The organism is Chryseobacterium sp. CBSDS_008 (genome assembly GCF_049959325.1).
Classification (GTDB): domain Bacteria; phylum Bacteroidota; class Bacteroidia; order Flavobacteriales; family Weeksellaceae; genus Chryseobacterium.
Genome location: NZ_CP188202.1, coordinates 4,553,280 through 4,610,950, shown reverse-complemented (window position 1 = coordinate 4,610,950; position 57,671 = coordinate 4,553,280). Strand labels below are relative to the sequence as shown.

Annotated in this window: 53 protein-coding genes and 4 tRNA genes (2 of these 57 cut by a window edge); 12 read left to right on the top strand and 45 right to left on the bottom strand. The window is 36.0% G+C overall.

The window, feature by feature from the left end:
- Together ACP3T3_RS20880 and ACP3T3_RS20875 are read right to left on the bottom strand one after the other, a co-directional pair.
- Nucleotides 1-2,239: the 5' portion of a polysaccharide deacetylase family protein gene (locus tag ACP3T3_RS20880; protein ID WP_426477631.1), read on the bottom strand. The gene continues 1,160 nt to the left of window position 1, outside the view; the window shows 2,239 of its 3,399 coding nt (coding positions 1-2,239); its start codon is at nucleotides 2,237-2,239; the stop codon falls past the left edge of the window.
- An 87-nt stretch (nucleotides 2,240-2,326) separates the two neighbouring features.
- Nucleotides 2,327-3,577, bottom strand: a complete 1,251-nt coding sequence (locus ACP3T3_RS20875; RefSeq protein ID WP_426477630.1) for a CinA family nicotinamide mononucleotide deamidase-related protein — start codon at nucleotides 3,575-3,577, stop codon at nucleotides 2,327-2,329.
- A 113-nt stretch (nucleotides 3,578-3,690) separates the two neighbouring features.
- On the opposite strand from ACP3T3_RS20875, the gene ACP3T3_RS20870 reads away from it, so the two are divergent.
- The gene (locus ACP3T3_RS20870) at nucleotides 3,691-4,164 is read left to right on the top strand and encodes a hypothetical protein (protein ID WP_426477629.1); all 474 of its coding nucleotides are present in this window, start codon (nucleotides 3,691-3,693) and stop codon (nucleotides 4,162-4,164) included.
- A gap of 81 nt (nucleotides 4,165-4,245) precedes the next feature.
- Here ACP3T3_RS20870 and ACP3T3_RS20865 read toward each other — a convergent pair whose 3' ends face one another.
- The 3 genes from ACP3T3_RS20865 to ACP3T3_RS20855 all read right to left on the bottom strand — a co-directional run bounded on the left by ACP3T3_RS20865 (nucleotide 4,246) and on the right by ACP3T3_RS20855 (nucleotide 7,508).
- The gene (locus ACP3T3_RS20865; protein WP_426477628.1) at nucleotides 4,246-4,788 is read right to left on the bottom strand and encodes a lipocalin family protein; all 543 of its coding nucleotides are present in this window, start codon (nucleotides 4,786-4,788) and stop codon (nucleotides 4,246-4,248) included.
- A 74-nt stretch (nucleotides 4,789-4,862) separates the two neighbouring features.
- Nucleotides 4,863-5,597, bottom strand: coding sequence for a LytR/AlgR family response regulator transcription factor (locus ACP3T3_RS20860; protein ID WP_426477627.1), 735 nt, complete (start codon nucleotides 5,595-5,597; stop codon nucleotides 4,863-4,865).
- 117 nt (nucleotides 5,598-5,714) lie between these two features.
- A complete protein-coding gene (locus ACP3T3_RS20855) occupies nucleotides 5,715-7,508 on the bottom strand; it encodes a tetratricopeptide repeat-containing sensor histidine kinase (protein ID WP_426477626.1) in 1,794 nt (597 codons plus the stop codon).
- Between the two features lie 137 nt (nucleotides 7,509-7,645).
- Between ACP3T3_RS20855 and ACP3T3_RS20850 the strand changes: the two genes are divergently transcribed.
- Complete coding sequence (locus tag ACP3T3_RS20850; RefSeq protein WP_426477625.1) at nucleotides 7,646-8,320, top strand: SIMPL domain-containing protein; 675 nt, start codon at nucleotides 7,646-7,648, stop codon at nucleotides 8,318-8,320.
- A gap of 153 nt (nucleotides 8,321-8,473) precedes the next feature.
- On the top strand, nucleotides 8,474-9,661 hold the full coding sequence (locus tag ACP3T3_RS20845) for a VWA domain-containing protein (protein ID WP_426477624.1): 1,188 nt from the start codon (nucleotides 8,474-8,476) through the stop codon (nucleotides 9,659-9,661).
- 252 nt (nucleotides 9,662-9,913) lie between these two features.
- Here the strand turns inward: ACP3T3_RS20845 and ACP3T3_RS20840 are convergent, their stop codons facing one another.
- Nucleotides 9,914-11,119, bottom strand: coding sequence for an NAD(P)/FAD-dependent oxidoreductase (locus ACP3T3_RS20840; RefSeq protein ID WP_426477623.1), 1,206 nt, complete (start codon nucleotides 11,117-11,119; stop codon nucleotides 9,914-9,916).
- Nucleotides 11,120-11,231: 112 nt separating this feature from the next.
- Here ACP3T3_RS20840 and ACP3T3_RS20835 point away from each other — a divergent pair, with 112 nt between their 5' ends.
- On the top strand, nucleotides 11,232-11,612 hold the full coding sequence (locus tag ACP3T3_RS20835; RefSeq protein WP_142724641.1) for an STAS/SEC14 domain-containing protein: 381 nt from the start codon (nucleotides 11,232-11,234) through the stop codon (nucleotides 11,610-11,612).
- 52 nt (nucleotides 11,613-11,664) lie between these two features.
- Here the strand turns inward: ACP3T3_RS20835 and ACP3T3_RS20830 are convergent, their stop codons facing one another.
- Nucleotides 11,665-12,867 (bottom strand): MFS transporter, encoded by a 1,203-nt coding sequence (locus ACP3T3_RS20830; RefSeq protein WP_426477622.1) that lies wholly within the window; start codon nucleotides 12,865-12,867, stop codon nucleotides 11,665-11,667.
- A gap of 184 nt (nucleotides 12,868-13,051) precedes the next feature.
- Between ACP3T3_RS20830 and ACP3T3_RS20825 the strand changes: the two genes are divergently transcribed.
- The gene (locus ACP3T3_RS20825; RefSeq protein ID WP_426477621.1) at nucleotides 13,052-13,951 is read left to right on the top strand and encodes an AraC family transcriptional regulator; all 900 of its coding nucleotides are present in this window, start codon (nucleotides 13,052-13,054) and stop codon (nucleotides 13,949-13,951) included.
- Between the two features lie 380 nt (nucleotides 13,952-14,331).
- On the opposite strand, the gene lipA is transcribed toward ACP3T3_RS20825, so the two are convergent.
- Entirely contained in the window at nucleotides 14,332-15,198 is an 867-nt protein-coding gene (lipA, locus tag ACP3T3_RS20820; RefSeq protein ID WP_002981042.1) for a lipoyl synthase, read from the bottom strand.
- 114 nt (nucleotides 15,199-15,312) lie between these two features.
- Here lipA and ACP3T3_RS20815 point away from each other — a divergent pair, with 114 nt between their 5' ends.
- Nucleotides 15,313-15,945, top strand: a complete 633-nt coding sequence (locus ACP3T3_RS20815; protein WP_426477620.1) for a hypothetical protein — start codon at nucleotides 15,313-15,315, stop codon at nucleotides 15,943-15,945.
- 101 nt (nucleotides 15,946-16,046) lie between these two features.
- On the opposite strand, the gene ACP3T3_RS20810 is transcribed toward ACP3T3_RS20815, so the two are convergent.
- Nucleotides 16,047-16,607: an RNA polymerase sigma factor gene (locus ACP3T3_RS20810; RefSeq protein WP_426477619.1), complete on the bottom strand. Its 561-nt coding sequence runs from the start codon at nucleotides 16,605-16,607 to the stop codon at nucleotides 16,047-16,049.
- A gap of 173 nt (nucleotides 16,608-16,780) precedes the next feature.
- On the opposite strand from ACP3T3_RS20810, the gene tyrS reads away from it, so the two are divergent.
- Nucleotides 16,781-18,076: a tyrosine--tRNA ligase gene (gene tyrS, locus ACP3T3_RS20805; protein WP_426477618.1), complete on the top strand. Its 1,296-nt coding sequence runs from the start codon at nucleotides 16,781-16,783 to the stop codon at nucleotides 18,074-18,076.
- 73 nt (nucleotides 18,077-18,149) lie between these two features.
- Here the strand turns inward: tyrS and ACP3T3_RS20800 are convergent, their stop codons facing one another.
- Nucleotides 18,150-18,569, bottom strand: coding sequence for a hypothetical protein (locus ACP3T3_RS20800; RefSeq protein ID WP_426477617.1), 420 nt, complete (start codon nucleotides 18,567-18,569; stop codon nucleotides 18,150-18,152).
- A 200-nt stretch (nucleotides 18,570-18,769) separates the two neighbouring features.
- On the opposite strand from ACP3T3_RS20800, the gene ACP3T3_RS20795 reads away from it, so the two are divergent.
- Nucleotides 18,770-20,743 carry a tetratricopeptide repeat-containing sensor histidine kinase gene (locus ACP3T3_RS20795; protein WP_426477616.1) on the top strand — a complete coding sequence of 658 codons (1,974 nt, stop codon included), beginning with the start codon at nucleotides 18,770-18,772 and terminating at the stop codon, nucleotides 20,741-20,743.
- Nucleotides 20,733-21,371 (top strand): response regulator, encoded by a 639-nt coding sequence (locus ACP3T3_RS20790; protein WP_426477615.1) that lies wholly within the window; start codon nucleotides 20,733-20,735, stop codon nucleotides 21,369-21,371. The genes ACP3T3_RS20795 and ACP3T3_RS20790 overlap by 11 nt, the downstream gene beginning before the upstream one ends.
- 46 nt (nucleotides 21,372-21,417) lie before the next feature.
- On the opposite strand, the gene ACP3T3_RS20785 is transcribed toward ACP3T3_RS20790, so the two are convergent.
- Nucleotides 21,418-21,849 (bottom strand): hypothetical protein, encoded by a 432-nt coding sequence (locus ACP3T3_RS20785; RefSeq protein WP_426477614.1) that lies wholly within the window; start codon nucleotides 21,847-21,849, stop codon nucleotides 21,418-21,420.
- A 245-nt stretch (nucleotides 21,850-22,094) separates the two neighbouring features.
- On the opposite strand from ACP3T3_RS20785, the gene ACP3T3_RS20780 reads away from it, so the two are divergent.
- The 3 genes from ACP3T3_RS20780 to ACP3T3_RS20770 all read left to right on the top strand — a co-directional run bounded on the left by ACP3T3_RS20780 (nucleotide 22,095) and on the right by ACP3T3_RS20770 (nucleotide 24,706).
- A complete protein-coding gene (locus ACP3T3_RS20780) occupies nucleotides 22,095-22,733 on the top strand; it encodes an alpha/beta hydrolase (protein WP_426477613.1) in 639 nt (212 codons plus the stop codon).
- Nucleotides 22,734-22,854: 121 nt separating this feature from the next.
- Nucleotides 22,855-24,174 (top strand): PDZ domain-containing protein, encoded by a 1,320-nt coding sequence (locus tag ACP3T3_RS20775; protein WP_426477612.1) that lies wholly within the window; start codon nucleotides 22,855-22,857, stop codon nucleotides 24,172-24,174.
- Between the two features lie 4 nt (nucleotides 24,175-24,178).
- A complete protein-coding gene (locus tag ACP3T3_RS20770) occupies nucleotides 24,179-24,706 on the top strand; it encodes a hypothetical protein (protein WP_426477611.1) in 528 nt (175 codons plus the stop codon).
- On the opposite strand, the gene ACP3T3_RS20765 is transcribed toward ACP3T3_RS20770, so the two are convergent.
- The 34 genes from ACP3T3_RS20765 to ACP3T3_RS20600 all read right to left on the bottom strand — a co-directional run.
- A complete protein-coding gene (locus ACP3T3_RS20765; protein ID WP_426477610.1) occupies nucleotides 24,699-25,742 on the bottom strand; it encodes a L,D-transpeptidase in 1,044 nt (347 codons plus the stop codon). The two genes, ACP3T3_RS20770 and ACP3T3_RS20765, sit on opposite strands and share 8 nt — an antisense overlap.
- 512 nt (nucleotides 25,743-26,254) lie before the next feature.
- On the bottom strand, nucleotides 26,255-27,355 hold the full coding sequence (locus tag ACP3T3_RS20760) for a glycosyltransferase family 4 protein (protein ID WP_426477609.1): 1,101 nt from the start codon (nucleotides 27,353-27,355) through the stop codon (nucleotides 26,255-26,257).
- A 615-nt stretch (nucleotides 27,356-27,970) separates the two neighbouring features.
- The gene (locus tag ACP3T3_RS20755; protein WP_426477608.1) at nucleotides 27,971-29,077 is read right to left on the bottom strand and encodes a right-handed parallel beta-helix repeat-containing protein; all 1,107 of its coding nucleotides are present in this window, start codon (nucleotides 29,075-29,077) and stop codon (nucleotides 27,971-27,973) included.
- Entirely contained in the window at nucleotides 29,074-30,159 is a 1,086-nt protein-coding gene (locus tag ACP3T3_RS20750; RefSeq protein ID WP_426477607.1) for a glycosyltransferase, read from the bottom strand. Before ACP3T3_RS20750 ends, ACP3T3_RS20755 begins: the two co-directional genes overlap by 4 nt.
- Nucleotides 30,134-31,444 carry an O-antigen ligase family protein gene (locus ACP3T3_RS20745; RefSeq protein ID WP_426477606.1) on the bottom strand — a complete coding sequence of 437 codons (1,311 nt, stop codon included), beginning with the start codon at nucleotides 31,442-31,444 and terminating at the stop codon, nucleotides 30,134-30,136. Before ACP3T3_RS20745 ends, ACP3T3_RS20750 begins: the two co-directional genes overlap by 26 nt.
- Nucleotides 31,422-32,441, bottom strand: a complete 1,020-nt coding sequence (locus tag ACP3T3_RS20740) for a glycosyltransferase family 2 protein (RefSeq protein ID WP_426477605.1) — start codon at nucleotides 32,439-32,441, stop codon at nucleotides 31,422-31,424. The genes ACP3T3_RS20745 and ACP3T3_RS20740 overlap by 23 nt, the downstream gene beginning before the upstream one ends.
- Entirely contained in the window at nucleotides 32,431-33,426 is a 996-nt protein-coding gene (locus ACP3T3_RS20735) for a polysaccharide pyruvyl transferase family protein (protein WP_426477604.1), read from the bottom strand. Before ACP3T3_RS20735 ends, ACP3T3_RS20740 begins: the two co-directional genes overlap by 11 nt.
- A 2-nt stretch (nucleotides 33,427-33,428) precedes the next feature.
- Entirely contained in the window at nucleotides 33,429-34,838 is a 1,410-nt protein-coding gene (locus tag ACP3T3_RS20730; RefSeq protein ID WP_426477603.1) for a lipopolysaccharide biosynthesis protein, read from the bottom strand.
- Nucleotides 34,839-34,874: 36 nt separating this feature from the next.
- Entirely contained in the window at nucleotides 34,875-36,167 is a 1,293-nt protein-coding gene (locus ACP3T3_RS20725; RefSeq protein WP_426477602.1) for a nucleotide sugar dehydrogenase, read from the bottom strand.
- A 21-nt stretch (nucleotides 36,168-36,188) separates the two neighbouring features.
- Nucleotides 36,189-37,157, bottom strand: a complete 969-nt coding sequence (locus ACP3T3_RS20720; protein WP_426477601.1) for an SDR family oxidoreductase — start codon at nucleotides 37,155-37,157, stop codon at nucleotides 36,189-36,191.
- Nucleotides 37,158-37,159: 2 nt separating this feature from the next.
- Nucleotides 37,160-39,502, bottom strand: a complete 2,343-nt coding sequence (locus ACP3T3_RS20715) for a GumC family protein (RefSeq protein ID WP_426477600.1) — start codon at nucleotides 39,500-39,502, stop codon at nucleotides 37,160-37,162.
- A gap of 3 nt (nucleotides 39,503-39,505) precedes the next feature.
- Complete coding sequence (locus ACP3T3_RS20710; RefSeq protein WP_426477599.1) at nucleotides 39,506-40,216, bottom strand: polysaccharide biosynthesis/export family protein; 711 nt, start codon at nucleotides 40,214-40,216, stop codon at nucleotides 39,506-39,508.
- A gap of 331 nt (nucleotides 40,217-40,547) precedes the next feature.
- Nucleotides 40,548-42,035, bottom strand: a complete 1,488-nt coding sequence (locus ACP3T3_RS20705) for a polysaccharide biosynthesis protein (protein WP_426477598.1) — start codon at nucleotides 42,033-42,035, stop codon at nucleotides 40,548-40,550.
- Nucleotides 42,036-42,476: 441 nt separating this feature from the next.
- A tRNA-Asp gene (locus tag ACP3T3_RS20700) sits at nucleotides 42,477-42,550 on the bottom strand.
- 32 nt (nucleotides 42,551-42,582) lie between these two features.
- Nucleotides 42,583-42,656: transfer RNA gene (locus tag ACP3T3_RS20695), tRNA-Asp, on the bottom strand.
- A 33-nt stretch (nucleotides 42,657-42,689) separates the two neighbouring features.
- A tRNA-Asp gene (locus ACP3T3_RS20690) sits at nucleotides 42,690-42,763 on the bottom strand.
- Nucleotides 42,764-42,796: 33 nt separating this feature from the next.
- Nucleotides 42,797-42,870 (bottom strand) — tRNA-Asp (locus ACP3T3_RS20685).
- A 128-nt stretch (nucleotides 42,871-42,998) separates the two neighbouring features.
- Nucleotides 42,999-43,316: a thioredoxin gene (trxA, locus tag ACP3T3_RS20680; protein WP_027374941.1), complete on the bottom strand. Its 318-nt coding sequence runs from the start codon at nucleotides 43,314-43,316 to the stop codon at nucleotides 42,999-43,001.
- Between the two features lie 81 nt (nucleotides 43,317-43,397).
- The gene (locus ACP3T3_RS20675; protein ID WP_426477597.1) at nucleotides 43,398-44,573 is read right to left on the bottom strand and encodes a cysteine desulfurase family protein; all 1,176 of its coding nucleotides are present in this window, start codon (nucleotides 44,571-44,573) and stop codon (nucleotides 43,398-43,400) included.
- Between the two features lie 2 nt (nucleotides 44,574-44,575).
- Nucleotides 44,576-45,040, bottom strand: coding sequence for a hypothetical protein (locus tag ACP3T3_RS20670; protein ID WP_426477596.1), 465 nt, complete (start codon nucleotides 45,038-45,040; stop codon nucleotides 44,576-44,578).
- A 23-nt stretch (nucleotides 45,041-45,063) separates the two neighbouring features.
- Nucleotides 45,064-45,651, bottom strand: coding sequence for an HAD family hydrolase (locus ACP3T3_RS20665; RefSeq protein WP_426477595.1), 588 nt, complete (start codon nucleotides 45,649-45,651; stop codon nucleotides 45,064-45,066).
- Nucleotides 45,652-45,655: 4 nt separating this feature from the next.
- Nucleotides 45,656-46,381 (bottom strand): SDR family NAD(P)-dependent oxidoreductase, encoded by a 726-nt coding sequence (locus ACP3T3_RS20660; protein WP_426477594.1) that lies wholly within the window; start codon nucleotides 46,379-46,381, stop codon nucleotides 45,656-45,658.
- Nucleotides 46,381-47,700: an FAD-binding protein gene (locus tag ACP3T3_RS20655; protein ID WP_426477593.1), complete on the bottom strand. Its 1,320-nt coding sequence runs from the start codon at nucleotides 47,698-47,700 to the stop codon at nucleotides 46,381-46,383. The genes ACP3T3_RS20660 and ACP3T3_RS20655 overlap by 1 nt, the downstream gene beginning before the upstream one ends.
- Nucleotides 47,697-48,584 carry a decaprenyl-phosphate phosphoribosyltransferase gene (locus tag ACP3T3_RS20650; protein WP_426477592.1) on the bottom strand — a complete coding sequence of 296 codons (888 nt, stop codon included), beginning with the start codon at nucleotides 48,582-48,584 and terminating at the stop codon, nucleotides 47,697-47,699. Before ACP3T3_RS20650 ends, ACP3T3_RS20655 begins: the two co-directional genes overlap by 4 nt.
- Before the next feature lie 104 nt (nucleotides 48,585-48,688).
- On the bottom strand, nucleotides 48,689-49,378 hold the full coding sequence (locus ACP3T3_RS20645; protein ID WP_426477591.1) for an OmpA family protein: 690 nt from the start codon (nucleotides 49,376-49,378) through the stop codon (nucleotides 48,689-48,691).
- Between the two features lie 26 nt (nucleotides 49,379-49,404).
- The gene (locus tag ACP3T3_RS20640) at nucleotides 49,405-49,896 is read right to left on the bottom strand and encodes a hypothetical protein (protein ID WP_426477590.1); all 492 of its coding nucleotides are present in this window, start codon (nucleotides 49,894-49,896) and stop codon (nucleotides 49,405-49,407) included.
- 124 nt (nucleotides 49,897-50,020) lie between these two features.
- Entirely contained in the window at nucleotides 50,021-51,703 is a 1,683-nt protein-coding gene (locus ACP3T3_RS20635; RefSeq protein WP_426477589.1) for a S8 family serine peptidase, read from the bottom strand.
- Nucleotides 51,704-51,788: 85 nt separating this feature from the next.
- On the bottom strand, nucleotides 51,789-52,412 hold the full coding sequence (locus ACP3T3_RS20630) for a WbqC family protein (RefSeq protein ID WP_426477588.1): 624 nt from the start codon (nucleotides 52,410-52,412) through the stop codon (nucleotides 51,789-51,791).
- Between the two features lie 59 nt (nucleotides 52,413-52,471).
- Nucleotides 52,472-54,115, bottom strand: coding sequence for a signal peptidase I (gene lepB, locus ACP3T3_RS20625; protein ID WP_426477587.1), 1,644 nt, complete (start codon nucleotides 54,113-54,115; stop codon nucleotides 52,472-52,474).
- Nucleotides 54,116-54,247: 132 nt separating this feature from the next.
- Nucleotides 54,248-54,949 carry a 4-hydroxy-tetrahydrodipicolinate reductase gene (dapB, locus tag ACP3T3_RS20620; protein WP_426477586.1) on the bottom strand — a complete coding sequence of 234 codons (702 nt, stop codon included), beginning with the start codon at nucleotides 54,947-54,949 and terminating at the stop codon, nucleotides 54,248-54,250.
- A 54-nt stretch (nucleotides 54,950-55,003) separates the two neighbouring features.
- On the bottom strand, nucleotides 55,004-55,642 hold the full coding sequence (locus ACP3T3_RS20615) for a DUF5683 domain-containing protein (RefSeq protein WP_426477585.1): 639 nt from the start codon (nucleotides 55,640-55,642) through the stop codon (nucleotides 55,004-55,006).
- On the bottom strand, nucleotides 55,643-56,533 hold the full coding sequence (locus tag ACP3T3_RS20610; protein ID WP_426477584.1) for a ParB/RepB/Spo0J family partition protein: 891 nt from the start codon (nucleotides 56,531-56,533) through the stop codon (nucleotides 55,643-55,645).
- A 69-nt stretch (nucleotides 56,534-56,602) separates the two neighbouring features.
- Nucleotides 56,603-57,376 (bottom strand): ParA family protein, encoded by a 774-nt coding sequence (locus tag ACP3T3_RS20605; protein WP_209785666.1) that lies wholly within the window; start codon nucleotides 57,374-57,376, stop codon nucleotides 56,603-56,605.
- A gap of 164 nt (nucleotides 57,377-57,540) precedes the next feature.
- On the bottom strand, nucleotides 57,541-57,671 hold the 3' portion of the coding sequence (locus tag ACP3T3_RS20600) for an energy transducer TonB (RefSeq protein ID WP_426477583.1). It continues 712 nt past the right edge of the window; only the last 131 of its 843 coding nucleotides appear in the window; its start codon lies beyond the right edge, outside the window; it ends in the stop codon at nucleotides 57,541-57,543.

The window sequence follows — 57,671 nt, the reverse complement described above, 5'->3', positions numbered from 1 at the left end:
TCAGCAATAGCCGGATCAGCCCTAACACAATAAAAATGGTAAACAATGCAACCAGGAAATGGCTTATTCCGTAAATTGCTGTAGCCAATACAAGATTTAGCTGCATAATGTAATACGACCTTGTTTTAGGAACGGCGGGCATCAATTCGTTTCTGCTTTTGTGCAGAATATTTGTAAGATTGGTAAAATGATAGCCCTGCTTCTGAAGAGCCGGGATCAGAATCTTTAAAGCTTTTACTGTTTCTTCTCTGGTATCTCCGCCTGCATCATGAAGAAGAATGATATTTCCTCTCTGCTGTTTGATTCCGGCCATGACCCTTTTTACAATTTCATCTGCTTTTATGCCTGGCTGCCAGTCTTCCGGGTCTATATTTTCCCCGATATCCAGATAGTTTTGCTGTCTTGCTAATGCTACCGGAATAATCTCTTCGGAAGTAGTCGGCTCCGAGTCTGCGTTATACGGAGCTCTGAACAGAATTGTACTATGTCCTGTCACACACTCTATCAGAAGACGTGTAAGCTTCATTTCAAGCAAAGCTCTTTCCGGACTTACTTTTGCTACATTTTCGTGAGTGAAAGTGTGGTTTCCTATCTCATGTCCTTCCCTGTAAATTCTTTTCACAAGCGGAAGGTTTTTTTCGGCATTTAATCCTACCAGAAAGAAAGCTGCCGGAACATGGTATCTGGACAACACATCCAAAACCTGTGGCGTATAGGTTTCGTCCGGACCGTCATCAAAAGTGAGAACGAGTTCTTTTTGTGGGGCACTTCCATATTTTTTTACTTCGTAAGAACTTGGATACGTGATATAATTTTCGTCTGTGATAATTTTTTCTTTCGGATCAATTTCCAGCGCTATTTTCCCGTCATGAGGAGTATTGAGGACATCCAGTACTTCTCCGTCCCCAATGTAATCCACCATCGTCTGCCCTTTTACATTTTCCAGTGTTTTTAAACTCAGCCTGGAAAGACCGGCAAGGGTAAGGTCTTTATCATAGAAATTCCAGACTCTGCTGTCTTCGCTTCCCAGCCTCCAGAGTGCGGTTCCCGCCAAAGGATATTCTGAGGAGAAACGCATCGTATTGAAAATAGAAGCCGCATCATTGAAAAATACGGTATGGGTTAAATTTTTAGAATCGGTATAAGAATAATTTAAATTAAATGTATTGTCATTAAAATCAATAACCGCTTTACTTGCACTGGCTTTGGTAATGGCCTGCATGTAAGTTACAGAAGTATTATCATCAGGATTGGAACTCCAATCGTAGCCGTAAGCTCCCAAACCCAGAATGATTTTTTGCGGAGCGGTTTGTTTCACGATTTTTCCGGTCTGTTCCTCGATCCATTTTTGGGAAGACACCGGGCCGGCATCACTTCCTGCGGAATACTCATCATAGGCCATCAGCACAAAGTAGTCTATATAGGGATCCAGTCTTGGAATATTGTAATCATCATTATCCGTCATGATATCCATTGTAACCAGCAATTGGTTCTTTTTGAAAGTTTCTGAAAGCTCTTTCATAAAGGCAATCAGGTTTTCATCAGAATTCAGGTTCATGTCCTCAAAGTCAATGTTGATTCCTTTGAAATGATATTTTTTACATTGCTGCGTAATCTTTTGGATCAGATGGGTTCTTTTCTGCGGATCATTAAGCACCTTTGCCAGTCCTTCTGAGCGGAATTCACGGTCAAAGTTGTTACTCAGCATGGGCATGGCTGCCACACCTGTTCTTTTGATCACTTTATATCCTTCCGGATCTACATTGGTTTTCAGGTCTCCTGTTTTGGGATCAAGGAAAAACCATTCCGGGAAAACAAGATTGACGTGTCTGACATTTCTTTTCAGAGACATCAGAGACTGAGGATCCCATGCCACATAGAATGCGGACCGGATTCCCCCGGGAAACTGAGCCCAGTTTCTGTTCTGATTTTTATATCGTTCTGCTTTTGCCTTCTCAATTTTGTCAAGATTGGTATGGATTGTTTTTTCAGAAATAAAGCTTCTGAAACCTTTATATTCTTTGGAAATTTTATTCTCCTGGAGATAGGGTTTATTAGCGGTTATTACAGCTTTATAATCCTCTTTGAAAGGAATTTTAGGACTTCTGTCCAGAGTCATCATCAGACCTAAAGCAAGAAGAAGCAGTATTCCTATAAAGATAAAAAAACGGCTTCCCCACTGTACACTTTTCCAGCGTTTCTTACTGCTGGTCTGAAAAATCTGTTTGGAATTTTCCACGATTTTTGAAATTTATTGAAGGACTTCCAAAAAGTGTGAAAAACTATATAAAAATTAATTAAAAAAAAATTAAAAAACACCTCCTATTTAACTGTTTACAAGAAGACTTACCAAATCCTGAATCACCTTTTGGGAAACAAAGTCCATAAAGTCTACTCTTTCCAGATGCGGCATATATAATTTTGAGGTTACCTCCTGATTATGGATCCTGATGGTATAGTAAACGGTTCCTATATCTTTGCCATCTTCTCCTTTCCCAGGTCCTGCAACACCCGTCGTAGAAAGGGAAATATCGGTTTCAAACAATTCCTGGCATCCTTTGGCCATTTCCTGAGCTACCTGTTCGCTCACTACAGTAAACTGATCTACCGTTTCTCTGGAAACATTTAAAATTTTAATCTTCTTGTCTGTAGCATAGGCTACCATTCCTCCAAGGAAATATTTTGAACTGCCGGAAACCGACGTAATCATTTTTGCCAGTTCACCTCCGGTACAACTTTCTGCTGTGGAAATCGTCAGGTTCCTTTCGGTAAGCATTTCTGCGAGAATTTTCTCAATTTTATCTTCATATACGGCAATGACATGCCCTTCAACCAGAGGAAGCAATTTCTGGATTTTCTCTTCTGTTATCTGTTTCAGCTGTTCTTCATTCTCACCGGAAGCCGTCAGACGAAGCTTTACACGGGATCCTACCGGAAGATAAGACAAAGCAATATTTTCCGGAAGCGCCAGTTCCCAGTCTTCAATTTTATCTGCAAGAATACTCTCAGGGATTCCCACAACAGAAACAATTCTGGTATAGATATAATGAAGGCTGAATCGATTCTGTAGATAAGGAATAATCTGGTCTTTGATAAGCGGCTTTACTTCGTAAGGGACACCCGGAAGGCTGTAGCATAATTTCCCGTCCTGTTCCATCATCATACAGGGTGCCGTTCCGTAATGGTTCTGAAAAACGATGGATTTCGTAGGAACAAAAGCCTGTTCCCTGTTTCTTTCAAGAATATCTGCCCGTCCCCTTCTTTCCATATACCCTTTAAGATGACTGAAGGTTACCTCATCCAAAGCAATTTCATCATCGAAATACTCAGCCAGTGCCTTTTTGGTTTTATCATCTCTGGTGGGTCCCAATCCTCCTGTTGTAATCACCAGGTCACCGGCTTCAAAGGCTGTGCTCAATGTACTTTTAATGGTTTCAATTTCGTCTGAGATGGTAAGAATCTGAATAACTTTTATCCCTATATTTTTAAGCTCAGCAGCTATAAAGTTAGAATTGGTATCTACCGTATTTCCGGAAAGGATTTCATCGCCGATGGTAATCAGAACAGCTTTTTCCATATGTTTTTTGTTGAAAAAATTCTATGCAAATGACGGAAAATTCTGTGGCTGCGGCAATATAAATTGATTTTTTCTATTTTTGCCGAAATTATCTAATAATTACAATATAAACTATGTCTAAATATGATGATGCTTCATGGCATTATGGCGGTGATTTTCCGGAAGGGCTTCCTCAGAAAAACGGAGCAACACACACAGGAATGTTCCTGATCTGGTGCATTCATAACAATTTGATATCTGATGAATTAAAGGAAGATGCTGCAGAGGAAATAGAGAAAGTAAAACGAAGAGAGATGACTGGAGCAGAATTTGTCATGGATACCTGCGACGGAAAATTTTCTGAATATGATCTGAATGAACTGGGAAATCTTTTTGCAAAGGATTATTATGCAGATGATACAGACTTCGGCAACCGATACAGTTCATTTGCTGATGATTATGTGAATATTTTTGATGCTAAAGCAGAAGAAAAAGACTACGAATATGAAACGTTCTATCACATTGAAGACACTTACGAAAACTATGATCTTATGAAGCAGGTTATTGATCACCGCTTTGAGGAATGGAAAGATTATATTAAAAGCTAATATAAAAGCAGAATGCGAAAGGACAAAACTGTAAAAGCTGATCAATGATTTGCTGATTGACAATTTTGTCCTTTATATTTATTATTGATTATGCTTCACCCAGATCAGTTCATCGGTATTATAGCCTATTTTTCTTGCTTTCTGAAGGAAACGCTGGCGGATACTTTCAGGAATATTCGTTGTGCGGGAAAGAATCCATAAATATTTTAAACTGCTGCCGGCCACCAGGGCATACTGATAGTCTTCATCAATATCTATCACATTATAGCCGGCCCAGATGGGCTTAAAAAATGAAACTTTAAGACGGGCTTCTGTGGGATCTTTTACAAATTTTGCTTCCCCGATAGATTCGTTCCATACTTTTTTAATGTAATCGTAACCTTTATTTTTCACCTGAACCGTTCCATCCGGATTCTCTGTATATTCAGCAGTTACATTATCCATATTTTTTTCGAACCTGTAATCAAAACGGGCGATCTCATACCATCTGCCAAGGTATTTTTTAAGATCAAAATTCTTTACTGCGGATGCTCCTCTGGGAATTCTTACTGAATAGGAGTTGAAAACGATAAGCCCTAATGCTCCTAACGAAACGGGAAGTATAATTTTATGAATGGTTTTCATAACAGGAAAATTTTGTGTGATTCTTATTAAAACGTCAAAAATAATGCCTTAAGTACACTAAGATACAATAAATTCTATGAAAAGACTTTGAGGAAATTATCTTTAAAGCTTCCTGAAACCTCAATTTCTGTATCGTCAGACAGCATTACCGTACCACTTTTATGATAGGATTTTACAAAACCCGTATTGATAATATGGGAACGGTGAACCCTCACAAAAGGACTTTCCAAAAGATCATCAAAGTGTTTTAAAAAGCGGCATACCATCTTCTTTGAACCATCGGTAAGATATACCTGCGTAAAGTTTCCATCCGCCTGAAGTCTTACGATATCTTCGGTTTTTACAACATCAAATCCCTGTAAAGTTGGCAGGATCAACTGTTGTTTTTCGGGTTTTAATTTCAGGTTTTCCAGAAGAATTTTATTTCTGTTAAGCTCTTCTTTTTTCTCAAGGCTTTCAGCCACTTTATTCACTGCAAGAATCAGCTCCTGAATGTCAATTGGTTTTAAAATATAATAACTTGCTGATTTATTTAAAGCCTGCAATGAATATTGTGAAAAAGCAGTAATGAAAATGGTTTCATAGGAGAAATCTTTGGTTGCCTCCAGAACGTCAAAAGCATTTCCATAAGGCATTTCTACGTCCAGAAAGACCAGCTGAGGCTGCTTTTCAGTGATTAAAGGAACGGCTTCTCTGATATTTTCAGCTTCACCTAGAATATCCACCTGCGGACAGTACTTGGTAAGATAGCTTCGTAAAACTTCTCTTGCTATGAGTTCATCGTCAACAATGACAGCTTTTATTTTCATCAGATCAGATTTTAGGGGGCAGGTATCAGGTTGCAAATTAGGAATATTTAGTCAACCTTACAATCTGCCCATACAATTTTCGCAGCTATATTTTCATTCATTTTCATTGAATTCAGCCTAGCTCAGATTGATTTGAATGGTCACTACAACGCCGCTATTATTTCCCTTATCTTGTACAGAACAGGTGATATTTTTTTTGTATAAATCATTCAGAAGCTGAATTCTTTCCAGCGTATTTCTCATTCCTCTGCCCTCTCTGGTCTTCTGATGCGGGGTTTTCTGCTTTTTACTTTCTTCGATGCCTATTCCGTTGTCTTCGATATGAATTGTAAGATATGATTCGCTTTTCTCAAAGTTCAGCTTTAAGAACCCTTTTTCAGTTCTGTAACGGAGCCCATGCCAGACCGCATTTTCCAGAAACGGCTGGATAAGCATTCCCGGAACCTGCAGGTTTTGCATATTCAAATTTTCATCAACTTCAATTTCATAATCGAATTTATCAGCAAAACGTGTTTTTTCCAAAGCAAGATAATTCTGAAGAAGGTCCAGCTCCTGCTGAAAAGGAATAAAATCATCTGCAGAGTTTTCCATCACACCTCGCATCAGCTTGGAGAATTTTGTCAGATACTGATTGGCTTCCAGTTCATTATTCGTAGCTATAAAATGATTGACACTATTTAAACTGTTAAAAATAAAATGAGGATTCATCTCCCTGCGCAGCGACTGAAGGGCTATTTTCTTATTTTTTGTCTGCACCTTTTTCAGCGTTCTGAAAATAAAAATAATTAATCCGGTGAGCAGAATTAAAGCCCCGATCAAACTATAATTAAAGACATTTTTCTTTCTGATAAGCTCATCTTTCAACTGTCTTTCTTTTTCCAGCTGCGAAATCCGCTGTTCTGTATCCTCCAGAATTTTATTATCAACCAGACTTCTGTCTTTGGAAACAAGATCCGGAAGTTTTCCCAAAAAATCCCGGTACAGCTGAACCGAGGCATCCCTATTTCCTGAAACCGCATACAGGCTGTCCAGTTTTTTTACACTTCTCTGTGCTTCCAGCGTATGACCTTTATCTAAAGCAATTCCGTAGGCATTTTTTAAAAGATTAACAGCCTCTTCAGGATCGTTCTTCTTAATATAAATATCCGCCAGCTCCTGGATCTGATTGACTTTTTCCTGTGAATTTTCTTTTACAAAATCTTCTTTCAGCACTTTCTTTTTAGCTTCAATAGCCTTCTCAAAGTTTTTATTTTCAACATAGAAATCTGCCAGTTTCTGATTGATGGCAAGCGCTTGCTGAGGTGCTTCTTTCTTAGAAATCTTATAGGCTGTATTCAGATTTTCTTCGGCACTGGAAACATCCTTCTGTCTTACATTCACATCAGCGAGCTGGCTATAGCTTTCTGCAAGATCGCCCTGCTCATTTTCCTTTTTAGTCAGATTAATATTATTCTGAATTGCTTCTGCTTTAAGTTCGGGGGTAGGAGAAGAAAGTCTTGCAGCATCATTAGCATTCACTGCTTTACTTTTTTCGCTATAGCTCACCTGTGCTGCCATGCTGTAATTGCTGATGGCGGGATTTATTTTATTTTGTTTTTCCTGTGACTGTGCTAATCTTCGGGTTGCTTTTTCAATATTGGGTTTGTCATTGAGCTTTTCATATAGCTTCTTAGCTTTTGTATAATACTCTTCACTTTTTGGAAAATTTCCGCTGTTAAAAAACGTTTCACCGATATTATAATAAGAATCTGCCTGGGCAGGTTCATTTTTCGTATCCATTGCTTTTTTCAGCTTCTTCGTTGCTGCCTGCACTTCTTCCACAGCAGCACTGCTGCTGTTAGTGGTTTGGGAATACATTATATTGCCCCAAAGCACGAGTAAAAAGGTAGTAAAGAGGGTAAGCATTTTCATAAAACAAAGATATACATATATACAGTCTGCTCAAAAACTATTCACCAAGTGAAAGTTCCATTTCACCAAGTCTCCCGGATTCCGGTTTCTGATCTGCCTAATTTTACATCAGAATTAAAAATTTAAAACAGGAAATTATGAAATTGAAACATTTTTTATTAATCGGAATTTTAACGCTTGGAAGCTTTATAAATGCTCAGGAAGTAAAGAAAAATGCAATTGAAGTAACAGGTGTTGCTGAAATGGAAGTAGAGCCGGATGAAATCATCTTCAGTATCGGAATAAAGGCAGACAATAAAAACGACCTGGCAGACAATGAAAAGAAGTTATTTGAAATCTTAAAAAATGCGGGAGTAAAGAACGAGGATATCAAATTTAAGTCGATGTATCAGAATATTTATGCTAAGACGGCTAAGTTTTCCAAGAACTATCAGTTTACTGCCGGCGCAAAATCAAGCCTTAGTAAAATCTTTGAAGACCTGAACCAAAAATGGGTAAGCAGCCTGAACATCGCAGAGGTAAAGAATAGCAAAATTGCAGATTTCAGAAAAGCAGTTAAGATCAATGCTTTGAAGGCAGCCAAAGAAAAAGCAGATTACTTATTGGAAAGTATGGGTAAAAAGACCGGAAACGCTCTTGAAATTGTAGAAATAGAAGACTATACCAGTGACATGATCATGCCGGCAGCATATAAGGGAAGAGCAAGCAATATCCAGTTGGAAATGGCTGATGCACCTGTAGATTATTCTTTTGATAATATTGAAAATATCAAGCTGAAATACAGCATTAAGACCAAATACGAAATCCTTTAAAACCATAGGTTAAAAAATAGCCTGTCTCAAAGGTCAAATAATCAGCCTTTGTCATTCTGAACGAAAGCACAGATGAGAATATACAAACCAATACTGAAAAACAATATTTCTTAGTATCACCCCATTCAGCAGATAACCAAAAAAAATAAGAATATGACAACTCTTAAAATCTTAGCATTTGCAGCAGGTACAGCTTTATTAAGCTCCGGCAATATTCCGGACAACTGCTCTATTAATAGTAATGATAATAATTTGTCTGTACAAAAAGCACCATTGGTTCCGCCCAATTCTACGCTGAAGGACAATAAAATTCAGGTCGCCCTTTTATTGGATACTTCCAATAGTATGGACGGGCTGATTGATCAGGCAAAATCCAGACTGTGGAATATTGTGAATACGCTGACAACCCTTAAATACAACGGGAAAGCTCCCGAAATTGAAATTGCTCTGTATGAGTATGGCAATGACGGAATCCGTGATGAAAATTACATCCGGCAGGTTACACCACTTACTCAGGATCTTGATCTTGTTTCTGAAAAACTATTTGCCTTAAGAACCAATGGCGGCAGTGAATATTGCGGTGCTGTTATCCGTGATGCCTCTTCCAATCTCAACTGGGATGGCAATGAGAAAAGTATGAAACTGATTTATATTGCAGGGAATGAAGCTTTCGATCAGGGGAAAATCAGTTATAAAGAGGTTACTTCAAAAGCAAAAAGTAAGAATATTTACATCAACACCATTTTTTGTGGAAGCCGGGAAGAAGGGATCCAGACTTTCTGGCAAAATGGAGCTGCATTAGGAGGTGGAAAGTATTTCAATATTGATAGCGACCGAAAAGTAATGTATATTGAAACACCTTATGACATAAAAATCTCTGAATGTAATGCAAAGCTAAATGACACCTATATTTATTATGGAAATCATGGTTCGGAATACAGGCTTAAGCAGATTACGCAGGATAAAAACGCAGAGGCACAATCAGCATCCAATCTGGTGGAAAGGGCCGTTGCCAAATCTAAAAAGAACGCTTATAAAAATGATCACTGGGACCTGGTAGATAAAGCTGAAAAAGATGCAGGATTTATTGCTCATGTTAAGGAAAGTGAGCTTCCTTCTGAGCTGAAGGGAAAAAGCAAAGAAGAAATCCAACAAGCAATTGCCGCCAAATCTGCAGCCCGTGAAAAGATTCAAAAGGAAATTGAAGGACTTTCCAAAAAACGTCAGACCTATATTGACGGAGAAATTAAAAAACGGGGAACGGATGATGCTGATGATTTGGGAAAAGCCATTGAAAGTTCTATTCTTGAACTGGCTAAGAAAAATGGGTATAGTTTGTAGTTGAACAGGCAGTCTCAAAAGTCAAATAACCTGCTTTGTCATCTGACGAAGGAAGAATCTCATTGATCATCACACAAATGAGATTATTCACTACATTGCATTTCATTCAGAATGACACTTTTGAGACAGCCTGTTTTTTTAAACCACCCCGTCAAAAATTCTTTGAATTTTCGCCACCCCTCCGGAGGAGAGGAATTGAGCACACCAATTGGAGTATTTGTCATATTGTATTATAAGACAAAGTATGAAAATTTATCTTCCAAACTTAAAATACCTTGATAACGGATGCTTTTTGTTTTTCATAAATAAAGAGGCCATTTCCATTCCGGTTACTGAAAAAGTAATTCCGTTTCCTCCGAAGCCCAGTACAAAATAAGAGTTTTTGAATTTTTTATGCTCGCTGATATAAGGTAAACCATCCTTCGTTTCTCCAAAAGTTCCTGCCCAGACAAAATCTGTATAAAAATGATAATCCGGTTTTATTTTTTTTAGATTTTTAAGAATCGCTTTTTCTTTTTCTCGAAGTATTGCGTCGCGTTTTTCTGCATCATAAAAATCTTCATCTCCGCCCCCGATAAGAAACCTTCCGTCATCTGTAGTCCGCATATAGAGATAAGGATCATCGGTATTCCAGACTAATGTACTGCTGATATTTTTAAACTTGTTCTTATCAATTTCAGAAACCACAGCATAAGTACTTTTCAGGTTAACAAAGTCTTCCTTTATTAGATTTTTACTTTCATAGCCTATGCAATAAATAACCTTTTTGGCTTTGATCTGAAATCCATGGTCTACTGTAATTATATTAAACCCTTTATGCTCCTCCACTTTTACCATTGCAGTCTTATCAAATATCTTCAATCCTTTTTTTACATTATGCAGGAAAAGCTCATGAGCGAAATGAAAAGCATCAATACTTGCTCCCTGCTCCGATAGGATTCCACCATATGTATTTTTAAATTCAAATTTCTCAAGGATTTGTTCTTCTTCCAGCCATTGTACTTCAAATCCATATTGTTTTCTGGCTTCAAACTCATTTTTCAGCCATTCTACATCTTTCTTTTTTGAAGCGAAGTACAATGACTTCTTTTGTTTGAAACCCGCTTCTGATCTGATCTTTTTTGAAAGTTTTTTAATCATATCAATAGCGTCGCTGCAGGCTTTGTAACTTAAAACAGCCCCTTTTTCACCTATTTTGTCTATCAGCTCACAGAGAGGAACATCTATTTCGTACTGCAGCATTGATGTAGTGGCAGAAGTACTTCCGTTACAGAGCTCGCGTTTATCAATAAGGATTGTTTCATATCCGTCTTCTACCATTTGATGAGCGATGAGGCTTCCTGTAATGCCGCCTCCTATGATAAGTACATCGCATTCCGCATTTGATTTTAAAGAAGGATAAGATGCTAATAGTCCGTTTTTTAAAAGCCAAAACGGTTCGTTTGATTTCAAATCCATATTAATATTTTACACTGAAAGTAACAATATTTATACCTTTTTTAACAATTTATCATCAAATTATGGTGTAATTATTGTTATGCTTTTAAATCAACACCATAAAATATTTATTATGATAACAATTATTCCAGAAGCCCCGGAGAATGTAGCGGCATTCAATGCCACGGGAGAAGTAACGAAAGAGGATTTTGAAAAACTGGTAATTCCGCGTGTAAAAGAGAAGGTAGAACAGTTCGGTGAACTGAATTACTTGCTGTATTTGGATACCGATCTGGATAATTTTACCATGGGAGCATGGCTTGAAGATTTGCTGTTGGGACTGAAAAATCTTACCAACTGGAACCGTTCGGCCATTGTTACTGATAAAGAAGGTATCCGTGATTTTACCAGTATTTTTAGTGTTCTGATGCCGGGAGAATTTAAGTCTTTTCCCAAAGAAAATTTATACAATGCCCTCTACTGGTGCAAAAACGGAGATGAAGTAGAGGCTTAAAACTTATTTTATACAAAAAGATCCTGTTTCTCGCTGAAACAGGATCTTATTTTTATTTATCACACGATACACATTCTGCAGCTGCTTTCTTTTCATCCTGAGCCTGTGATCCGTACAGATACCTATACCTTATACTTATAACCAATCCAATAAAGGTCATGGCCACTCCTACTAACGACGGATAATTAAATGAGTAACCATATTCCAAAGGAATTCCTCCAAAGAAAGCACCCATTGCATTGGCAATATTAAATCCGGCCTGCATAAAGGCAGCAGCCATCATTTCGCTTTTAGGGGCAGCTTTCATCATCATAATATTAATCGGGGATGCAATAGACATGGATAAAGCACCACACATAAATGTCAGTACCAGAGCAATATTCTTATATTCTGCAAGGAAGAACACTCCTCCAAGGGCAATCATCATCAGGAAAATCAGAAGTACACAGGTCTTTTCAGGTCCCAGTTTATCTGAAACAATACCTCCAACCAGGTTTCCTACCACCATTCCGGCTCCGGCAAGAATCATTACATAGGCCATTTGACTGCTTTGTATTCCTGCAACCACGGTCATTAAAGGGGTAATATAACTCAGCCATGTAAAAAGGCCTCCAAATCCAATTGCTGTAATGGCCAGTACCAGCCACGACTGCTTATTTTTAAGGAACTTCAGTTCTTCCATGAAATGGGTATTCTGATTGGATTCCATAACCGGAAGCCACAGTTTTAAAAATACTATAGCAAAAAGACCAATAACCGCTACTATAGCAAAATATAATCTCCAATGGAAAGTGTGTCCGATGTAAGTGACCAGAGGAACCATTGCCAGATTGGCCACTGTGAGCCCTGTAAACATCATTGATATATAAAACGCTTCTTTTCCTTTTCCTGCCATTCTTGAGGCCACCACCGTTCCTACTCCGAAGAACGCTCCATGAGGAAGCCCGGACAGGAACCTTATTGCCAGCATGCTGTTATATCCGGGAGCAATGGCGGAAAGGCCATTAAATAATGTAAAAAGGATCATAAAAGCGATCAGGACTTTTTTGGGTGGATATTTTACAGAGTAGCCGATAAGAATCGGTGCTCCGATAACCACTCCCATTGCATAGGCTGAAATCAGATGTCCGGCCTGAGGAATGGTGATCTGTAGTGTTTTAGCAATATCCGGCAGCAGTCCCATGACGGTAAATTCCGTAGTTCCTATTCCTAAACCACCGATAGCCAGTGGTATTATTCTTTTATCAATCTTCATCGTAATCTAAATCTTTTTCTGAATTAATATCGTTCAAATTAAAGGGATACCGAAGTCTCTTTATTTTGAAAGTGCAAAAATCGAAAGAAAGATTGAATTTCACTCCTCTTTGAATGATAAAAATTTGCTCCATATTAACCTTTTTATTTAATTTTAAATTCAGAAACAATCAAATCAGAACAAGATGAAGATCCAGAAAGAAATTATTGAGTTTGAAAAAGGAAAATCATTCAAACTGTTTGCACCTTCCCTGAAAAACTGTTTTTTCTGGCATTATCATCCGGAAATAGAACTGGTATATGTAGAAGCGGTGAACGGAATACGGCATGTGGGAAAAAATATTTCAGGCTTTACAGACAGTGATCTTCTGTTAATTGGTTCCAATGTACCGCATCTTAATTTTGATTATGGCATTCAGACCGAATGCAAACAGCTTGTATTGCAGCTGCGGGAAAGTTTTCTTCACGATATCATCCTTCCTGTTCCTGAGTTTGACAATATTAAAAACCTTCTGGAGCGCTCATATCTGGGACTTTCATTTTCCGGAGAGACCAAGAAGACAGTGGTTGAGAGGCTACAGATCATTAAAGATAAAACCTCTTTTGAATCTTTAGTTGGATTAATTGAAATTCTGCAAATTCTGGCCGGTTCTACAGAAGTAAAAGAACTCAATAAGGAAGATACCCGGATTAAATGGTTTTTGAATGATAAAATCAGAATGGGAACCATCTACGACTATATCCATGAAAATTATGACAGAAAACCGAATGTAAATGAAGTGGCCAAAGTGGTTAGCCTGAGTACACCAGCTTTCTGCCGTTATTTTAAAAAGCAGACGAATATGACCTTTACAGATTTTGTCAATAACTACAGGATTAATCAGGCTAAAATATTTCTGCTCAAAGATCAGTCTGTGACGGAAGTCTGCTTCCAGGTAGGTTTCGAAAGTCTTTCTTATTTTAATAAATTGTTTAAACAGCATACGGGAGAAACGCCTTCAGAATTCAAGAAGAAACATTTCAGACCTATTGAAATCAACGGGCGGATTGGTTTGATTACAAAAGAAACGGCCTGTAATAAATAAATTTTGGCTAAAACCGGATGGTTGTTTAATATTTGTAGGCGGACTAAAGCGCGCTGCTATTAATGCTTTGATGAGTGCTATATAAACCACCCCGTCAAAAATTCTTTGAATTTTTGCCACCCCTCCAAAGGATGGGAATGATGGAAGCCGCTATTATAAAGATTGCCATATTCATTAGCTAACCCACAATACCTGATACCTGTAACCTATTGCCTATAATCTGCTACCTACTCCCTGCCACCTAAATATAAAGATTGCCACATTCATTAGCTAACCCACAATACCTGATACCTCCACCCTATTGCCTATAATCTGCTACCTACTCCCTGCTACCTAAAAAACAAAAAACCGCTCATTTCTGAACGGTCTGTATTTTAATTTTAATGAATATGTTTTTCTGCGTGGTAAGAACTTCTCACAAGCGGAGAACTTTCAACATGTCTGAAACCTAAGCTTCTTGCAAAATCCCCGAACTCATCAAATTCTTCAGGAGTGATAAATTTCTTTACCGGAAGATGCTTTTTAGTGGGCTGCAGATATTGTCCGAGTGTAATAACATCTACATTAGCATTTCTGATATCTTCGATAGTCTGGAAAACCTCATCTTTAGTTTCTCCCAATCCAAGCATTACTCCTGTTTTGGTTCTTCTCTGTCCCGCTTCTTTCAGGTATCTTAATACTTCAAGGCTTCTTTCATATTTGGCCTGAATTCTCACTTCTCTGGTCAGTCGTTTCACCGTTTCCATATTGTGAGAGATTACTTCCGGAGCTACTTCTACCAGCCTGTCAAGGTGTTTGGTGATCCCCTGAAAATCCGGAATAAGAGTTTCCATCGTAGTTCCCGGGGAAATTCTTCTTACCGCATTCACGGTTTCTCCCCAAAGAATAGAGCCCATATCTTTAAGATCATCACGGTCTACAGACGTCAAAACGGCATGTTTGATCTTCATCAATTTGATGGATCTTGCTACTTTTTCAGGTTCGTCCCAGTTTACATCAAGCGGTTTTCCTGTTTTTACGCCGCAGAATCCACAGCTTCTTGTACAGATATTTCCCAGAATCATGAAAGTAGCTGTACCTTCACCCCAACATTCTCCCATGTTCGGGCAGCTTCCGCTTTGGCAAATTGTGTTTAATTTATATTTATCAACCAAGGTTCTCAGCTCTCTGTAATTCTTTCCGGTAGGAAGTTTTACGCGGATCCATTTTGGTTTTTGAACGGTAGTGTCTTGAACTGAATTTTCCATTTCTAAAATTGAAGTTCAAAGTTAAGGATTTTTTAATGGAAACCATCAACCGGAACTATTGATGAAACTGATCATTCAAAATTTCATGTATATTTATATCTTCAAAATATTCTTATGAGAAAAACATTTTTTTTTCTATTTGCAGTATGCGGAACATTCTGCCTTGCTCAGAAACAATTTCAGCCAGCCGGTTCTACAATCATTGAAACGGTAGACGGAGATCTTGATGGTGATAAAATTCCTGAAAAGGTAATCATTTATAACACACAGGATACAACCGATATGGGAAACATCCGTGAAATTCAGATTCTTAAAAAAGTTGGTGAAGCATGGACTATTCTTGAAAAATCCAGGAATGCCGTGATGGAAAGCAGTGCGGGCGGTATGATGGGTGATCCTTATGGAGAAACTAAAATAGAAAAGGGAATTCTGATCATTTCGCAAAATGGCGGAAGCAGCTGGAAATGGGATGTTACGGATAAATACAGATTTCAGAACGGACATTTTGAACTCATAGGAACTTCTACAACCTCAGGAAGACCCGGAGATTACTGGAAAGAGGTAGATTTCAACCTTTCAACAGGGCAATTAAACTATTCAAAAGAAGTAGAAAATACGGCTGAATATGGTAAATCTTTAAAAGAAACCTATATTAAAAAAGAGCTAAAGATCAATCTGCAAAACAGAAATCAGGAAAAACAGCAAAAGATAATTCTTCCGAAAACAAAAGAGGAAGTTTATTTTTAATTAAAATTGTGAAATTTAGGTTTTGGCTAAAGCCAATTTTGAATTTGTATTTTTTAGTAAACGGGTTAAAACCCGTTTCTATTGAATAGGATTTATTGAATTTAATGATCATCAAACTCATTATTTTTCAACAGTTCGGCTAAGACTTTTTTAGCACGCATTACCCGTACTTTGGTATTGGCAACGGAAATTCCCAGCTCTTCGGCAATTTCTTTGATGCTTTTTTCTTCAAAAAATCTCAGCTTGATAATATCCTGGTAGTTTGCATCCAGGGATTCTATGGTTTTGATGATCTTTTTTTGTTCCTCTTCAGAAATCAGAAGTTCTTCGGGAGATTTTGCATATTGATTCCTGACCTCATCAAGGTTCTCAACGGCATCTTCGTTGTCACGGTTCTTCTTTCTCCAGAAATCAATAACGGTATTCTGGGCAATCGTAAGGACCCAGGTTTTAAACTGAAAATGAGGATCAAACATATCCAGCTTTGACAATACTTTTGAAAAAACATTCACGGTGATTTCATCGGCATCATTTTCATCTTTTACCTTTTTCATCACAAAGGAAAAAACATCCACCCAAAAAACATTAATGAGTTTAGTCTGGGCCTTCTGGTCTTTATCTTTGGCCTTCTGGATGAGCAGGAATAGCTGTTCGTCGTTCATTAATAACAAATATAGCTTATTTGGGCGAAAAAGCAAAGGGGTAAAAGATAAAATAGGGAAAGGATAAAGGTTAACCCTGAACAGCAATTTTGCCATTATGCCTTTTGCTTTTTTACCTTAAATACTTCTGAATTTATTATCTTTGCAACTTAAAATTTTAAAGTTAAAAATCAATGAATTCCTTTATAGAAGAACTGAAATGGCGTGGTCTGTTTGCCGATATGATGCCAGGAACCGATGAACAACTGAATAAAGAGGTAACTACTGCATATATTGGTTTTGATCCTACTGCCGATTCTTTACATATCGGAAGTCTTATCCAGATAAAAATTTTAGCGCACTTCCAGCTGCACGGACATAAGCCGATTGCTCTGGTAGGTGGTGCTACAGGAATGATCGGCGATCCTTCCGGAAAATCAGCTGAAAGAAATCTTTTGGATGAGGAAACTCTTTTACACTATGTTGACTGTTTAAAAAACCAGCTTTCAAAATTCTTGAATTTTGAAGGAAATGAGCCTAATAAAGCTGAATTGGTGAACAACTACGACTGGATGAAGAATATTTCTTTCCTTGATTTTGCTAAGAATATCGGAAAGAATATCACCGTCAACTATATGATGGCTAAAGATTCTGTAAAGAAAAGATTCTCAGGGGAAGCAGGTGCAGACGGAATGAGTTTTACAGAATTCACGTATCAGTTAATTCAGGGATATGATTTCCTCCACCTGTATCAAAATAACAATGTAAAGCTGCAGATGGGAGGTTCTGACCAGTGGGGTAATATCACTACAGGAACAGAATTGATCCGCAGAAAAGCTCAGGGTGAAGCTTTTGCTTTAACAGTTCCTTTGATTACAAAAGCAGACGGTTCCAAATTCGGAAAGTCTGAAAGCGGAGAAAATTATTGGCTGGATAAAAAGAAAACTTCGCCTTATAAATTCTACCAGTTCTGGCTGAATGCTACGGATGAAGATGCTGAAAGATTTATCAAATTCTATACTTTCTTAGGAAAAGAAGAAATTGAAGCTTTAATTGAAGAGCATAAAACAGCTGCCCACGAAAGAAAGCTACAGAAGAAACTGGCTGAAGAAGTAACGGTTTGGGTACACGGAAGAGAAGAATATGAAAAAGCACTGAAAGCTTCTGAAATTCTTTTCGGACGTTCTACAGCTGAAGATCTGGTAAGCCTTGACGAAGAAACATTCCTTGAAGTTTTTGACGGAGTTCCACAAAAAGAAATTGCAAAAGCTGATGTCTTAGGAGTGAATATTGTTGATCTTCTTTCTGAAAAATCAGGATTTTTAAAATCTAAGAGCGAAGCGCAGAGAGAGATTAAGGGAAATGCAATCTCTGTCAACAAACAAAAAGTAAATGATACTTTCACAGCCAATGAAACAGACCTTATCGACGGTAAGTTCCTGTTGCTGCAGAAAGGTAAGAAAAGCTACTTTATTGTAAAAGTAGGCTAATCTAAAAACACCATATAAAAACCGGCGCTGAGACAAGTCTCAGCGCCGGTTTCATGTCCTAAATAATTTAATATTAAAATGTATAGCTTGTAGAAGCCGACAAATACTGTCCGCTGGAAGTTCCTTCTTTTTTCAGTTCTCCGTCTACCCAGATCTGAACTTTCAAAGTTGCAGAAGCATCCGGTCCGATAGCGTTTACTGCAACGTTGGCACTGTATGCTCCCGGTTCCGATGTTACCTCAGGACTACTCCACGTGGTTCCGCTCAAACTTGATGCTGTGGTAGGATTACCATCAATTCCGTACACCGCCACATCAATATTACTTCCTGAAGAAGCGATTGCTTTGAAAACCACTTTATGACTTTTCCCTGCTCCATTACCATTGTTATCATCATCATCTTTACTGCATGACGCTGTAAAACCGATAAGCATTGCTGCTATTACTGCAACGAATGCGCCTCTTAGCAGCTGATTCATTCTCATTTTTTTCATAACCTTTTTGTTTAAATTTTAATTACTATATTGAATATTCTATGATTCATGATTTGATATCTGCAAAGCTATGAGCCTCATCTATGTCTAACAATCCACAAAAACCGGTAATTTTTTCTACCTAAATTCAGGTATTTTTTATGCTAAAATTTTTAACTAAATTGAGCGTTTAAAAAAATATTTTACAGAATTGATCCATAATGAAGAGATTACTTGTCCTGTTAAGCCTGTTCTTATCTTTTAAGTTACAATCCCAACAGATCATTCCGCTTAATGAGAAAGCTTATACAGACAGCTTACAAAGTATTACAAAAGGAAATCTTCCCAATACTTCAAAAGCAACGGCTTCTTTCCTTTTATCAAATTATTACAGGAACAGCGACTCTGTTTTGAGTAAGAAATATCTTGCCGATGGAAAAATACTGGCCCATGGCAATCCTTTTATCTCAGCAAAATATTATTATTACGAAGGACAATATAATCTGGACAGGAACAAAAAGAAAGCTGCTGTTTCTTACCAGCAGGCTATCAGATCTCTATCAAGATTCAGGAATGAAGAATCCGATTTCTTCCAGGCACTGGCCTGGTACAGCTATGGAGTTACCCAAAAGGATAAAGAAGGCTATATTCCTTTGGTCAGGATTATCCTGGAAAAAAGTATCCCTCTGGTTAAAAAATATGAAAACAGCAGAAATCTCGGTTTCCTATACACTCAGCTTGCTGTAATCCTTACTTATAATGCTCAGTTTAAAAAGGCAGAGGATTACAACAATAAGGCATTGGAAATCCTTGAAAAACAATACCCGGATTCTGCTGAATTATTTTTCACTTATCTCAATTCTGCCAATAATTTCTGCTATCAGGCGAATGGAGATGAAGCTGAAAAGTTTTTAAACAAAGCAGAACAACTCATCAGGCCTTACCCGGAATCTTCCTCGAATGCTTTTTATTATTACAGTAAGACACTTTTTTATATTACCCGGCAAAAAAATGCCGAAGCACTTCCGGTTATAGACAAAGGAATATTATATGCAAAAAAATTCAATCAGAATCTCCTGGCCCAAATGTTTTATTTCAACAAATATGATATTTTAAAGAAGCTTAAAAGATATCAGGAAGCTAAGGCCACTTTAGAAGATGTTTTAACAGAAAAATCTTTAGCAATTGACCTTAATAACAGAAAAACCTTTTATAAACAGCTTTCTTTGTTAAATGAAGAACTGGGAAATACCAAAGAAGCTCTCATTTGGGAGCAGAAATATTCTAAACTCAATGACAGCCTGAACACAGAGAATGTAAAGCTTGAAATCAACAAACTTGAATCTAAATTCAATACAGCCGAAAAAGAAAGGAAAATTGCAACTTTAAATGCTGAAAAAAATCAGAAAGATCTGGAGGTAAGCAAAAAGAACTCTTACTTATGGGGAATGGGTCTGGTTTTATTATTAGCCTTATGCCTTCTCGCCTTCCTCTTCATCATTTTCAGAAAAAATAAAAAAATAAATGAGCAGAAGATCAACGATATCAAACAAAAGGAAGAACTATCATTGACTAAAGCCATTCTTGATGGGGAAGAAAGGGAAAGAGAACGTATCGCACGGGATCTTCATGACGGACTGGGCGGAATGCTTGCCGGAGTTAAAATCAACTTTTCCACATGGTCTTCCAGTCATCTGCATCCTGAAAAAGATCATGAATTCTATAGGATTTTAGGCCAGCTGGACAATTCTGTAAGTGAACTCCGGCATGTTGCCAGAAATTTAATGCCTGAATCATTGCTTAATTTTGGTCTGGAAACCGCTATACTCGACTTGTGTGAATTTTACAACAGAAAAAACCTTGAAATTGATTTTCAGGCTATTGATATTGATAAGGCACTCCCTTTAAATATCCAGCTTAATATTTACAGGATTGTACAGGAATTATTAGCCAATGCTGTAAAACATGCCGAAGCCGGCAGTATTCTACTTCAATGTTCGCAATCCGGTGAAAATTTTCTGATCACCATTGAAGATAACGGAAAAGGCTTTGATAAGAATATAGAGAATACCACCAAAAGTATGGGGCTTCGTAATCTGAAAAACAGGGTCAGCTACCTGAGAGGAAACATGGAAATACATTCTGATTCTCAAGGAACAGCGATTAATATAGAACTTAACATCCATGGAGAATGAAAAAATAAATATTGTCATCGTAGATGATCATCCTATTGTCATCGAAGGGCTGAGAATGATGCTGAAAAGCCAGCCGCTTTTTAATGTAGCAGGCAGTTTTGCATCCGGTGCGGAGACACTTAGCTTTATCCGGTCACAAATGCCTGATATCATTCTTCTGGACATTACCCTGCCCGATGCCAACGGAACCGAGCTCTGCAGGGAAATAAAAAAGATATCCCCTGATACTTCGGTCATTATGTTCAGTAACCGTTCAGAGCGAAGCATTATTATGCAGTCTATCCAAAACGGGGCGAGTGGTTATCTTCTTAAAAACACTTCAATTGATGAGCTTGTAATATGTATCAAAGGAGCGCTTTCAGGAGATATTGTTTTCTGCAATGAAACCAAGCAGATCATCAGCCGTCCTTCTCAAAATGATCTTCCAGTTCCCAGACTTACTAAAAGAGAGAAACAAATTCTGCAGCTGGTAGCCCGGGGAAAAACAAGTAATATGATTGCTGAAGAGCTTTTTTTAAGTCCTCTTACCGTAGATACCCACCGCAAAAATCTGCTTCAGAAATTTCAGGCAAAAAATTCTACAGAATTAATCAACCGTGCCGTACAGCTGTGCCTGATTGAAGAATAAAAAAAACCGCTTCGAAAGCGGTTTTTATATAAATATTAAGAATAATTTACGGTTCTAAAAAGCTGTAATCGATAGAAGCAACCAATACACCTTTACCTTTCTTCTTCACTGTTCTTGCTACTTCTCCATCTATGTAAAGCGTAATCGTTAATTCAGAGTTATCATCCGGCATGGACGCGTTAGCATCAAGATTCAGCTGTGCCTGGCTGGAGTTCACAAAGAATTCCCCGCTCGTCCAGGGCGAAGTTACTGGAGACTGCGGAGTATTGTAGATGGTGTTCTGAGAGGTACCTACCTGTGTTACAACACTTATTATTTCTCCTCCGGCAGTGGTCTTCACTTCGAATTGAACCACATGATCCTGAAACTCTTCGTCATCATCTTTTTTACAAGAGTTGACAACGGTAATTACAGAAAATAATAAAACGAATAAAAAAGAAAGTCTAAGTAAACTTTTTGAATTGTAAAATTGCTTCATTTCTCCAAATAGATTTTTTAATGTTTCAAATATAAGTTTTTTATTAATATAAAAATAACTTTTATGAAAAATTTCCAATAAAGATTTCCAAATAATATCAAATTAACAAAAAATAAAAAACCCTGGAAAATTCAAAAATATACCCGAAAGAATCAATTATTACATATAAACCATCAGGTTACCGAAGTTCGTTGTATGAATAATAAAGTTAAAGATTCTGCATGTAATTTAATTATATTTGCGGTATGAATTTAGATTATCTAGTAAGAGAACCGGAAAATATTACCCCCCATACACCTATTCTTTTTATGCTTCATGGCTACGGCAGTAATGAGCAGGATCTTTTCAGTTTTAGGGAGACTCTTCCCGATGGCTGGATTGTTGTCAGTTTCAGAGCTCCGCGTGATACTCAATTTGAAGGATATTCATGGTATGATATCAATTTCAACGATCCAGAAAATTTCATTGATGTTTCTCAGGCAAAAGAATCTTTAAATGCAGTGTTGGAAAGTATATTAAAGATTATCAACCACTATGGTCTGATGGAAAGCAAAGCCCATCTGTGCGGTTTCAGCCAGGGAGGAATACTTTGCTATGCTTTAGCGTTAAAACATCCTGAGCTTTTTAATCGTGTTGCTTGCCTGAGCAGCTATCCTGAGGATAAAATTCTTGATGGTATTGTAAAAGATAAAAAGAAGCTGGAGGGACTTCGCTTCTTCATTTCCCATGGTACTGATGATGCTGTGATCCCACTTGAATGGGGAAGAAAAGCGGCAGATCTTCTTTATGACCTTAGCTGTTACTTTACTTTCAGAGAGTATATGAGCGGCCATGGCGTAAATCAGAAGAATTATATGGATCTGATGGATTTTTTTTCAAAATAAACAGCACCTGACTTTAAGATAAATTCAACAAAAAACATTAATTCATTGTAGTTTATATAAACATTCCAGCTTTTGGAATGTTTTTTTATTAACATATAGATAAATTCACTAAATTCAGTAAATGAAAACTAAATTGCTTTTACTGGTATTATTTCTAAGCATTTTTGTAAGTGCACAGAATTCCTTTGAATTGATCAATACCAAAAAAGCAGTTATTCCTTTTCAGTTTATCAACAATCTTATCTTCATTCCTATTAATGTTAATGGCGCAGAGCTCACTTTTCTGCTGGACACAGGAGTTTCCGAAACTATTCTTTTTAGTCTGGAAAATAAGGAGGTTAAACTCAGTAATGTTGAAAAAGTGAAATTTTCCGGTCTTGGAGGCAGCGTAAGCATTGACGGTTTAAAATCCGAGCGTAATATGGCCAAAATTGGGGATGCAATTATTAATACTTCTATGGCTCTTTACATCATTATTGATGAAGAATTCAATATTTCACCTCACGTAGGAATTCCTGTAAATGGAGTTATCGGGTATCATTTTTTTAAAGACCATCCTATTTATATTGATTATGCATCCAAAAAAATAACGGTTTATGAAAATGCCGATCTTTTAAAAAAGAAAATCAGAAAATTTGAAGAATTCCCAATTACTATTGAAAGAGATAAGCCTTATCTGTATGCGGGCGTAGAAATGACCAATGAAAAGAAAGACTCAAAACTGCTGATTGATCTTGGCAACAGTGATGCCATATGGCTCTTCCCTGCACTTATTAAAAATTTTGTTTATAACAGACCGAATATTGATGATTTTCTAGGTCGGGGTTTCAATGGAGATATTTATGGTAAAAGAAGCCGTATTCATAATTTTTATCTGGGAGATTTTAAATTTGAAAAACCTTTAACGGCCATGCCGGATGAATTTTCTATTCAGCATGTTAATTTAGTGGAAAATAGAAAAGGTTCCATAGGTGGAGAAATTATGCGCCGATTTACAGTTGTTTTTGATTATTCGAACAAGAAACTGTATCTTAGGAAAAACAGAAATTTTGATGATCCTTTTCATTTTAATATGAGCGGACTGGACTTTAAGCAGGATGGATTGGAATGGCAGGAAGACAGAGTAAAAATTGAAACCCAGAAATCTGCTACGGTAACAACTGAGGTTTATAAAGATGCTTTTCAGTATAAATTCAGTTTGAAACCTATATTTTCCATTACTGGAGTAAGAAAAGGCTCACCTGCTTATGAGGCTGGTCTGAAAAAAGATGACAGAATTCTAAGCATTAACGGTGACTCAACTTCTGATATGACCCTCGAAAAAATAGTAGAGCTCATGAAATCCAATGAAGGCAGAAATATTACCATGGTCATTCAAAGAAACAATCAAAAACTGACATTGAGTTTTACTCTTGAAGACCCGATTCCTTATCAAGAATAAAAATATGAAAACAGAAGAAACCACCCTAGACAGAATAAGAACCCGGCCGAGATTTAAAATGTTTACCCACCTCACCAAGGAAGAGTATGCTGAAAATCTGAAAAAATATTTGGATGATCATAAAGATGAATTTTCAGGCAATATCAATAAGGAAGTGGCTACCATCTGGGTCTCAACAAATGATGACAATTACTGGAAACCCCGCCTGGCCTTACGGGTAGAAACGGAAGATGAACATACGGTAATACGGGGGATATTTGGCCCCAGTTCTGCAGTGTGGACATTTTTTATGTTTCTGTATTTTTCTTTTTCTATTTTCTGGATGACCTTTTTCACTATGTATTATGTAGAAAAGCAAATAAAAAGCGCCGAATACCCCTGGGCATTGAGCGCTTCTTTTATCATGTTATTTTTTATTCTTCTTACTTATATTGCGGCAAGATTCGGGCAGCATAAAGGGAAAGAGGAAATGCTTAAGCTGAGAAAGTTTGCTGAAGAATCTACGTTACAGTTTGAGAAGAAAATCAATTAGACTGAGGTTCTACAGATTTTTCATTCTGAGCAGGGGCAGCCATTGCTTTTGCTGTTTTGATAGAATCTGCTACTTTTTCTCTGTTGCTTTGTTCTTTCAGCATCTTAGGAACATCCGGCTCCAGAAGTTTTGTAAGTTCTTCCACAGAGATATTGTTGGCATTAGGATCGTCCAAAAGGTTTCGCCATGGTTTTCTTCCACCCCATTTATAATCTCCAAATACCATTACCGGCGTACCTTTTGCTTTGGTGGTAGCTCCGCCAGGATTCAGAATCCAGGTATCTGCATAGGAATACAGCCATTGGGCATCTTTTCTCAGCAGTCGTAAACACGAATGCGAAGCCGGATATCCCGGCAGCGTGTATTCATGCCATCCGATTCCACCTGTATTATGTATATTGAAGTTATAAGGAAGTTTCCATTCGGTGCTCACGGTGGAAATAGCCAGCTTCTTTTTCCAGTTGGCAAATGTAAGTCCTCTGGTGGTCTGAGCTGCTTTTTTACCCATACTTGTAGGGCCCCATTTCACAAGGCTTCCGTTGGAATATACTGCAAAGGCCTGTATGGGGTATGAGAATATGACAAACTTTTTCACCCCGCTAAGTACATCCAGCTGCATAGGAAATGGCGAATACGCCATTAATGTTGTATCTATTTTTGCAGGAACTACCAATGTATCGGCATTCCATTTACTTTTAGAATCCAATCTGTTTAACGCTAAAATAGCTGTTCGTTCTTCTACACTGTATTTTTTACTGAATTCTGCATACACAGAATCACGCATCTTTTTATCCTTTGGAAGAACAAAAGCATTATAAAAGCCATTCTCCTGCATTGCAGGCGGAACGGATTCTTTCTTTACTACAGGAACAGAATCTTTTTTTACAGAATCCATTTCTGCCGCCGGTGCTTCAGAGGAAGAAACAGTATCTTTAAAAGTATCACTTATTTTATCTATTTCCTTTTTGCAGGAGATAAGAAAAAAAGCGCATAAACAAGCATAAAGAAAGGATTTTTTCACAGATATGTTTTTCATAAATAAATCGGCCATTTAGTTTGGCTACCCAGTACAAATATCAGACCTAAAATTGAATCATAAAAGAGATTGTTAAAAATACCGTAAAAAAACGGATGTTTTATGTCTGAAAATAAGGAGGGTTCAGTGGATCTGCTTATTTTAAAAGGATTTCAGAAGACCAGGCAGCTGTAAAGGCGTGCATCATTTGGGTGCATCTATTCCATTTATTTTATCTTTCGTCACTTCATCCACCAGAATATGTAATCAGGTTCAACACATGTCTTACGGCCCTCCTTCAATGAAAAAAATTGTCCAGTTTTGAAATTGTTTTTTCATACTCGGTTTTATTAAAGCGGATATTGAATTGGTAATAGAATGATAACCCTTCAATATACAAAAATCGGGAAAGCAATTATGGCCGGAATTTCTTCCGGCCATTTACATATTTGAAATATTTTTAAATATAACTCTAATAAAATAGCTGTAACGGATATGAAACTAATAATAGTTATATCTGCGACTTCATTACGTTATGCGCGATATTCTTTTTCTTTAATCAATTTGTGATATTCGCTTAATATGGCATTCCAAATTACTGATTGCTCAAACCGATCTTCAATCATCGGCCGTGCATTCATTTTTAATGCGTGATAGTAATCTTTGTCTACAATCATTTTCTCCATTTCTTCTTTAAGCCTTTCGCTGTCTTTTACAGGAACGATGACTCCATTCTGATTTTCTACTATGATTTCATTACATCCATTGATATCTGAAACTATACTGGGAAGTTCCATTGCTCCGGCCTGCATCACCACATTAGGGAATCCTTCGCGGTAACTGGGGAAAACCAATGCGTCAGAAATGGCAAAATAAGGGCGTACATCTTTCTGAAAGCCTACAGAAATGATATCCTGATTCGTCATAATCTCTTTCAAAGTATCTTCCTGCAACGGGTCCAGCTCTTCTTCAAGAGGACCTACAAGTAATAATTTTGAACGCTGCTGATTTTCATTTTTATTTAAAGCAGAAAAAGCTTTTATCAGTTCATTAATTCCCTTGTCTCCTACCAAACGTCCTACAAAGACAAAAACAAAATCCGAGTCATTTATTTTCAGTTCTTTTTTTAAAGACTCTCTCTTATTTTCTGAAATCTGTTCCGGTGAAAAGAATGAAGTATCAATTCCGTTTGATGAACCATTTCCGATTACTTTCAGCTTATGCTTATCGGTATACTTATTTTTTATGATATAATCGGATAGTCCCCTGGAGTTTGGATACACTTTGGTAGCGGAGGCATATGTCAATTTTTCAACAAAATCTAAAACCTGGCGTTTCATACCAGTCACTTCCATCAATGGTAACCCTGCCACGGTGTGCAATCTATGAGGAACGCCCGCCATTCTTGCTGCCAGCATCCCTACAATACCAGCTTTAGGAGTGTGGGTATGAACAATTTGTGGCTTTTCCCTTTTTAAAATTTTATACGTATGCCATAAAGATTTGATATCTTTAATGGGAGTAATCTTACGAGACATATCAATCGCTATTACATCTATCTCTTCATCATTTTTAACTTCGTTCAGCTCTTTACCAGGTGATGAAACACCTATTACATCAAAATGTTCTGACATAAACCGATGCTGCCCTTTCAGTAAAATTTTTAATGAAAGTGGTACTGTTGTAATCCGTATCAATTTAGCTTTCAACTTCTGTTATATTTTATTATTAATTTCTATAAATCTAGAACCAACTAATAATTTTTTATAATCTTTTGTGCCTTATTATTATTTTCAGCCATTTAACGATAAATCACATTAACGTGATTTTACACAAAATAACATAACTTTTTAATTATCAGCACTAAATCAAATAATTCCAAAAAAGAAATCATAGATTAACGCGACATCACCATTATCCCGGAAATCATCAATTTCCCGGTTTGCATATGTGTTTTTTGAGTTTAATAGCTTTTGTGACAGAGAAACAAATAGTATTTATTTGTCCAAATCCCTGCCTGCTATTTTGTGGTATTGAATATACCCTGATTCATCTGTTCTATGTAATAATAACTTGGATCAGATGACCGTTCTTATTTTATATAATTTTTTACGATATTTACTTCAGCAAAAAATCTTTCCATAATTATCTTTTTGGGAAAAAAATTATTATTTATGAAATAAATACAAATTAAATTTTATTAATTTATATTTGTTTGTTTATAATTTATCATTTCAAAATAGAAACGATTATTGATTATATTTTATTTTTTGCTGAGAAAATTTTTGCAATTCAGTTACTATTCCCTTATTATCTTTATGATCCGATTTAAAATCTGTTACCTTCAAATTAATATTATCTAGTGATGAATTATTGTATAAGTAATTAAAAGGAATTTTATTATATTTTAAGTCGATGTTCGAAAACACAATATTACCAATCAGTTTCTTTTTAGAATCATTTTTCTGATTGGAATAGGAAATTCCACTTTTGGAATAAAAATCTTTGTAGTTTTCAATAACCACATTAACATTGTTTGCATAATTATTTCCTCTCAGCCTGGCTAAATAAAAAGCAAGTCCGCTCACCTCATTATTATATGTTATAATAGAATTTAATGAAATATTTACTTTTTTATTATCCGGAGTATTAGGTTCTATATCTATACCTGTTTTAGGATTGGCTCCATTGGTATTTGAAACCACTAAATTCTGCAGCAAAACATTATCGCCACTTATAACAGAAATTCCGTTTCTTCGGTTATTGTCAATAAGTCCTCCTATTATAGAGATATTATTGGAAAAGCCATTTCCTCCTATATAAATACCATCTCCCCAGCAGTCTTTGATTACAGGATTATATATTTTTATATTTACTGCATCTTTAATATTTATTCCCATACCCCACTCTCCTGTTTTCCCGATATGTACAGTTCTGTCGCCTACAATATTAGGATTATATACACTCACATTTTTTTTACCTGTAATATCAATAATGGCATATCCCTGCTTATTGGATGTTTTCAGTTTTAATTGGGACTTATCATCAAATAACATGGTTGAATTGTCCTTAAGCTGAATTCCTTTATCATTAATTAAAACAGGAAAATTAGGTAACAAAATGACTGTATTTTCATTAACCGCTTTTTGGATATATGCTGTATAGTCTTCTGACCCATCTGTTTTGTAATTATCCGGGAGTAGTTTTACAACTTCAAAAGATTTTGCTTTTAAACTATTGAAAGATGAAGTAACTTCAGCTTTTTTAATATAAGTTTCGGGAACATCTTTATAACTAAATTTCCCTTGCGCACATGATAGATTTACTATAAGTAAAAAAATTAAAAAACTTCTCATAATGTATAATATATTTCCCTGTAATATTTTGCAATTTTTTCAATGGAGAAATGTGTTGATCTGGAAAAACATTTTTCGCTGATTGTGGTATAATACGATAAGTTATTATGTAATTCTCTAATTACACCAGCCAAATCCTCCTCTTTCCCTCTATCAAATAATATTCCATACTCTGATACGACTTCTGAAAGACCTGGAACATTTGAGGCAACCACAGGCTTATGGCAAGCCATACCTTCAACTGCTACAATACCAAAACCTTCATAATGTGACGACACAACCACTACATCGCTCATTTTGATGAGCTCTGCTATATTGGACTGGTTGCCTAAGAAAAAGGCTCTATCTTCCAATCCCTTTTTTTTCACGAGTTCTTTACAGTGTTCTAATTCTGGTCCGTCTCCTACGAAAATTGCTTTTACATCAGAAGGCAATAGTGTAAGTGTTCTGATTAAGGTAGACTGATCTTTTGCAGCTCTAAAACTTGCAACTTGTATTAATAAGAAATCTTTCTCAGATAAACCATATTCAGTCCTGGAAGAAGCTTTTGAATTATAAAATCTGCTTAGGTTGACACCGTTATTTATGACCTTTGTCTTTGACTTAAATCCATCTCCTAAATGCTGGATAAGATTTTTCCTTGTAGATTCTGAGATACAGATAATATCATCTAATTTGGAGTAAATAAATTTTTCTATTCTTTTTAAATACCCCTTAGATCTTCTGTTATTTTCAGTACTATGTTCGGTAAATACCATTTTTTGCTTTCTAAAAAATAAAAGTTTGTACAGGACTCCCCAATATAGTGTAGGAAATAAATGTAAATGAATAACATCTGCATCTGAAACTACTTTATTTATAAAAAAAGGTATTCGAATGTCGTATAGACTATTTGAAGGAATTACTTCAATTTTTACTTTTCCTTTATTTTCTACTTCTTTTTTTAAAGACGTATCAATATCGTCTAATAATAACAAGTGGATCTCGTCTGACTCTTCCGCAGATAATTCAGCACAAAGATCAATGACCAACCTTTCAGCACCACCAAATTTTAAACTATTTATGATATGATATACTTTCATTATTATTGAGTGTTCCGATAATTAAAATAAGGGGAATAATTATATAATGTGTATTTATAAATGACGCATGAAAGTTTCCTCCAACTAGCATCAATAAAAAAAGGAAAAATAAAATCGGCTGTTTTTTTAACCCTTTAAACCATACAACAATCAGAAATAATAATAGCAGCAAGGTAAAAACAACTCCATACTGAACCAGGAAATCTAAAATAAAATTATGAGGTAACATAGATTTTGAAGTCTCATTAAACCCCAAAAATCTGGAGCCAAACCAGAAGTTTTTATAAAAATAGTTTAGAGCATTCAAATAATTATCTAAACGTCCAGAATCATTAGATAAATTAGTAGTTCTATTTAAAGAATATATATATAATATGGTTTTAATCAGTGGAAAACCTGCAATTAAGGATATTACAATTATCTTTATATTTCTTAAGTATATAAGCAGAAAAAAGATAGCAATAAAAAGAGCTGCTATACCGGATCTTCCAGAGGTTAACACACTGGTTCCAATAGTAAAAAACAACAAAATGAAGCTCCATTTATAATTGACGATATACTGTTTAGTTAATAATCCGTAAATTAAAATTAAAGAGACACTTGATAAGTATATTGATGAAATACTATAATCGTAAAACAGGCCCGCAAATCCGGTTCTGAATTTACCAAACTGATTCTGAACTCCCAGATAATTAATTCCTAAAAGCTTAAAAGACAGGTATTGAATTAGTACCATTAAACCAGCCACAGCTCCTGCACAAATATAAAACCTCATCATTGACAGAACAGTTAAATTGGAAATTTTTAACTTGATTAAAGCCACTATAATGATTAACAGAAACAATAGCGTTTTTATCAATGTTTCAACCAAAATTTTCGGATAATTAGATTGGTTAAAAAAATAAACAGCCAGGCAAAACAATAGTAATCCCAGCCCTAAAATTTGAATAAGCTGATTTTTTTTTGAAGAAAAATTACCCGCAAGTAATATACAGATAAATACAAATTGAATAATGATAAAGAGACTGAAAAAGCTACTTCCTACCAGAGGACTAAAGCTGAAAGGCAAAGTAAGTATTAAACAGATAGTAAATGCTTCATTAATAGTAGCCTTTTTACGTATATGATTAAAATAAAAAAGAAATAATAGAATAGATAAACCGCCTACTACAATCTGGTTTAAATTAAACATATATAGTATTGAAATCACAAAACATATTGATGTACCAAAAAGGTAATCAGATTTTGTAAATTTATCGATATTATTTATTTCCAATCTTTTCATTTATCAATTCATATATTCCAAAAAAAGTTAATTTACTAAATGCTAACTTTATTAAATGAGTAAGTGGTAATCTTTTTAAGTTAAATAATAAAATTTTAAGATATCTTTTACCCAAAACACGGTTAACATTGAATTTATTATCTGGATAATTTATTTTTAAATCTAAAGATAGTTTTTTAAAAAAGGAAAGGATAAAACCTATTGTAAACTCACTGAAATTGATATTTTTAATTTTATCAGATAAAGATAAAATATAAATAAAATCTAATTCTTTTTGATTTAAAGTAATATTCTGCTGCTGTAAGGCCAGCTGCTGAATAGTAGATATTGTTCTCTTTCTCTGTTCTATCTGACCGGCTCCAATATTGGTCTGGCTATTGGGCGTATCTCTATAATACAACAAAGGCATTCTAAAATTGTACCCTTTACCATATTGCAGTATCTTAATCCACAATTGATAATCCTCGGCATACTTATAATCCTTTTCAAAAAAAATATTATTTTCTTTAATAATATTAGCTCTGAACATGACTGCCGGGTGGGTAAAAGGGGTACTGAAAATTGAATGTATTCTAATTGAGACATCATCTATCGGAAGTACGCTGAGATGAAAATCAGAGATAGAATGAACAAATTCCTTTCTGGAGGAACTGCATATGATATATTCCGGATTCTTCTCCATAAAATCTATCTGCATCTCAAAACGGGATAAATGGCATATATCATCAGCATCCATCCTGGCAATATATTCACCTTCTGATAATAAGATTCCTTTATTTAATGTTTCTATTAATCCTAAATTCTTTTCATTTTCAATATATCTTATCCTTTTATCATTATAGCTTAGTATGATTTCTTTTGTAGAATCTGTAGAACCATCATTAATAACCAATAATTCAAAATCGTTAAAACTTTGTTCGAGGATACTGTCAACTGCTGTTTTAAGATACTGTTCAGCGTTATATGCAGGTAAAATTACTGAAATTTTAGGACTCATTCTTTACATAAATTTTAACATTATTAAAATTCTTTAGCCATGCATCGTAAAAGTTTTTGCTTTTTCCATAAACATTATCTAAGATGACAACTTCTTTATCTAATAAGATACTCAAAATTAAACCGTGCAAACGGGTTGTATATATTTTATGATATTGATTCATAAACTCTTTTCCCCGATTGATGTGTAAATCCATTCCGTTCTTCTTTTTAAATCCATAGGCATTATCAATTATTAAAGAAGATGCAGGTAAATACTTTATGACTTTTGAAAGTTTGCCATCTAAAGCTTCTACATAATTGGTAATGGTATTCATTCTCTTTGAGGAAGAATTATAAGTGGGCCAATCTTTTATATCATATTCACCTTCAATAACATTTTGAAAAGAATCTTTGCTTGCTTCTGCATCAGTTCTATTCAGATATAAATTTTTTCTGGCTTCAATAGGATTGGTCTTTATATCAGAATCAAAATCTAAAAAGAATGCCATATCCGGAGCTAGTTTTAATTTTTCCGCATTAAAATTCATTTTTAAAATATCATATGAAACCAGATCTCTTACAAAAATATACAGATCACGATGGTTGTTGAAAATAGCAAAATCTCTTTTCAGGTTAGCTTCATTGTTGTAATGTACCGTTTGAGGTAAGACTATAATCCTGTTATTAGGAAAATTTTCAATAATGTATCTTTTAAAAATTTGGCTCGATTCATATATGTCACCGAAGTTTCCGCCCCCATGCAGCAGGATAACCGTCTTTTCCGATTTTATATCATTTTTTTTGAAAGTATATCTGTTATACTGCCCGATACACTTATGCTTTAATGTTTTAAAAAACTCTAATTCTCCTTTCCAGATCAAAGAGTCTCCAATATTTCTATGATTGGGTATATCCAGCAGAATAAAATCATTGTCAATAAGTGGAGTAAGCTGATCAGATATTATATTTTTTAATTGCCTTATATTTTCTTTATTGGAATTCATATTTATTTTTTTAGAGAGTTTAATTTATTAAAGATTTTTTTTAAAATATCTTTATTAAAATAACCGAAGAGGAATAGAGACAATACCGTTAATGATATTGAAATTATGTGGCCGCTATTAAAATATAATAAAACAATTATACTAAAAACCAATAGCAGCTGTATGATAAAAGATTTAAGATCTATATCCAATTTTAAAATTTCAGCAGTCTGTCTGTATCTTATAATAAACATGACAAAGAAACTGACAAATGTGCCTAGAGCAGGTGCATAAAGACCAATATACTTAATAAAAGCCATTGAAATAAATACATTTACTAATGCTCCTATCATACTTGTAATAAAAATCCCCTTCGTTGATTTGGTTTTCAGGTAAATAGCACCTAAAAAGCCCGAGATGGATGAGAAGCAGGAGCCAATATACAGAAGGGTAGCATATTTCCAGGATTCATAAAATTTTGAATCAAATAGAACTTCGGTAATTAATGGAGTAGCAGCTATTAAAATAGTTGATAATCCGATATTTACAGAGATATATTTATTGAACAGTTTTGAAAAAAATGGGTTATTAGGATCATTTACAGAGATTGCCATATCCTGCCAGGCCAACATAAAGACTGTATTAAAAATAGTCAGAATGGCGGGCAGTCTTGCTGAAACAGCATAAATACCATTATCTTCTATTGTTAAAAATTTTAAAATAATATATCTATCTGATGCATTGATGATCCACCAGCTTATTGAATTCAAAATTAATGGAAGAGAATAAAATAGAATCTGCTTTTGTAATGAATAGTTGATTTTTATGCTAACATATTTCTTAAACAGAAAGCTTACTTTAAACAGCATTAATAAAATTGCAATAAAATTACTAACGAAAAGCGCATAAAAAATTCCCTGCACCTTGTCGTGAAATATATCTGTCAGTAAGAAAAGTAAGCTAAAAGAAAATATAAAAAGGCTATTTATAATTCCTATAAATGAATAGTACCTAGTTAGTCCTAATCCTCTTAATATCTGTTGAAAAAAGGGTAATAAACATGAGCTTATAATGAGCAGTGATAATTCTTTCTGGTAAGGAATATGATAGAGAAGTCCAGCCAGATAAAGCAGCAGCTCAAAACCGATAAAGGAAGTCAATAATAGAATACTACATTGCTTAAATATATTATCAATATAATTTTCCTTTTCATTTTCTTTGTCGAGAAACCAACGGTAAATTGCCTCATTCATCTGCAGAGAGACGAAAGGGACTAATAAATTGACGCTTGTCAGCACTAAGTCATATTCTCCTAATTCTTTTCTGGAAAGATAATAGGAGTAAATAGGAATTAATAGAAAAGATAAAATCTTAGATCCAAAATTACCAATTGTATATATTAACGTACTTTTTATTAAAGTATTACTATTCATTATTATATTAATAAATATTATTTAGTTCATATTTATTTATAATCTTGAATCACTTTTTTCTAAGATTCCTTTTACGTCATAAATTATTCCATTTTCTTTTAAATAATTCTTTAAATCCAGATCAATGAATTGTTTATGCGCAACTGTAAGGATAATAGCATCATATTTTTCTTGTGGAATTTCATTCACAACCTCTAATCCATATTCGTGTTTTACCTCATCAGGATTAGCCCATGGATCAAGAGTAGTTACCCTTAAAGCATAGTCTTCAAGCCCATGAATCACATCTACCGCTTTGGTATTACGTACATCCGGGCAGTTCTCTTTAAATGTTATTCCTAAGTTTAATATTTGAGCTCCATTGATCGTGATTTTCTTTTTGATCATTGTTTTTACCAGCTGGGAAGCTACATATTGCCCCATGGAATCATTAAGACGGCGTCCTGCTAATATAATTTCCGGGTGATATCCTTTTTCCTGAGCTTTCTGAGCCAGGTAGTATGGGTCTACTCCAATACAGTGGCCGCCTACCAGTCCTGGTTTAAATGGTAAAAAGTTCCATTTGGTTCCAGCCGCTTCCAATACAGCATGTGTATCAATTTCCAAAAGGTTGAAAATTTTAGCGAGTTCGTTTACAAAGGCTATATTGATATCTCTCTGTGAGTTTTCAATTACTTTAGCCGCTTCTGCAACCTTTATTGTCGGAGCTAAATGAGTACCCGCTATAATTACGGATTGGTATAAATTATTTACTATTTCACCTATTTCCGGTGTTGAGCCTGAGGTAACTTTTAGAATTTTTTCAACGGTATGTTCTTTATCACCGGGATTAATACGTTCTGGAGAATATCCAGCAAAGAAATCCTGGTTAAATACCATTCCTGAAACCTTTTCCAGAACAGGAATACATTCTTCTTCTGTAGCTCCGGGATATACAGTAGATTCGTAAATCACAATATCTCCTTTTGATAATACTTTTCCTACAGTCTCTGAAGCTTTATACAATGGAGTAAGGTCAGGCCGGTTATGTTGATCTACCGGAGTAGGAACAGTAATAATATAAATATCCGCATCCTGAATATCCTTGATGTCATCTGAACAATACAATCCTTTTTCAGCATTTTGATAAAAAGGATTGTCCTCTATTAATACAGATTTCAGTACTTCATTTTTTACTTCCAGGGTACTGTCTACACCAGTGCTCAGTTCTGAAATTCTTTTTTTATTGATATCGAAGCCTACAACCGGATATTTTGTTGAAAATAATCTTGCTAAAGGCAGCCCTACATATCCTAATCCAATTACGGCTATTTTATATTGTTTTTCCACAAAGAATCTATTTAAACTTGTTTATTTTAAATTTTCCCAATACCAGGTGATAGCTTCTTTTAATCCTTTTTCTATCGTATGGCTTGGCTTATAACCTAATAATTTTTCCGCTTTTTCTACGGATGCCAGTGAGTGTGGAATATCTCCTACACGGTTCGGACCATGGACAACTTCCACTTCACCAATCTTTTCATCGAACTCACTTAAATACTTTTTAAGATATCCCACCAGATCATTCAATGTAGTGCGGTCTCCTACTGCTGTGTTATAAACAGTATTCATTGCTTCAGGGTTTTCAGTAAGTATGGCCAGCTCATTCATCTGAATAACATTGTCTATATATGTAAAATCACGTGAATAATCTCCTGTCCCATTTATGGTAGGGGATTCGTGGTTGATTAACTGCTTTACAAACAAAGGAATTACAGCGGCATAAGCTCCGTTCGGATCCTGTCTGCGCCCGAATACATTAAAGTATCTCAAACCAATACATTTCATCCCGTAAGTTTTCCCAAATACATCAGCATATAATTCATTTACATATTTAGTGATGGCATAGGGTGATAACGGTTTTCCGATCACATCTTCCACTTTAGGTAATGACTCAGAGTCTCCGTAAGTAGATGATGAAGCTGCATATACAAAGCGTTTTACATTAGCATCACGGGCTGCAACCAGCATATTCAGAAATCCTGATACATTCACATCATTACTTGTGATAGGATCTTTAATAGATCTTGGAACTGAGCCAAGCGCAGCCTGGTGCAGAATATAATCCACATTTTCCACTGCCTTCTGACACACCTCCAAATCACGGATATCCCCTTCAATGAGTTTATAATTTGGATTTTCAAGAAAAGGTACAATATTATGGCGGTGTCCTGTTGCGAAATTGTCTAAGCACACTACATAATAGCCTTTATTTAAAAAATACTCCGTTAAGTTTGAGCCAATAAAACCTGCTCCACCTGTAATTAAAATTCTATTCATTTTTATGATTTGAAAATTTTACTCCACCAACTTGTATTGGCCTTCGTTTGGCTGTAACCATAACCATAGCTATAGTTGTATCCATATCCGCCTGCTCGTCTTGAAACATCATTAATCACAAACGATACATTGGAAAGCTTTGAATCTTTTACCAGATCATTGGCAAAATCTACTAATATATTTTTTGATACTCCCGACCTTAGCACATACAATGTTGCATCTGCCGTATCTGCAATACTTAATGTATCTGAAACCAGCATCAGCGGTGCAGAGTCAATAATAATATAGGTATATCTGGAAGACATCTGTTCAATAAGCTTTTGATAACGTCCGTTGGAAAGCAGTTCCTGAGGGTTGGGAGGAATAGCTCCGGCATAGATAACATCACATGAAGGGTTGGTTGTTGAGGTATGAATAAGTTCATCCACTTTTACCGACTCATCATATAAAAACTCTGTTAAACCCTTTCTTTTCACAGGCTCGCTGTCATATCTCTGAATCTGAGGATTTCTGATATCTGAACCAATCAGTAGTGCCCTTGCGTTTTTATTGGCAATGGTAAGTGCAAGATTCACAGATACCAGGGTTTTCCCCTCTCCTTTTATAGAAGATGTAACCATGATGACTTTAGCAGAATCTTTTACCGGTAATACAAATTTCAAATTGGAAACCAATACCCTGAAGGCTTCTGCCAGCTCCGAGAAGTCGTTTTTCTGTATTAAATGATTTTCATTATCCTTAAGTGATGGAATATCTACCAGTACACCCAACTGTGAGCGATCTTTGACATCATCTCTTGTATAGATTTTATCATCCAGCATGAAAATAAAATAAAAAACAGCGAAAGGAAGTAAGACACCAAGCAATAAAGCTCCTAAAAAGATAATATCTTTCTTAGGGGATACAGGTATATCTTCTGTAAATGCAGGGTTTACAATTTTAGCTTTCGGTACGTTTACTGATAAATTGATTGCATTTTCCTCTCTTTTTTGAAGGAGAAATAAAAATAACTGTTCCTTAAGGTTTTGCTGACGTTCAATTCCTCGGTATACTTTAGACTGCCCGGGAACTTTTTCGATCATACTGTTGTTTGTATTGATCTGGTTCTGCAGCTGAGAAATGCCTGTCTGGACGGTTTGTTTCTGCTCATGGATATTATCGCGGATAACTTCCTTTAAAGAGGCAATCTCCTTATTCATTTCTATAATAGCAGGGTTTTCATTGGTAGCCTGTTTCAGCGTTTTATTTCTGCTTATAATCAATGAGTTATACTGAGATATAGTCTGTTCCAGTGAAGGATTCAGCCCAAGGTTGGATGGCATAAGCTGATTATTTCCTTTTGAAGCCTCTGCCGAAAGAGAATTCAGAAGATCAAGCTGGGCCTGCTGCTGAAGAAGAACTTTGGTATTTTCACTCGTATTTTGAAGGGCCAATTCCGCCTGTGCCTGCAAATCTACAATACGATTACGATTTTGGAAGTCTTCTTTCTGGTTCTCTACCCCGGAAAGGTCTTTGGTAATAACTTCCAGCCTTTTATCGATAAACTCCTGAGTATTCTGAGCTTGCAAATTTTTATCTTTCTGACCATCCAGGTTATATTGTCTGGTAACCTCATTAAGAATAGCCTCCGACTTCTCAGGAAGAGATCCTATCAAATTGATTTCCATCAACATAGCCTTTTCATCCGGTAGATTTACCTCTATCTTTTTTTCTAATTTTTTTACTTTCTCAATAGGATTCCAAAAAACTATTTTATATTTTGATTTAAAAGCAACAGCAGGGTTTCTATAAAATACCGCTCTTCCAAAATTTAAATTCAGAGGTGTATTAAATTTCCCTTTAACAACAGTTTCCTTTTTTTCATCCCGAAGCATAAACTGGTCTCCCTTTAAGTCTATCATTGTATATTCCGAAAATTTAAAATTCTCATCATTATTATAAGATAATACTTTTGCAACCACAGGAATTTTACTGAATAGCTGTGAATCTTTAATTTCTCCTGTATTAAAATATTCTACATTGAGATTAAGATTTTTTACAACTTCCATCAATATAGGTCTTGAGGTAACAACAGCCCCTTCACTTTTCAGTTCATCAGCATTACCTAATCCCATACCAAGATTCTCCAGATCAGAAAGCGCAGAAGAAAGATTACTTTGTTTTTTATCAAATTTAAGGACTGTAGTTGATTGGTATTGAGGTACACTGTACCTAAGATAAATGTAAGCACCAATTACAAAAACCAAAATGGAAGCAATAAACCAAGGCCATTTATATAGGTATTGGGAGATAACTTTTTTGAGATTCAAACTTTCTTCCCTTTCCTGAAATTCTATCTTCTGCATATTTTATTTTCGTGTTAAAGCAATAATAAGCGTACCCGCTGTTAATAATGCACCAATAATCTGGAATGTAAGAGCTCTGTTTGGATTCGAATTGGCCTGAACCTGTTTGTTTTTATCCGGCTGTACATATAATATGTCGTTCTGTTTCATATAATAGTACGGTGAGCTTACAATATCAGATCTGGTAAGGTCGACATTAACAATTTGGTCTGCCCCGTTATCATCGGTGCGGATAAGTTTTACGTTGGTACGATCTCCAAAATCTGTCATATCACCCGCAAGACCTAATGCCTGAAAAATGTTAATCTTTTGGGAAACACTTTCTTTCTGCCCTGGATTTTTTACTTCACCCAAGATACTCACATTGAAATTTTTTAGAGTAATGCTCACCATAGGATCTGTAAGATATCTCTTCAATCGAGATTCCAGGTCTTGTTTCAGTTGTATCTGGGTCATTCCTTTAGCATATACATTTCCTATTACAGGAAAATATATATATCCTTCTTCATTTACTAAATACTCACTTGGCTGTGCATATTGATTTATTCCGGTATTAGAATTACTTCCTACCTTATTTGTTGTATTAAGGTTGAAAGGCTTTACCGCAACTTCATCAAGGGCAGAAACAAGAATCAGCAGTACATCACCTTCCTGAATATGTAAGCCCTGAAACTTTGCCTTTGCAACTTCTTCTTCCATATTATTTTTTGACATATATACCATGTTTTGCTTCGGCCTGCATGATAACAAAGTAACCGATAACAGTATTATATATGCAATAATAGTTTTATTCATATGTTATTATTCTTATCTACTTGTACTATTTCTAAATCTACTTGAGCTGACTTAAATTGTATTAAAAATGCTCTGCACGAAAGCTACCACACCTGTTTTTATATCTATCAGAAAATATGCTTGTGTGAAGTATAATTTTAATCATCTTTTAAGATCAATTCTTTCTCTAGCAATTTTCATTCCGTTTAAAACCAAAAACAGCTAAATTATTATTTTAATATTAAATTTTTGTTTATTTTATTCTTTGATTTTACTCATATACTTCATGCTCAGATATTTTATCCAGAATTTCAAATTCCGAATTATTGCTTATAAATTCCGGTACTATAACTTTTAATATTTTCACAATTTGTAAACTATCTTTATTCATCGCTGACAGAATAATCTGCTTACACAAATCTTCTATATCTTCAAATTCCATCAACGGATCTCTTGAGATCATAATTTTCTCATGATGTGTAGGAATAGTTGTAGAATTATCTGTTAAAAGTTCTTCATATAACTTTTCGCCAGGTCTTAAGCCTATAAAATCAATTTTAATATCAATACCTGGAGTATACCCTGATAACTTTATCATTCTTTCTGCCAAATCCAGTATTTTAACCGGTTTACCCATATCGAAGACATAAATTTCGCCTCCTTGCCCCATCGTTCCTGCCTGAAGTACCAATTCGCAGGCTTCCGGAATAGTCATAAAATACCGAATGATATCGGGATGAGTAATTGTAACCGGACCTCCTTTTTCAATCTGCTTTTTGAAATGCGGTATTACAGAACCGTTGGAACCCAGTACATTTCCAAAACGTGTTGTAATAAATTTTGTTGTGTTTTCTGAAGAGCTTTGTAAAGACTGTACAAAAAGTTCAGCGGCCCTTTTTGAAGCTCCCATTACGTTGGTAGGATTTACCGCTTTATCTGTAGATACCATCACAAAGCGATCAACATAATAATTTTTCGCTAAAAGAGATAAATTTTTGGTACCTCCAATATTTACAAAAATAGCTTCATGCGGATTATCTTCTATTAAAGGTACATGCTTGTATGCCGCAGCATGATAAACTATTGAAAACTGATAATCAGCAAACAGTTTTTCCATTCTGGAGTAGTTGGTAATATCTGCCAATACAAATTTAAACCTTTGATTCGGAAATCTTTCCAATAGCTCAAGCTGCAACTCATATAAAAGAAATCCTGCAAGCTTGTAAGGATGGTCAGGATTGTGAATAATAGCATTCGCTAATGCAATGGAAGCATCTCCTACTCCTACCACTGCAACTCTGGCCTTGGAAGAAGCTTTCTTAGGATCTATGAATATGCCGAAAAACTGTTTGGTTATCATTCTGAAAAGGAACATCAGAAAAATAGAAATAAAGAAAAATAAAAAAAGAACAGGATATAAATATAAGGGCTTTCCCAATGCCAGTTCCGTCATAAAATTCAGCCCCAATAATACAATAAGAGCACTACCCGAAGACCATATAATTTTAAAAAAATCAAAAAAAGTAGAGTGCCTTATAACTCCCGCATACGTCTTAAACAAGAGTATAAACAGAATATTAACAGCAACCACTGAAAATATTTTTTCATTTTGATATTCAATAAAATTAATTTTTACCTTCAGACTTTCTAAAATTAAATATGAAACTAATACTGAAAAAAAAATAACTGAAATATCAATAAGAAAAACTGACCACCTGGGTATATACCTTAACTCCCTGATTTTAAAAACTTCCCCCATATACAAATAGACCTAAAATATCATTTTCATTAATTCAACACCTGGTGGCTTTTATCATCAACGAAGATAATAATTATTATTAATATTTTTAATATTATATATTAATTTTTATTTAAAATATAAGTTTCCTTGTTACAAATATTTTGAAAACAAATTTGAAAAGTAAATGATTCAATAGACACGGAAAAGCATTTCCATATTTAGTTATTAAACCTGTTTATCAATGTTAATTCTGATTGTTTGAATTTTAAAGACTGTATTCACACAAAGCCGTATCAGCAGGAAAAAACAAAGGTCCCAGCAAACCGGATTAAGTTCATAAAAGGAGAGTATTATTTCCTTTATTCAATCAACACCCACTCTGTTAAAAAATATACGCAAAAAAAAATACTGCAAAATATATATTTTACAGTATTTTGTTCTACTCTATTATCGTAGCTGCGATCCGGACGGGACTCGAACCCGCGACCTCCGCCGTGACAGGGCGGCATTCTAACCAGCTGAACTACCGGATCAATTTTTTAAAAAGAAATTGAGAAAACTTCCGCGATCCGGACGGGACTCGAACCCGCGACCTCCGCCGTGACAGGGCGGCATTCTAACCAGCTGAACTACCGGATCAATTTTTTTAAAAAGAAATTGAGAAAACTTCTGCGATCCGGACGGGACTCGAACCCGCGACCTCCGCCGTGACAGGGCGGCATTCTAACCAGCTGAACTACCGGATCAATTTTTTTAAAAAGAAATTGAGAAAACTTCTGCGATCCGGACGGGACTCGAACCCGCGACCTCCGCCGTGACAGGGCGGCATTCTAACCAACTGAACTACCGGATCAAATTTTGTTAAAGAACTTCGTTTCTTTTTCGTGGTTGCAAAATTACACCTTTTTTCATTACCTGCAAATTATTTTCAAAAAAAATGCCTCCCAATCATGGAAGACATTCATTATCAAACTTATTTTTTTATAAGTGAGCGCTTAATTTCTCAGCGATTACCTCTTTTGGAGCTACACCTACTAATTTGTCTACTACCTCACCGTTCTTAAAAATAAGAACTGTAGGAATATTTCTGATTCCATACTGCATTGAGATTTCCTGGTTGTTGTCTACATCCACTTTCCCAACTACTGCTTTACCTTCAAAATCTGATGCTACTTCTTCGATGATTGGGCCTAACGTTCTGCAAGGTCCGCACCATACTGCCCAGAAGTCTACTAATACCGGTTTGTCTGATTTTAAAACCGTATCCTGAAATGAGCTGTCTGTAATTTCTAAAGCCATTTTGTTTCTTTTATTTTAATTAATATTATTTTGTTTTTAATCCTTTTGGATATTCAAAATTACGATTTTTAGCGCACAAGACTATCTATGCTCAACATTAGTTTTTTCTATGGTATAGTTGCTTGAAATTTCCTTCAAGGCATTTACTAATGTATCAATATCCGATTTGGTTGTCATATGGCTAAAAGAGATACGCAATGGTGTACAGTGATCCATTTCGTCTTCAGAAAGTACCATCATCATTACCATTGAAGGTTTTGACGCTCCGGATGAGCATGCGCTTCCCTGAGAAATTGCAATGCCTTTCATATCCAGCTGAAGCCCGATCAGTGGGTTTTTATAAGGTAATAATGCGCTTAAAACCGTATAAAGACTGTTTTCCTTTTCAGCACTTCTTCCGTTGAATTTAACCCCTTGAATTTCGACAGAAAGTCTTTCAATTGCATAATCTTTAATATCCTGCATATGGCGGGTATATTCTTCCATATGATTCAGAGAGAGTTCCAATGCTTTACCTAATCCTACGATACCGCAAACATTTTCAGTTCCTGCTCTAAGGCTTCTTTCCTGAGGTCCGCCGGTAATGATTCCTTTTAAGCCTGTTGCCTTTCTGATAAATGCAAACCCAGCACCTTTTGGCCCGTGAAATTTGTGGGCACTACAGGAAGCAAAGTCTACCGGGATATCAGAGAAATCAAGGTTCATATGCGCCATGGTCTGCACCGTATCTGAATGGAAAAGTGCATTATATTCTTTGCAAAGCAGGGCAACCTGCTTAAGATTGATGATATTTCCGATTTCGTTGTTGGCATGCATTAAGCTTACCAACGTTTTTTTATCTGAAGCTTTTAAAAGCTCTTCTAATTTAGCAAGATCAATATCTCCTTTTTCATTCGGACGGATATAGTTTACTTCTACTCCTTTTCTGTTTTTCATATCCAGAATACTTTCAGAAACACATTTATGTTCCAGGGGAGAGCTGATGATTCTTTCCACTCCAAGGTGTTCTACCGAGGACTTGATGATCATATTGTTGGATTCTGTTCCGCAGGAAGTGAAAATGATTTCAGCAGGCGTTACATGAAGATAGTCTGCAACCTGTCTTCTTACATTTTCAATAAGTATTTTTGCTTCCTGGCCAAAACTGTGCGTTGATGACGGGTTTCCGAAATTCATCTTCATAGTGCCAACCATTGCATCTATCACTTCTTCTGCAAGCGGGGTGGTTGCGGCATTATCTAAATATACTTTATCCATTATTATTTTGAGTATTTTAATTCTACGGAGGTAAACTGGTAATCTGCAGGAACAGTAAAAATAAACCACGGGCTGGAGATCACCTGAATTTCCATTCCACCGGAAGGTTCTCCGGCCGGAACTTCTACATACAGAATCTGGTTTTTCACAGATACGTTTTTGATCTCTTCAATTTTGTGGCTTCCTGATCTGAAGGTTCCCAAATTGTATAAAACGACTTTTTTATTCTTCGGAAACTTCGGGTAGCTGATATAAGATTCTTTTAGCTGTGTAACCCCAAAACTTCCCTGGATAATATTGCGAAAGTCTTTTTCGTCTTTAATGATCTTAAAGCCGGATGTATCGGTTCCACCCTGATTTTCAGAAATAAGGAGCTCAGCATTTCCCTGCATGGCAGCAGATTTCTGAGGTGGTGTACCTGCACAGCTCATAAAGATTACCGCACATGCGATCAACAGGCTTTTCATTTTTACAATTTTATCTCCCAAAATTAATGAAAAAATTGGTAATGTCCCTCATTTGCCCATTTCAACATTGGCCTGTCACCCGAAGTATCTCCAAATGCAATAATTTTATCATACTTAGAGTTGTTGATTTCTTCTTTAATTCTTATCAGCTTTTCCTTTCCGTTGCAGTTTTTTCCTATAAAATTTCCTGTGAAAATTCCGTTCTTAAACTCTGCCCGCGTAGAAACAAGCTGCATTTTAAGTTCTTCGGCAAAAGGTTTCACCCAGATATCCAGTGAAGCGGTTACCAATAAACTTTGTGTATTATTCCTATCGATATTTTTTATAAAGTCTAATGCATTTTCCCTCACAATTTTAGGGTAATGCTGTTCAAAAAACTGTTTAGACTTCTGCTCGATTTTTTCCTGGGTCTGTCCTTTTAGAATAGAACCGATAAAGCTTTTTTTCACTTTTTCCGTTTCAGCCAGTTTCAGCTTCAGCAGGATAAAGAGGGGTACATGTCTCAAAAATTGTATACGGTATTTTGTAGAATCGTAGAATTTAAGATACATAAACATGGTATCTTTATAGGTCAGGGTTCCGTCAAAATCAAAACAATACAATTTTTTCATTTTTTTAAAGCTTTAATTTTTTGAATATAAATTCAGGGATATTCCTGATAATCATCATAATAATACTCCAGACCGGCAAAACATATGCCACGTTCCTCTGTTTTTTGAAGGCATTATAAATACAGGCTGCCGCTTGTTTTGGAGTAGCTGTAAGTTTCGGATTCAAAGGCAGGCCTTCCGTCATCTTGGTTGCCATAAAGCCCGGTTTTATTGTTAAAACATGTACTTTTTTATCAAAAAGATAGTTTCTCAAACCGCTCAGATAGGCTGTAAAAGCTGCTTTTGCGCTTCCATAGATAAAATTACTCTGTCTTCCTCTGTCTCCTGCCACTGATGAAAGCCCGATGATCGTTCCTGATCTTCTGCTTTCAAACTTCTGGGCAAAATAATTCATCACAGGAACCAGTTTTGAATAATTGATATGAATGATACGTTCTGTATTTCTGTTATCGTATAATCCTTCTTCCGTTCCTTCACCTAAATATCCTACGGCACAAAATAATACATTTGAATTGATATGATCAAATCTATTGTAATCAATCTCTTTTGTAAGATCCATTTCAATGACTTCCGCCTGCTGCAGAAACTTCACATCAATATGTCTTGCAAAACGCTCTGTAGTTTCTTTATTTGAGGTAAAAAGATAGATTTTTTCAAATTTTTCTCCTTCCTGAAGTGCTTTTTCCACAAAAGCCTGTGCCACTTCAGATGTACTTCCCAGAACTATCATTATGAGTTATTATTTAGGATTCTTTTGTGCTGTAAAGACACAAATTTTGGATTTCGAATATTTTTCAGGTAACTGGTAAGCGACGATCTGCTCATGCTGTCTTTGGTAAGATAAATTCTTCCTCCGAACTCCTGAACAATACCATCAAGCTCATCTACCAGTTTTTTCAGCTTTGAATTGACTTTAAAATCCAGTGCCAGTGTGTATCCTTCCAGGGGAAATGAGTTATAAGCCTGAGGATTGTTATTTCCAAAAAGCTTTAAAACAGCCAGAAATGATCCGTTTCCGCTTTTAGCGATTGTCTCGAGGATCTTTTTCATGCCTTCTTTTCCTGCTTCTTTTGGGATTACCATCTGATACTGTATAAAGCCGGATTTCCCGTAGATCTTGTTCCAGTCATTGATGGCATCCAAAGGATAGAAAAAAGTCTCATAATCGGTAAAATTTTTCACTTCTTTTTTAGACTGCTTTTTATAGTACAGCCAGTTGAATATTTTTACGGTAAGCGCATTCAGCACAAATCCAGGGAAATAAAAAGGAACTGTGGGCTGCAGTTTTTTCTTTAGCCGTAAAGGTGCTCTTGAAAGGCTCTGGGGAAGCTCATGCTGGAAGGCATGCTCTCCTCTCATCAGAATACTTCTACCTATATTTTTTCCTTTTTGCAGGCAATCGATCCAGGCAACGGTATAGGTCCAGTTTTCACTTTCATCAAATAGCTGAAATATCTCATCCAGATTTTCCGCTTTTATACTTTCCTGGCGGATGTACGCGGATTGTATATTTTTAAGCTTAAATTTTGCTGTAAGAATAATTCCTGTAAGACCCATCCCACCGATGGTAGCCCAGAACTTATCTGAATTTTCTTCTCTGGAACAGGTCATGATTTCACCGTTCTCGGTCATAAGCTTAAATTCAATCACATATTCTGAAAAACAGCCTTCTGCATGATGATTTTTCCCATGAACATCAGAAGCTATGGCACCTCCTACTGAAACAAATTTCGTCCCAGGAGTAACGTACAGAAAGTATCCTTGCGGAACAGCTATTTCCAGAACATCTGAAAGCAGCACGCCGGATTCACATTCTATTATTCCGTTCAAACGGTCAAAATTGATGAATTTATTTAATTTTTTTGTTGAAAATATAGATTCTCCCAACGAAGCATCTCCATAGCATCTTCCGTTACCTCTCGCAATAACCTCGTTGTGATTGAGTACAAATTCTTTTATTTTTTTGAAGCTGTCCTCAGATCTCATTTCTTTCTCCACTACCGGGAAATTCCCCCAGTTTGTAACTTTCTGTATGAAATTCGGCTTCATTTCTTAAAATAAATTTGAATTAAAAATGCTACTACCCAAAGTAATAAAGTAGCCTGTATATAGCGGTCTCTGTATACAATTTTTGTAGGAGATTCTGTTCTGTTGTAGACCAGTGTCTGCTGCAGATACCTTAACAATGCAAATACAACAAAAATCACCGTATAAAAAACTCTTTCATGAAATCTTTCCTGAACTTCCGGAGACAGCGTAAACATCAGGTAACAAACAATAGCCAGCGTAATAGAAATAGATAAAGCAATGTCTGCAAACTGAACATTATATCCATCCAGCGCTTTTCTCGTTTTTCCTGAAACCTGGGCATTGATCAGTTCGCCCCTTCTTTTTCCAATGGCTAATACTAATGCCAATACGAAGGTTAACAGAATTGCCCACTGCGAGATACTGATTCCGGTAATATAACCTCCGGCCAGTACCCGTAATACAAATCCTATGGCAATAATAAAAATATCTATGATAGGAACGTGCTTGAGTCTAAAAGTATAGGCAAGATTCATAACCACATAAAACCCTATGATGATTGCAAATTTCCAGAGCAACTCATGGAAATAAAGCTGTGTAAAAAATACAAGACCTATATTTACAACAACAAGGCCTATAAGAATTCCTATAGCCTTTGGTTTTGAAATAGCTCCGCTAGCCAGGGGTCTTCTTCTTTTTTCAGGGTGTTTTCTGTCTGCTTCGATATCATTATAATCATTCAGGATATACACAACACTTGCTGCAAGCGAAAATATAACGAACGCAAAAATGCTCTTGACAAGCAGGTCTATATTGGTAATATTACCTGAAAAAAACAGAGGGACAAATACAAAAAGGTTTTTCACCCATTGCTCCACACGGAGCAGTTTTAAATATTTCTTCATTTATGTTATTTCAATACAAAAGTAATAAATTCAAAATTGCCAGCATAAAAATACAAAAAAAACCGCCGGGGCGGTCTTTTACGAAAATATTTATATTAAATTAACTATTGCCCTTGTTTGGCATCATTAATCATTTTTTCATTGGCAGTAATAGCAAACTCTACTCTTCTGTTTTTAGCTCTTCCTTCATCCGTATCGTTGCTTGCTACAGGCATTGCTTCACCTTCTCCTTTTGTAACCATTCTGCTGGATGCAATTCCTTTCCCTACTAAATATGATTTTACTGCATCTGCTCTTCTTTGAGAAAGTTTAAGGTTGTAAGCATCTGCCCCTTTGCTGTCTGTGTAACCATAGATATTGATATTTGTATCTGGGTTATTCACCAATACTTCAGACAATTTATCAAGGTTGGTTTGTGCAACAGAAGTAAGGTTTGAAGAATCGAAAGCGAAGTTAACAATACTTTCATTCATGGTTACTTTAATACCATCTCCTACTCTTTCTACCTGAGCACCTGGTAAAGTTTCTTTAATATCTTTTGCCTGCTTATCCATTTTGTTACCGATAACGTTACCAGCAACACCTCCGATAATACCTCCTAATACAGCACCGATAGCTCCGTTTCCTCCTTTACCTACATTGTTACCAAGAATACCTCCCAGTACTGCTCCTGAAGCAGCACCTACTGCTGTACCTCTTTGTTGGTGATTTGAATTCTGAACCGCTTCACAGCTTGTCAATAATAATGCTGATGACAAGAAAAGGGCTCCTACGTATGTTTTTGTAAATTTCATTTTTTTTGATCTTTTATGTTGATGAGTTATTTCATTCCTGTTCTCTCAAAGTTGTAAACTACTTTTACATTACCTCCTTCAAAAGGAACATCCTGCTCAAGTGAAAACTGATCTGTAGACTGATTGATCATGGTAAGACTGTACCCTACCGTATTTTGTTTTGCTTTTGTACCTGAAGCAATTTTTTTAAACATAAACGTATTACCGTTCTTTACTTCAAATTTGATAGGCTGTGTAATTGCCGGGCAATTTCCGCCACCGTTTAAAGTATATGCCCCTGTCCAGTTATTAGGAATCAATCTCCAGTGGCTTCCTACGAAACATTGTGCATCTGCACCTTCGTCAAAAGGCTTAATTTTATATCCTTTATCATAATCTATGCTCACAATCTGCCAGTCTCCTTTCATTTTCAGGAAATCTGCTCTTTGATTTTGAGATGTAGCTGCTTTGTTAACAGAGGAACACGAAACTGCAAAAAGTGATGTTCCCAACATCCCTGCAAGTAGTAACTTTTTCATTTTGTTGTTTATTATTTTGTTACTATAAAGTTACAAAAAACCGTGCCAAAATTTAAAATAAAAAATAAAAAGTCCGAAAAAATCCGGACTCTTTATGGTTTCTCCTTAAAAACAGGGAGATAAATTATTTTTTAACAGCCTTTTTTACGGATTTCGAAGACCTGGCAGTGCTTACCGGCTTGCCTTTGTAGAAATTCGTATAGGCGTATTCGGCAGCTCTTTTCAGGTCGATAACTCCCCCAGCCTGAGATTGATCTCCAAATCCATCTGCTGTACTTGGATTGCTGCTTTTTACAAGCGCTTCAATAATCTGGTAAGGTTTCAGATCCGGCATATAAGCTAATAAAACAGCAGCTCCTCCGGCTACGACTGGTGAAGCCATAGAAGTTCCCTGCAGGTACTTATATTCGTTTTTAGGAACGGTAGAATAGATTTCTTCTCCCGGAGCAAAAACATTCACCATCTTTTTATTGTAGTTAGAAAAATCAGCTCTTAACGCATTGTTCTTATTGGTACTTGCTCCGACCACAAGAACGTTGTTTACGAATGGTTTTTCATCAGTAATGTTTTTAAAATTGGTAGGAAATGCCAGATGTTCTGCTACATCTTCATTTTCGTTACCTGCAGCTTTTACTAAAAGAACTCCTTTATCCTCAGCATATTTAAAAGCATCCCAAACTACATCTTTACCTGGAGAAACGGGTTTTCCAAAACTCATATTTAATACTTTCGCCCCGTTATCTACGGCATATCTGATGGCGTTGGCAACATCTTTATCCCTTTCATCACCATTCGGCACTGTTCTTACGGACATAATTTTAGCTACCTTGGAAGCAACACCGTACTGAACCTCCTTCCCCTGCGGAAGTCCGGCAATGATTCCAGCCACATGGGTTCCGTGTTCTGCATCCGGTCCTTCGTAGTGATTATTACCATAGATTTTTTCAGAATAGTCATCATAGTTATCCCCTACAATTTCTTTTCTCGGATCATAGGAAAGGTCATATTGTTTTGCTGCAGGAGCAAAGTGATCGATAGCTTCTTTCATTTCCTCCTTCATTTTCTTTTCAAACTCTGCAGCTGATGTTCCTTTGAATTCCGCATTTTGAGAAATCTGACCTAAGAAATCCAATGCAATAGCATCTCTTTGATCTGTCGGAGCTTTGATCGCAGCAATAGTTTCAGCAGTTACAGGTTTACCTCCCAACAGTTTTACCATATTAGGAATCAATTCGTTCAGCATAGAATAAGTTCTGAAATTCTGCTGCGCCTCGATACTTTTTTTATTGAACATATCTTTGGCTTTCATATACATATCAAACTCATCCTTCATCTGGGCCTGATTCGCTTTATTCTTTGTGGAATCATCGCCTTCAAAAACAGGCTTATATTTGGCAACCACTCTTGTTACCTCCATATTATCGATGTCAATATCCCCGTTTTTACCGCCAATGAAATTCCATCCGTGTACATCATCAATATATCCGTTTCCGTCGTCATCTTTACCATTGCCAGGAACTTCATTAGGATTTGACCATAGATTCTTTACCAATCCGGGATGGTCTACCTGTACTCCGCTGTCTAAGACGCCCACGATTACGGTTTTAGGCTTCAGTCCTTTAGATTCCAAGTATTTATAAGCATTTGCCGTATTTACCCCATATACTTTTGAAGTGGCAAAATCTTTGTGATACCATGTCATCAGATCTTTATCTTCGTTTGGATCAATACTTTTAGCTTTAGACTCCTGTGCAAAAGAGAAACTAAAACCTGCTAAAAAAACTGCAGCTAATAATACCTTTTTCATATGTTGATATTTAATTTTTTAAAAGATACATGCCAATCGCCCTTCATGGGTTCTATTCTGAAATTTCATTACCAGCGATTGTATGCTAATCTAATTGTTTTATATTTTTTATATATACCAGTGACTCCGGGCCTTTATTACAGATAAGGTCAAGAACCGACAGGTCTTTCAAAAATCCTAATTTATCAGAAAACGTCTGGTAATATTCTTCCATTTGAAATTCTGAAGGAAGTTTTGCCGAAAACTTTTCTCTGAAATTGATGCTTTCAGGATTTTTGATATATTCTTCATTCAAAGAGTGTGCCTTTTCTGTTTTCAGTATCTGTTGGATTACTTCTATCCCTTTAAGGTTAAAATCAAGAAGAAACTTTTCTTTAAGGTCAAATATTTTTTTGAATTTGTCTTCATAATATTCGAAATAAGGAGAACTCTGGTATGCTGTTTTGATTGATTTCCAATGAAGCGTTCTCCAGTCTTCGCGGTAAGAGATTTCAACGTCTTTAAATTCTCTTTTTCCGTTATGATTGATAGGAATTATTAATGACAATTTTCCGTTGGCACCATAGATATTCGCCCGGTTTCTATACGTCTGTTTCGGAAAGTTTTCAAACTGTTCAAATACAATTTCATTCTCAGGATTCAAAAATACGGAGAACCATGAGATTGGGGGCATATAAAATGCCGGCAATAATACATTCGTCATATTCATAATGCAAAAATGAAGTATTTTTTCAAATACTTCATTCTATTTTAAGTTTAATTTTTTTATTAATCGTCTTCAGTTTTTTTCTTTCTGAAAAGTTTTACAAAATACTCCCATCCGAAGAACAGGATCAGAATCATGGCTGCAATCCACCAGTAAGAGGTTTTATTGGCTTCTCCTGTATTGGTTGCTTTGAACATTCTTTCCCAACGGATTTTGAATGGTGCCTGATACGTAGAACTGTTATCAGAAAATGCTCCCTGTAAGCTCATCCATGTGAACATCGGTTTTCCGACAATATTTTCTTCCGGAACGAAACCAAAGAATCTTGCATCCAATGAAGCATCTCTGTTGTCTCCAATCATCATATAATAATCCTGCTGAATGGTATATTGACTGGCTTCTTTTCCGTTGATGAAGATTTTTCCGTTTTTCTTTTCTAAGCTATTGTGCTCGTATTCAGAAATAATCCACTGATACATTGGAAGAGTTTCCTGATTTATAGCTACAACATCTCCTTTTTTAGGAATTCTTAAAGGACCGTACCAGTCCTGATTCCAAGGTTTATTGATTGGGAAAATAGATTGTGTGGTATCAATTTTGGTTTTGGCTTCATCTCTGTAATATACAGCTGCTTCTCCTTTTGGTGAAACTTCTTCTTTCATATCAAGAACCTGAGAAAGTCCTTTGATTTCTCTAGCTGTTTTATCTGTCAAACCCTGGAAAGCGTAAAGATATCCTTTATCCGTCTGCAACTCCTGAACTGGTAAAAAACCATACGTATTGTATAACGAAGGAATATCCAGCTGGCTTCCTGTTGTTACGATATATCTGTGCTGCACTTCCTGATCTCCTAAGACAACTTCAGGCTTTCCGTTAACGAAAAGTCTTCCGGCTCTCATTTCAAAAGTATCACCTGCTGTAGCGACACATCTTTTTACATAAGGATCTTTTCTGTCGATCGCTGTATGCACAGAATCCTGAGGATAGTTGAAAACCACCACATCATTTTTCTGTGGCTTGTTGAATTGTAAAATTCTTGTGTAAGGAAGCTTTACTGCGTCTACGTAAGATTTTGGGTCATCTTTAGGATTTCCTTTCTGTCCTGTATCCATTATGGTTCCCTGAAGAAAAGGTATTGCTACCGGACGCATCGGAAGTCTGTATCCGTAGCTCCATTTGTTTACAAAAAGGAAATCTCCCACCAATAATGTTCTTTCCATTGATCCTGTAGGAATTCCGAAAGGCTGTGTTACAAAAACGTGGATGATCGTTGCAAAAACTACGGCGAAGGTAATTGAACCAACGAACGTATCTTTCTTTTTATCATTTTTCTCTTCGTCTGTAAGGAACAGGTCATTTTCATTCTCATCTTCTAACTCTACATCTTTAGAATAGTTGATTACCGCCATATAAATAAACGGCAGGATCACCGTAAGAATCTGATCCTTGAAAAGCGTTTTCCCAAACTTTTTCACCAGGTAAAGGTGGAAAACAGACATCATAATTGGCCCTACAATCGGAAGATAAGACAGAATTGCCCACCATTTCGGATGTTTTGTTTCTTTCAGAATGATGAAATAGTTGTAGAAAGGGATAAAAGCAAATAAAGGGCTATAGCCCATTTTCTTGAACAGTTTCCAAGATGAAATCCCCATTAATACGGATAATATGAGGACATATACTGTATAAGTTAAAAAATAATTCATAAATTTTTGTGCCTATTCTTATAATATAAATGATAAAATGATGAGTAATAAATGATAAAAGCAGTCCGCTGTTTACAATTCACTATCCATCATCTTCTTTTATTTGTCGCAATTTACAGAATTTGTTACAATTTAAAGCCCCAAAAGGTCTTTCATTGCGAAGTTTCCTTTTTTATCTTTAATCCACTCGGCAGCTACCACAGCTCCCAGTGCAAAACCGTTTCTGTTGAAAGCGGTATGTTTGATCTCGATTTCGTCCACCTCACTTCTGTAATACACACTGTGAGTTCCCGGAACTTCATCTTCACGTATTGCAAAAATGCCAAGCTGTTTGCCTTCTGTTTCTTCCAGTTTCCAGGCATCGAATTTCGGGTTATTTTGGATAATTCCTTCTGCTATGGAGATAGCTGTTCCACTTGGCGCATCTTTTTTATGGATGTGGTGAATTTCTTCAAGCTGGCAAGAGTATTCATCTACGTTTTTCATCAGATCAGCCAATTTTTCATTTAAAGCAAAAAATAAATTGACACCTAAACTAAAGTTGGAACCGTATAGGAAAGCCGTATTATTATCTACAGCCAATTTTTCTATTTCAGCTTTTTGATCCAGCCATCCTGTTGTTCCGCAGATTACCGGAATTTTATTTTCAAGACAAGCTTTGATGTTTTCAAACGCCACTTCCGGCAGTGAAAATTCAATCACAACGTCCGGATTATTAAGATTCTCAGCAGTTGGGGTTTCCTTCAGACGGGCAACTACTTCATGACCTCTCTTCTGTGCGATCTCATCAATGATCTTACCCATTTTACCGTAACCAACTAATGCTATTTTCATATAATCTTTTTATTTTAATACTGCTTTAACCTGGGTTTTCCTGCAGATATATTTTTAAAATCTGTAACTTAAACTGAATCCTGTTTTTGGAGCACTGTACCCGTATTGATCCTGAATAACCGATGGTTTAAAAACCAAATCCGGGTCATGGCGGCTTTCATACAGATGGGCATCTACTACAGCATCTACTATATTCAGAATATAAATTAATCCTGTGATGGCGATGGCGTAATCCCTTTGTCTTTTGGCTCGGTCCTGTGCGTTTCCTAAGGCCCTTTTGTCTAACCATGGGTGGCTGTCTACAAATTCATTCGGGGTACCGTTGAGTTTTGCCACATAATATTCACGATACTTTTTGTATTGGTTATCATTCCATACGGCAATACCGACACCGGCTCCTACAGCTCCCCAAACAATAGGAATCTTCCAGTATTTTTTATTATAAAACTGCCCCAGCCCGGGTAAAACGGCAGAATATAATCCTGCTCTGGTAGGGTTCAGTTTTATGGTTTTTACTGTTGGTCCATTTGCTTTTTCAAGATCTTCGATGATCTTTGCTTCTGTTTTGCCTGGTTTTACCACATGGGGCTCCTCTTTCGGAGGCGTCTGCATCCGAACGGTATCGACAGGATTTACTTGTGAATATGCCAGTACAGCAATACACAAGAAAAATGTGAAAAATATTTTCTTCATTTATTTAATATGAGATAAAATATATTCCAGCTCTTCTTCATTTTTGAAGTCCAGAACAATTTTACCTTTTTTACCATTTCCAGAAGCTTTTATTTCTACTTTCACATCTAAGATGTCAGCGATGGTCTTCTGGACTTTTTTATAGTTATTGGAAAGCTCCACTTTTGCTTTTTTAGCAGCGGGAGACTTTGGATTCTTCAATGCAGCAGCAGCCTGCTCTGCCTGCCGAACATTTAATTTTTCTTTGATAATAAGATCAAACAAAACCTGCTGATCTTCTTCACTTTCAACACTGATAATAGCTCTGCCGTGTCCTGCAGAAATCTCACCGCTTCTGATAGCATTCTGAATATCCGGGTTCAACCTCAGCAGTCTGATAGAATTGGTGATGGTACTTCTGTCTTTCCCTACTCTCTGGCTCAAATTTTCCTGAGTAAGACCGATTTCTTCCAAAAGTCTATGATAAGTCAAAGCAATTTCGATGGCATCAAGATCTTCTCTCTGGATGTTTTCAACAAGAGCCATCTCAAGAAGTTCCTGATCATTCACCAAACGGATATAAGCCGGAATAGTTGTTAACCCCGCAATTTTAGTTGCCCTGTAACGTCTTTCCCCGGAAATGATTTCAAACTTTTCGCCGTCTTTTCTCAGGGTAACCGGCTGGATTACGCCTAAGTTTTTGATTGACTGTGCTAATTCGTTTAATGCTTTTTCATCAAAATAAGTTCTCGGCTGCGTCGGGTTCGGATAGATATCTTCAAGCGCAACTTCCACGATATTTCCCACAAACTTATCGGCTCCTTCATCAGTAGCGGAATTGATAGTTGCTTTGGATTCTGCACTTAAAATGGCGCCCAAGCCGCGTCCCATAGCTCTTTTTTTGTTCTTCATAGATATAATTGATAAATGATGTTTGAGAAGTGATGACTGGCATTCACTTATTGCCCATTTATTATTAATTTAATTCTTTATTAAGTTTTCATTCTTTAAAAGAACTTCTTCAGCCAACTGAATATACTGAATAGCTCCTTTACTTTCGGCATCATAATTCAGGATACTTTCTCCAAAACTTGGTGCTTCACTCAGTCTTACATTTCTGCTGATAATGGTTTCAAAAACCATTTCCGGGAAATGCAGATTCACTTCTTCCACAACCTGATTGGATAATCTCAATCTGCTGTCGTACATGGTAAGAAGAAGACCTTCTATCCCAAGATCTTTATTGTGGATCTTCTGAACGTTTTTCACGGTATTCAAAAGCTTTCCGAGACCTTCTAATGCAAAATACTCACATTGGATCGGAATAATTACAGAATCTGCTGCGGTAAGCGCATTTACCGTAATCAGACCTAAACTCGGTGCACAGTCAATGATAATATAGTCATAATCATCCCTTACAGTGGCCAGTGCTTTTTTCAGCATATACTCACGGTCTTCCTTGTCTACCAATTCAATTTCCGCAGCTACCAGATCGATATGCGAAGGAATAATATCCAGGTTCGGTGTTGCTGTCCTTTTGATGCAAACTCTTGTATCTGCACTATGCTCCAGCAGATTATATGTTGAATACTGAACATCTTCTACCCCCAATCCGGATGTAGCATTTGCCTGAGGATCAGCATCAATGATTAATATTCTTTTTTCCAATACTCCTAATGCTGCCGCCAAGTTTACGGCAGTGGTAGTTTTACCAACGCCTCCTTTTTGATTAGCAATACCTATGATTTTTGCCATTATTAGAACTTTAAGTTTCAAAAATACACTTTTTTCTTTGCTCTCGGTGAGTGGGGAAAACCAAAATTGAGTTAAAATATTGTTAACAAGCAATTTAGCAATAAAAAAAATTATCCACAAAAAAAAATTTTTGTGGATAACTATTTAAAATTTGTTTTTCCGTATTAATTATCAAACTTCATGGAGATTGGAAATTTGAAATAACTTCTTACGTATTCTCCTTTTTTGTTTTTGGCGGGAATCCATTTTCCTTTACTGGAAATCGTTTTAATTGTTCTCATTGCCTCATTGTTAA

Coding starts and splice junctions, on each gene's coding strand:
- ACP3T3_RS20665 (WP_426477595.1), bottom strand. CDS start 45,651: ATGAAAAAATTGTATTGTTTTGATTTTGACGGAACCCTGACCTATAAA.
- ACP3T3_RS20720 (WP_426477601.1), bottom strand. CDS start 37,157: ATGAATAGAATTTTAATTACAGGTGGAGCAGGTTTTATTGGCTCAAAC.
- ACP3T3_RS20770 (WP_426477611.1), top strand. CDS start 24,179: ATGAAAACAGAAGAAACCACCCTAGACAGAATAAGAACCCGGCCGAGA.
- ACP3T3_RS20645 (WP_426477591.1), bottom strand. CDS start 49,378: ATGAAATTTACAAAAACATACGTAGGAGCCCTTTTCTTGTCATCAGCA.
- ACP3T3_RS20810 (WP_426477619.1), bottom strand. CDS start 16,607: ATGAACGACGAACAGCTATTCCTGCTCATCCAGAAGGCCAAAGATAAA.
- ACP3T3_RS20650 (WP_426477592.1), bottom strand. CDS start 48,584: ATGAAGAAATATTTAAAACTGCTCCGTGTGGAGCAATGGGTGAAAAAC.
- ACP3T3_RS20785 (WP_426477614.1), bottom strand. CDS start 21,849: ATGAAGCAATTTTACAATTCAAAAAGTTTACTTAGACTTTCTTTTTTA.
- ACP3T3_RS20655 (WP_426477593.1), bottom strand. CDS start 47,700: ATGAAGCCGAATTTCATACAGAAAGTTACAAACTGGGGGAATTTCCCG.
- ACP3T3_RS20675 (WP_426477597.1), bottom strand. CDS start 44,573: ATGGATAAAGTATATTTAGATAATGCCGCAACCACCCCGCTTGCAGAA.
- ACP3T3_RS20790 (WP_426477615.1), top strand. CDS start 20,733: ATGGAGAATGAAAAAATAAATATTGTCATCGTAGATGATCATCCTATT.
- ACP3T3_RS20605 (WP_209785666.1), bottom strand. CDS start 57,376: ATGGCAAAAATCATAGGTATTGCTAATCAAAAAGGAGGCGTTGGTAAA.
- ACP3T3_RS20865 (WP_426477628.1), bottom strand. CDS start 4,788: ATGAAAACCATTCATAAAATTATACTTCCCGTTTCGTTAGGAGCATTA.
- ACP3T3_RS20875 (WP_426477630.1), bottom strand. CDS start 3,577: ATGGAAAAAGCTGTTCTGATTACCATCGGCGATGAAATCCTTTCCGGA.
- ACP3T3_RS20660 (WP_426477594.1), bottom strand. CDS start 46,381: ATGATAGTTCTGGGAAGTACATCTGAAGTGGCACAGGCTTTTGTGGAA.
- ACP3T3_RS20610 (WP_426477584.1), bottom strand. CDS start 56,533: ATGAAGAACAAAAAAAGAGCTATGGGACGCGGCTTGGGCGCCATTTTA.
- ACP3T3_RS20740 (WP_426477605.1), bottom strand. CDS start 32,441: ATGAGTCCTAAAATTTCAGTAATTTTACCTGCATATAACGCTGAACAG.
- ACP3T3_RS20710 (WP_426477599.1), bottom strand. CDS start 40,216: ATGTCAAAAAATAATATGGAAGAAGAAGTTGCAAAGGCAAAGTTTCAG.
- ACP3T3_RS20830 (WP_426477622.1), bottom strand. CDS start 12,867: ATGAAGATTGATAAAAGAATAATACCACTGGCTATCGGTGGTTTAGGA.
- trxA (WP_027374941.1), bottom strand. CDS start 43,316: ATGGCTTTAGAAATTACAGACAGCTCATTTCAGGATACGGTTTTAAAA.
- ACP3T3_RS20825 (WP_426477621.1), top strand. CDS start 13,052: ATGAAGATCCAGAAAGAAATTATTGAGTTTGAAAAAGGAAAATCATTC.
- ACP3T3_RS20640 (WP_426477590.1), bottom strand. CDS start 49,896: ATGAAAAAGTTACTACTTGCAGGGATGTTGGGAACATCACTTTTTGCA.
- ACP3T3_RS20775 (WP_426477612.1), top strand. CDS start 22,855: ATGAAAACTAAATTGCTTTTACTGGTATTATTTCTAAGCATTTTTGTA.
- ACP3T3_RS20765 (WP_426477610.1), bottom strand. CDS start 25,742: ATGAAAAACATATCTGTGAAAAAATCCTTTCTTTATGCTTGTTTATGC.
- ACP3T3_RS20840 (WP_426477623.1), bottom strand. CDS start 11,119: ATGGATTTGAAATCAAACGAACCGTTTTGGCTTTTAAAAAACGGACTA.
- ACP3T3_RS20855 (WP_426477626.1), bottom strand. CDS start 7,508: ATGAAAATGCTTACCCTCTTTACTACCTTTTTACTCGTGCTTTGGGGC.
- lepB (WP_426477587.1), bottom strand. CDS start 54,115: ATGAATTATTTTTTAACTTATACAGTATATGTCCTCATATTATCCGTA.
- ACP3T3_RS20870 (WP_426477629.1), top strand. CDS start 3,691: ATGTCTAAATATGATGATGCTTCATGGCATTATGGCGGTGATTTTCCG.
- ACP3T3_RS20815 (WP_426477620.1), top strand. CDS start 15,313: ATGAGAAAAACATTTTTTTTTCTATTTGCAGTATGCGGAACATTCTGC.
- ACP3T3_RS20860 (WP_426477627.1), bottom strand. CDS start 5,597: ATGAAAATAAAAGCTGTCATTGTTGACGATGAACTCATAGCAAGAGAA.
- ACP3T3_RS20705 (WP_426477598.1), bottom strand. CDS start 42,035: ATGGGGGAAGTTTTTAAAATCAGGGAGTTAAGGTATATACCCAGGTGG.
- ACP3T3_RS20795 (WP_426477616.1), top strand. CDS start 18,770: ATGAAGAGATTACTTGTCCTGTTAAGCCTGTTCTTATCTTTTAAGTTA.
- ACP3T3_RS20715 (WP_426477600.1), bottom strand. CDS start 39,502: ATGCAGAAGATAGAATTTCAGGAAAGGGAAGAAAGTTTGAATCTCAAA.
- ACP3T3_RS20780 (WP_426477613.1), top strand. CDS start 22,095: ATGAATTTAGATTATCTAGTAAGAGAACCGGAAAATATTACCCCCCAT.
- ACP3T3_RS20760 (WP_426477609.1), bottom strand. CDS start 27,355: ATGTCAGAACATTTTGATGTAATAGGTGTTTCATCACCTGGTAAAGAG.
- lipA (WP_002981042.1), bottom strand. CDS start 15,198: ATGGAAAATTCAGTTCAAGACACTACCGTTCAAAAACCAAAATGGATC.
- ACP3T3_RS20735 (WP_426477604.1), bottom strand. CDS start 33,426: ATGAATTCCAATAAAGAAAATATAAGGCAATTAAAAAATATAATATCT.
- tyrS (WP_426477618.1), top strand. CDS start 16,781: ATGAATTCCTTTATAGAAGAACTGAAATGGCGTGGTCTGTTTGCCGAT.
- ACP3T3_RS20755 (WP_426477608.1), bottom strand. CDS start 29,077: ATGAGAAGTTTTTTAATTTTTTTACTTATAGTAAATCTATCATGTGCG.
- ACP3T3_RS20635 (WP_426477589.1), bottom strand. CDS start 51,703: ATGAAAAAGGTATTATTAGCTGCAGTTTTTTTAGCAGGTTTTAGTTTC.
- ACP3T3_RS20630 (WP_426477588.1), bottom strand. CDS start 52,412: ATGAATATGACGAATGTATTATTGCCGGCATTTTATATGCCCCCAATC.
- dapB (WP_426477586.1), bottom strand. CDS start 54,949: ATGAAAATAGCATTAGTTGGTTACGGTAAAATGGGTAAGATCATTGAT.
- ACP3T3_RS20835 (WP_142724641.1), top strand. CDS start 11,232: ATGATAACAATTATTCCAGAAGCCCCGGAGAATGTAGCGGCATTCAAT.
- ACP3T3_RS20800 (WP_426477617.1), bottom strand. CDS start 18,569: ATGAAAAAAATGAGAATGAATCAGCTGCTAAGAGGCGCATTCGTTGCA.
- ACP3T3_RS20845 (WP_426477624.1), top strand. CDS start 8,474: ATGACAACTCTTAAAATCTTAGCATTTGCAGCAGGTACAGCTTTATTA.
- ACP3T3_RS20750 (WP_426477607.1), bottom strand. CDS start 30,159: ATGAAAGTATATCATATCATAAATAGTTTAAAATTTGGTGGTGCTGAA.
- ACP3T3_RS20615 (WP_426477585.1), bottom strand. CDS start 55,642: ATGAAGAAAATATTTTTCACATTTTTCTTGTGTATTGCTGTACTGGCA.
- ACP3T3_RS20745 (WP_426477606.1), bottom strand. CDS start 31,444: ATGAAAAGATTGGAAATAAATAATATCGATAAATTTACAAAATCTGAT.
- ACP3T3_RS20730 (WP_426477603.1), bottom strand. CDS start 34,838: ATGAATAGTAATACTTTAATAAAAAGTACGTTAATATATACAATTGGT.
- ACP3T3_RS20670 (WP_426477596.1), bottom strand. CDS start 45,040: ATGAAAAGCCTGTTGATCGCATGTGCGGTAATCTTTATGAGCTGTGCA.
- ACP3T3_RS20850 (WP_426477625.1), top strand. CDS start 7,646: ATGAAATTGAAACATTTTTTATTAATCGGAATTTTAACGCTTGGAAGC.